The organism is Kiloniella antarctica, assembly GCF_042682825.1.
Taxonomy (GTDB): Bacteria; Pseudomonadota; Alphaproteobacteria; order Kiloniellales; family Kiloniellaceae; genus Kiloniella; species Kiloniella antarctica.
Genome location: NZ_JBHUII010000007.1, coordinates 1 through 57,671, shown reverse-complemented (window position 1 = coordinate 57,671; position 57,671 = coordinate 1). Strand labels below are relative to the sequence as shown.

At 45.7% G+C, this 57,671-nt stretch carries 54 protein-coding genes (1 of these 54 running past the window's edge); 36 read left to right on the top strand and 18 right to left on the bottom strand.

The window, feature by feature from the left end:
• The 4 genes from argE to ACFSKO_RS13870 form a co-directional block, all read left to right on the top strand.
• Positions 1 to 344, top strand: the end of a protein-coding gene (gene argE, locus ACFSKO_RS13885) for an acetylornithine deacetylase (RefSeq protein ID WP_380252621.1). The gene continues 838 nt to the left of window position 1, outside the view; only the last 344 of its 1,182 coding nucleotides appear in the window; its start codon lies beyond the left edge, outside the window; it ends in the stop codon at positions 342 to 344.
• A gap of 24 nt (positions 345 to 368) precedes the next feature.
• Positions 369 to 875, top strand: coding sequence for an Lrp/AsnC family transcriptional regulator (locus tag ACFSKO_RS13880; protein ID WP_380252619.1), 507 nt, complete (start codon positions 369 to 371; stop codon positions 873 to 875).
• A gap of 118 nt (positions 876 to 993) precedes the next feature.
• Positions 994 to 2,484, top strand: a complete 1,491-nt coding sequence (locus ACFSKO_RS13875) for an NAD-dependent succinate-semialdehyde dehydrogenase (protein WP_380252617.1) — start codon at positions 994 to 996, stop codon at positions 2,482 to 2,484.
• A 21-nt stretch (positions 2,485 to 2,505) separates the two neighbouring features.
• Positions 2,506 to 3,888 (top strand): aspartate aminotransferase family protein, encoded by a 1,383-nt coding sequence (locus ACFSKO_RS13870; protein ID WP_380252615.1) that lies wholly within the window; start codon positions 2,506 to 2,508, stop codon positions 3,886 to 3,888.
• Positions 3,889 to 3,932: 44 nt separating this feature from the next.
• Here ACFSKO_RS13870 and ACFSKO_RS13865 read toward each other — a convergent pair whose 3' ends face one another.
• Together ACFSKO_RS13865 and ACFSKO_RS13860 are read right to left on the bottom strand one after the other, a co-directional pair.
• Positions 3,933 to 4,769 (bottom strand): beta-keto acid cleavage family enzyme, encoded by an 837-nt coding sequence (locus ACFSKO_RS13865; RefSeq protein WP_380252613.1) that lies wholly within the window; start codon positions 4,767 to 4,769, stop codon positions 3,933 to 3,935.
• 14 nt (positions 4,770 to 4,783) lie between these two features.
• Entirely contained in the window at positions 4,784 to 6,121 is a 1,338-nt protein-coding gene (locus ACFSKO_RS13860; RefSeq protein ID WP_380252611.1) for an aspartate aminotransferase family protein, read from the bottom strand.
• Positions 6,122 to 6,303: 182 nt separating this feature from the next.
• On the opposite strand from ACFSKO_RS13860, the gene ACFSKO_RS13855 reads away from it, so the two are divergent.
• The 5 genes from ACFSKO_RS13855 to ACFSKO_RS13835 all read left to right on the top strand — a co-directional run bounded on the left by ACFSKO_RS13855 (position 6,304) and on the right by ACFSKO_RS13835 (position 12,758).
• A complete protein-coding gene (locus ACFSKO_RS13855) occupies positions 6,304 to 7,197 on the top strand; it encodes a MurR/RpiR family transcriptional regulator (protein ID WP_380252609.1) in 894 nt (297 codons plus the stop codon).
• A gap of 539 nt (positions 7,198 to 7,736) precedes the next feature.
• On the top strand, positions 7,737 to 8,702 hold the full coding sequence (locus ACFSKO_RS13850; RefSeq protein WP_380252607.1) for a TAXI family TRAP transporter solute-binding subunit: 966 nt from the start codon (positions 7,737 to 7,739) through the stop codon (positions 8,700 to 8,702).
• A 186-nt stretch (positions 8,703 to 8,888) separates the two neighbouring features.
• Positions 8,889 to 11,711, top strand: coding sequence for a TRAP transporter permease (locus ACFSKO_RS13845; protein WP_380252605.1), 2,823 nt, complete (start codon positions 8,889 to 8,891; stop codon positions 11,709 to 11,711).
• A gap of 13 nt (positions 11,712 to 11,724) precedes the next feature.
• Positions 11,725 to 12,153: a universal stress protein gene (locus ACFSKO_RS13840; RefSeq protein ID WP_380252603.1), complete on the top strand. Its 429-nt coding sequence runs from the start codon at positions 11,725 to 11,727 to the stop codon at positions 12,151 to 12,153.
• Positions 12,154 to 12,350: 197 nt separating this feature from the next.
• Positions 12,351 to 12,758 carry a DoxX family protein gene (locus tag ACFSKO_RS13835; protein ID WP_380252601.1) on the top strand — a complete coding sequence of 136 codons (408 nt, stop codon included), beginning with the start codon at positions 12,351 to 12,353 and terminating at the stop codon, positions 12,756 to 12,758.
• Positions 12,759 to 12,842: 84 nt separating this feature from the next.
• Here the strand turns inward: ACFSKO_RS13835 and ACFSKO_RS13830 are convergent, their stop codons facing one another.
• From ACFSKO_RS13830 to ACFSKO_RS13820, 3 genes are all read right to left on the bottom strand, one after another.
• Positions 12,843 to 13,538 (bottom strand): glutathione S-transferase N-terminal domain-containing protein, encoded by a 696-nt coding sequence (locus tag ACFSKO_RS13830; protein ID WP_380252599.1) that lies wholly within the window; start codon positions 13,536 to 13,538, stop codon positions 12,843 to 12,845.
• 159 nt (positions 13,539 to 13,697) lie between these two features.
• The gene (locus ACFSKO_RS13825) at positions 13,698 to 14,972 is read right to left on the bottom strand and encodes a multidrug effflux MFS transporter (RefSeq protein WP_380252936.1); all 1,275 of its coding nucleotides are present in this window, start codon (positions 14,970 to 14,972) and stop codon (positions 13,698 to 13,700) included.
• A 76-nt stretch (positions 14,973 to 15,048) separates the two neighbouring features.
• Complete coding sequence (locus ACFSKO_RS13820; protein ID WP_380252597.1) at positions 15,049 to 15,966, bottom strand: LysR family transcriptional regulator; 918 nt, start codon at positions 15,964 to 15,966, stop codon at positions 15,049 to 15,051.
• Positions 15,967 to 16,141: 175 nt separating this feature from the next.
• On the opposite strand from ACFSKO_RS13820, the gene betC reads away from it, so the two are divergent.
• Both betC and ACFSKO_RS13810 read left to right on the top strand, forming a co-directional pair.
• Positions 16,142 to 17,725: a choline-sulfatase gene (gene betC / locus ACFSKO_RS13815; RefSeq protein WP_380252595.1), complete on the top strand. Its 1,584-nt coding sequence runs from the start codon at positions 16,142 to 16,144 to the stop codon at positions 17,723 to 17,725.
• A gap of 111 nt (positions 17,726 to 17,836) precedes the next feature.
• Complete coding sequence (locus tag ACFSKO_RS13810; RefSeq protein WP_380252593.1) at positions 17,837 to 18,748, top strand: ATP-binding protein; 912 nt, start codon at positions 17,837 to 17,839, stop codon at positions 18,746 to 18,748.
• Between the two features lie 77 nt (positions 18,749 to 18,825).
• Here the strand turns inward: ACFSKO_RS13810 and ACFSKO_RS13805 are convergent, their stop codons facing one another.
• Both ACFSKO_RS13805 and ACFSKO_RS13800 read right to left on the bottom strand, forming a co-directional pair.
• On the bottom strand, positions 18,826 to 20,025 hold the full coding sequence (locus ACFSKO_RS13805; protein ID WP_380252591.1) for a PP2C family protein-serine/threonine phosphatase: 1,200 nt from the start codon (positions 20,023 to 20,025) through the stop codon (positions 18,826 to 18,828).
• 55 nt (positions 20,026 to 20,080) lie between these two features.
• Positions 20,081 to 20,389 (bottom strand): STAS domain-containing protein, encoded by a 309-nt coding sequence (locus ACFSKO_RS13800; protein WP_380252589.1) that lies wholly within the window; start codon positions 20,387 to 20,389, stop codon positions 20,081 to 20,083.
• A 1,009-nt stretch (positions 20,390 to 21,398) separates the two neighbouring features.
• Between ACFSKO_RS13800 and phnD the strand changes: the two genes are divergently transcribed.
• The 4 genes from phnD to phnE (ACFSKO_RS13780) all read left to right on the top strand — a co-directional run bounded on the left by phnD (position 21,399) and on the right by phnE (ACFSKO_RS13780) (position 24,887).
• Positions 21,399 to 22,376 carry a phosphate/phosphite/phosphonate ABC transporter substrate-binding protein gene (gene phnD / locus ACFSKO_RS13795; RefSeq protein ID WP_380252587.1) on the top strand — a complete coding sequence of 326 codons (978 nt, stop codon included), beginning with the start codon at positions 21,399 to 21,401 and terminating at the stop codon, positions 22,374 to 22,376.
• A gap of 83 nt (positions 22,377 to 22,459) precedes the next feature.
• The gene (gene phnC / locus ACFSKO_RS13790; RefSeq protein ID WP_380252585.1) at positions 22,460 to 23,266 is read left to right on the top strand and encodes a phosphonate ABC transporter ATP-binding protein; all 807 of its coding nucleotides are present in this window, start codon (positions 22,460 to 22,462) and stop codon (positions 23,264 to 23,266) included.
• The gene (phnE, locus tag ACFSKO_RS13785) at positions 23,263 to 24,069 is read left to right on the top strand and encodes a phosphonate ABC transporter, permease protein PhnE (protein ID WP_380252583.1); all 807 of its coding nucleotides are present in this window, start codon (positions 23,263 to 23,265) and stop codon (positions 24,067 to 24,069) included. Before phnC ends, phnE (ACFSKO_RS13785) begins: the two co-directional genes overlap by 4 nt.
• Positions 24,069 to 24,887 carry a phosphonate ABC transporter, permease protein PhnE gene (phnE, locus tag ACFSKO_RS13780; RefSeq protein WP_380252581.1) on the top strand — a complete coding sequence of 273 codons (819 nt, stop codon included), beginning with the start codon at positions 24,069 to 24,071 and terminating at the stop codon, positions 24,885 to 24,887. The genes phnE (ACFSKO_RS13785) and phnE (ACFSKO_RS13780) overlap by 1 nt, the downstream gene beginning before the upstream one ends.
• A 75-nt stretch (positions 24,888 to 24,962) precedes the next feature.
• Here the strand turns inward: phnE (ACFSKO_RS13780) and ACFSKO_RS13775 are convergent, their stop codons facing one another.
• On the bottom strand, positions 24,963 to 25,661 hold the full coding sequence (locus tag ACFSKO_RS13775; RefSeq protein ID WP_380252579.1) for an SDR family oxidoreductase: 699 nt from the start codon (positions 25,659 to 25,661) through the stop codon (positions 24,963 to 24,965).
• Positions 25,662 to 25,772: 111 nt separating this feature from the next.
• Between ACFSKO_RS13775 and ACFSKO_RS13770 the strand changes: the two genes are divergently transcribed.
• The gene (locus ACFSKO_RS13770; RefSeq protein ID WP_380252577.1) at positions 25,773 to 26,240 is read left to right on the top strand and encodes a flavodoxin family protein; all 468 of its coding nucleotides are present in this window, start codon (positions 25,773 to 25,775) and stop codon (positions 26,238 to 26,240) included.
• Positions 26,241 to 26,340: 100 nt separating this feature from the next.
• Here ACFSKO_RS13770 and ACFSKO_RS13765 read toward each other — a convergent pair whose 3' ends face one another.
• Both ACFSKO_RS13765 and ACFSKO_RS13760 read right to left on the bottom strand, forming a co-directional pair.
• Positions 26,341 to 27,264, bottom strand: coding sequence for an NAD(P)-dependent oxidoreductase (locus ACFSKO_RS13765; protein WP_380252575.1), 924 nt, complete (start codon positions 27,262 to 27,264; stop codon positions 26,341 to 26,343).
• A 61-nt stretch (positions 27,265 to 27,325) separates the two neighbouring features.
• Positions 27,326 to 28,510 (bottom strand): mandelate racemase/muconate lactonizing enzyme family protein, encoded by a 1,185-nt coding sequence (locus ACFSKO_RS13760; RefSeq protein ID WP_380252573.1) that lies wholly within the window; start codon positions 28,508 to 28,510, stop codon positions 27,326 to 27,328.
• A 169-nt stretch (positions 28,511 to 28,679) separates the two neighbouring features.
• Between ACFSKO_RS13760 and ACFSKO_RS13755 the strand changes: the two genes are divergently transcribed.
• On the top strand, positions 28,680 to 29,588 hold the full coding sequence (locus ACFSKO_RS13755) for a LysR substrate-binding domain-containing protein (protein ID WP_380252571.1): 909 nt from the start codon (positions 28,680 to 28,682) through the stop codon (positions 29,586 to 29,588).
• Positions 29,589 to 29,616: 28 nt separating this feature from the next.
• Here the strand turns inward: ACFSKO_RS13755 and ACFSKO_RS13750 are convergent, their stop codons facing one another.
• Complete coding sequence (locus tag ACFSKO_RS13750; protein ID WP_380252569.1) at positions 29,617 to 30,495, bottom strand: DMT family transporter; 879 nt, start codon at positions 30,493 to 30,495, stop codon at positions 29,617 to 29,619.
• A 63-nt stretch (positions 30,496 to 30,558) separates the two neighbouring features.
• A complete protein-coding gene (locus tag ACFSKO_RS13745) occupies positions 30,559 to 31,056 on the bottom strand; it encodes an Lrp/AsnC family transcriptional regulator (protein ID WP_380252567.1) in 498 nt (165 codons plus the stop codon).
• Positions 31,057 to 31,235: 179 nt separating this feature from the next.
• Between ACFSKO_RS13745 and ACFSKO_RS13740 the strand changes: the two genes are divergently transcribed.
• Positions 31,236 to 31,523 carry a hypothetical protein gene (locus ACFSKO_RS13740; protein ID WP_380252565.1) on the top strand — a complete coding sequence of 96 codons (288 nt, stop codon included), beginning with the start codon at positions 31,236 to 31,238 and terminating at the stop codon, positions 31,521 to 31,523.
• Between the two features lie 29 nt (positions 31,524 to 31,552).
• Here the strand turns inward: ACFSKO_RS13740 and ACFSKO_RS13735 are convergent, their stop codons facing one another.
• A complete protein-coding gene (locus ACFSKO_RS13735; RefSeq protein ID WP_380252563.1) occupies positions 31,553 to 33,631 on the bottom strand; it encodes an oxidoreductase in 2,079 nt (692 codons plus the stop codon).
• 263 nt (positions 33,632 to 33,894) lie between these two features.
• On the opposite strand from ACFSKO_RS13735, the gene ACFSKO_RS13730 reads away from it, so the two are divergent.
• The 7 genes from ACFSKO_RS13730 (at position 33,895) to speB (ending at position 40,638) form a co-directional block, all read left to right on the top strand.
• Positions 33,895 to 34,905, top strand: a complete 1,011-nt coding sequence (locus tag ACFSKO_RS13730) for an ArsJ-associated glyceraldehyde-3-phosphate dehydrogenase (protein WP_417457814.1) — start codon at positions 33,895 to 33,897, stop codon at positions 34,903 to 34,905.
• Positions 34,906 to 34,948: 43 nt separating this feature from the next.
• Positions 34,949 to 36,187 (top strand): organoarsenical effux MFS transporter ArsJ, encoded by a 1,239-nt coding sequence (gene arsJ, locus ACFSKO_RS13725; protein ID WP_380252561.1) that lies wholly within the window; start codon positions 34,949 to 34,951, stop codon positions 36,185 to 36,187.
• Between the two features lie 96 nt (positions 36,188 to 36,283).
• On the top strand, positions 36,284 to 37,447 hold the full coding sequence (locus tag ACFSKO_RS13720) for a TRAP transporter substrate-binding protein (RefSeq protein ID WP_380252559.1): 1,164 nt from the start codon (positions 36,284 to 36,286) through the stop codon (positions 37,445 to 37,447).
• Positions 37,448 to 37,584: 137 nt separating this feature from the next.
• Positions 37,585 to 38,280, top strand: a complete 696-nt coding sequence (locus ACFSKO_RS13715; protein ID WP_380252557.1) for a DUF1007 family protein — start codon at positions 37,585 to 37,587, stop codon at positions 38,278 to 38,280.
• Positions 38,277 to 39,257 carry a nickel/cobalt transporter gene (locus tag ACFSKO_RS13710; RefSeq protein ID WP_380252555.1) on the top strand — a complete coding sequence of 327 codons (981 nt, stop codon included), beginning with the start codon at positions 38,277 to 38,279 and terminating at the stop codon, positions 39,255 to 39,257. Before ACFSKO_RS13715 ends, ACFSKO_RS13710 begins: the two co-directional genes overlap by 4 nt.
• Positions 39,258 to 39,388: 131 nt before the next feature.
• A complete protein-coding gene (locus tag ACFSKO_RS13705; RefSeq protein WP_380252554.1) occupies positions 39,389 to 39,709 on the top strand; it encodes a hypothetical protein in 321 nt (106 codons plus the stop codon).
• A 107-nt stretch (positions 39,710 to 39,816) separates the two neighbouring features.
• Positions 39,817 to 40,638 (top strand): agmatinase, encoded by an 822-nt coding sequence (gene speB, locus ACFSKO_RS13700; protein ID WP_380252552.1) that lies wholly within the window; start codon positions 39,817 to 39,819, stop codon positions 40,636 to 40,638.
• Between the two features lie 86 nt (positions 40,639 to 40,724).
• Here speB and ACFSKO_RS13695 read toward each other — a convergent pair whose 3' ends face one another.
• The 3 genes from ACFSKO_RS13695 to ACFSKO_RS13685 form a co-directional block, all read right to left on the bottom strand.
• Positions 40,725 to 42,803: a methyl-accepting chemotaxis protein gene (locus ACFSKO_RS13695; protein ID WP_380252550.1), complete on the bottom strand. Its 2,079-nt coding sequence runs from the start codon at positions 42,801 to 42,803 to the stop codon at positions 40,725 to 40,727.
• Positions 42,804 to 42,973: 170 nt separating this feature from the next.
• Positions 42,974 to 44,626: a U32 family peptidase gene (locus ACFSKO_RS13690; RefSeq protein ID WP_380252548.1), complete on the bottom strand. Its 1,653-nt coding sequence runs from the start codon at positions 44,624 to 44,626 to the stop codon at positions 42,974 to 42,976.
• Positions 44,627 to 44,827: 201 nt separating this feature from the next.
• Positions 44,828 to 45,094 (bottom strand): DUF1289 domain-containing protein, encoded by a 267-nt coding sequence (locus ACFSKO_RS13685; protein ID WP_380252546.1) that lies wholly within the window; start codon positions 45,092 to 45,094, stop codon positions 44,828 to 44,830.
• Positions 45,095 to 45,345: 251 nt separating this feature from the next.
• Here ACFSKO_RS13685 and ACFSKO_RS13680 point away from each other — a divergent pair, with 251 nt between their 5' ends.
• Entirely contained in the window at positions 45,346 to 47,007 is a 1,662-nt protein-coding gene (locus ACFSKO_RS13680; RefSeq protein ID WP_380252544.1) for an adenylate/guanylate cyclase domain-containing protein, read from the top strand.
• Positions 47,008 to 47,046: 39 nt separating this feature from the next.
• Here the strand turns inward: ACFSKO_RS13680 and ACFSKO_RS13675 are convergent, their stop codons facing one another.
• Together ACFSKO_RS13675 and ACFSKO_RS13670 are read right to left on the bottom strand one after the other, a co-directional pair.
• The gene (locus ACFSKO_RS13675) at positions 47,047 to 47,517 is read right to left on the bottom strand and encodes a tetratricopeptide repeat protein (RefSeq protein ID WP_380252542.1); all 471 of its coding nucleotides are present in this window, start codon (positions 47,515 to 47,517) and stop codon (positions 47,047 to 47,049) included.
• Positions 47,518 to 47,632: 115 nt separating this feature from the next.
• Positions 47,633 to 48,229: a regulatory protein RecX gene (locus ACFSKO_RS13670; RefSeq protein WP_380252540.1), complete on the bottom strand. Its 597-nt coding sequence runs from the start codon at positions 48,227 to 48,229 to the stop codon at positions 47,633 to 47,635.
• Between the two features lie 115 nt (positions 48,230 to 48,344).
• Here ACFSKO_RS13670 and ACFSKO_RS13665 point away from each other — a divergent pair, with 115 nt between their 5' ends.
• The 10 genes from ACFSKO_RS13665 (at position 48,345) to ACFSKO_RS13620 (ending at position 57,641) form a co-directional block, all read left to right on the top strand.
• The gene (locus tag ACFSKO_RS13665; protein WP_380252538.1) at positions 48,345 to 48,623 is read left to right on the top strand and encodes a TfoX/Sxy family DNA transformation protein; all 279 of its coding nucleotides are present in this window, start codon (positions 48,345 to 48,347) and stop codon (positions 48,621 to 48,623) included.
• Positions 48,624 to 48,717: 94 nt separating this feature from the next.
• Complete coding sequence (locus ACFSKO_RS13660) at positions 48,718 to 49,542, top strand: ABC transporter permease (RefSeq protein ID WP_380252536.1); 825 nt, start codon at positions 48,718 to 48,720, stop codon at positions 49,540 to 49,542.
• 18 nt (positions 49,543 to 49,560) lie between these two features.
• Positions 49,561 to 50,373, top strand: a complete 813-nt coding sequence (locus tag ACFSKO_RS13655; RefSeq protein ID WP_380252534.1) for an ABC transporter permease — start codon at positions 49,561 to 49,563, stop codon at positions 50,371 to 50,373.
• A gap of 120 nt (positions 50,374 to 50,493) precedes the next feature.
• Positions 50,494 to 51,393: a TraB/GumN family protein gene (locus ACFSKO_RS13650; RefSeq protein WP_380252532.1), complete on the top strand. Its 900-nt coding sequence runs from the start codon at positions 50,494 to 50,496 to the stop codon at positions 51,391 to 51,393.
• Positions 51,394 to 51,485: 92 nt separating this feature from the next.
• On the top strand, positions 51,486 to 52,490 hold the full coding sequence (locus ACFSKO_RS13645; RefSeq protein ID WP_380252530.1) for a TraB/GumN family protein: 1,005 nt from the start codon (positions 51,486 to 51,488) through the stop codon (positions 52,488 to 52,490).
• Positions 52,491 to 52,526: 36 nt separating this feature from the next.
• Entirely contained in the window at positions 52,527 to 53,474 is a 948-nt protein-coding gene (locus tag ACFSKO_RS13640; RefSeq protein WP_380252528.1) for a TraB/GumN family protein, read from the top strand.
• Between the two features lie 187 nt (positions 53,475 to 53,661).
• Entirely contained in the window at positions 53,662 to 54,840 is a 1,179-nt protein-coding gene (locus ACFSKO_RS13635) for an aspartate aminotransferase family protein (RefSeq protein ID WP_380252526.1), read from the top strand.
• Between the two features lie 160 nt (positions 54,841 to 55,000).
• Positions 55,001 to 55,909 carry an ornithine carbamoyltransferase gene (gene argF, locus ACFSKO_RS13630; protein WP_380252524.1) on the top strand — a complete coding sequence of 303 codons (909 nt, stop codon included), beginning with the start codon at positions 55,001 to 55,003 and terminating at the stop codon, positions 55,907 to 55,909.
• 21 nt (positions 55,910 to 55,930) lie between these two features.
• Positions 55,931 to 56,926 carry an Hsp33 family molecular chaperone HslO gene (gene hslO, locus ACFSKO_RS13625; protein ID WP_380252522.1) on the top strand — a complete coding sequence of 332 codons (996 nt, stop codon included), beginning with the start codon at positions 55,931 to 55,933 and terminating at the stop codon, positions 56,924 to 56,926.
• Positions 56,927 to 57,047: 121 nt separating this feature from the next.
• A complete protein-coding gene (locus tag ACFSKO_RS13620) occupies positions 57,048 to 57,641 on the top strand; it encodes a hypothetical protein (protein ID WP_380252520.1) in 594 nt (197 codons plus the stop codon).
• Positions 57,642 to 57,671: the final 30 nt, after the last annotated feature.

Below are 57,671 nucleotides of genomic sequence, written 5' to 3'. Positions count from 1 at the left end.
ACAAGATCGGAAATTATGCTGAGAGTGTTCTTGTGCCGGAAATGCAGGCTGTTTTTCCTGAAGCGGATATTCGGACTCTTGTTCTCGCAGATATTCCACCGCTCTTGGCACATGATGATTCACCCGCAGTGACCTTGATTAGGCAAATCACGGGCAGCAATGCTAGCGAAGTGGTTTCTTTTGGTACTGACGCGGGTCATTTTGAGAAAGTAGGACTGTCCACAGTGGTCTTTGGCCCAGGCTCAATTGAGCAGGCGCACAAACCGGATGAGTATATTGAAATTTCCGAGCTTGAGTGCTGCCTCTCTTTCTTGCATGATCTAGCCAGACATCAGTCGCAATAAGCCAAAATTTAGGTAGAATATTACATGCGTGCAGCTGGGCTTCGTTTAGATGATCGTGATATCGCGATCTTGAAAATTTTACAAAAAGAGGGCCGGATTACAAAAGCTGCTTTAGCAGAACGGGTAAATTTATCTCCAACGCCCTGCTGGGCACGCTTGCAGCGTTTGGAGCAGTCAGGTTTGATTGAGAGTTACGAAGCCCGACTATCAGTTAAAGCATTCTCATCTTTTTCTACTGTCTTGATGGAAGCCGAACTGGATAGTCACCGAGCAGAAGACTTCGACAGGTTTGAAGTAGCCGTTCAAGATATACCAGAGATACTGGAATGTTGGGCTGTTGGTGGTGGGATCGACTACATCCTAAAGATCGTGACTAAAGATGTTGACGGTTACCAAAGGCTTGTGGATCGCATGTTGGAATCAAAAATTGGCCTTCGACGTTACTTTACTTATGTGGTCACAAAGCCAGTTAAACAGGAAACCGCGTTGCCGATTGACCTTTTATTTGACGGTAGTAGCTCTGAGGAATAGATGAAACTGCTGTCTTATCTTTTTTAAGCGATAGCTTTTCTAAAATCTCCTTCTTCTTTAGACACACCTTCCTGAATAAGTTTTGCATCATGGGTTAGAAATTAACAGAGGCTAACCTATGTCCTGCAAGTACGATGAAAAAAAGCGTTCGGATGCTTTTATGCATTTGAAAGATCCCCGCTTACTAAAAGAATTTAGTTATATTAACGGCCAGTGGTGTGATGCGACTTCAGGTCGACAGATCACAGTTACGGATCCATCAACTCAACTCACTCTTGGTAGTGTGCCTGCAATGTCGGGTGTTGAAAGTGCGAGAGCCGTTGGTGCGGCTGAAGATGCCTTCCCATCCTGGGCCGCGTTATTACCTCAAGAACGATCTGTAATCCTCCGTCGCTGGTTTGATCTTCTAAAAGAGCACAAGGAAGATCTTGCGTTTCTTATGACCCTAGAGCAGGGTAAACCAATTTCTGAATCTCGGGGTGAAATTGATTATGCGGCAGATTTTATTGAGTTCTATGCCGAAGAAGCTAAACGGCCAAATATAGAAAATGTAACCTCTCATATGTCGGGGGGCGAAGTCGAAGTTTGGCGTGAACCATCTGGCGTTGCAGCTTTAATCACACCGTGGAATTTTCCTTGTGCAATGATCACACGTAAAGCCGCAGCCGCATTGGCTGCGGGATGTACTTGTGTGGTGCACCCATCCAAGGAGACGCCTTTTTCAGCAACGGCATTAGCTGAGTTGGGAGAACGCGCGGGATTCCCGGCAGGCATTTTTAACGTCGTAACGGGTGAACCCGACGAGGTGGTAGCTTCTTGGACAGAAGACAAACGTGTGAGAGTTCTCTCTTTCACAGGATCAACCGAGATCGGTCGATTGCTTTACCAACAGTCTTCTTCTTCCATTAAACGCTTGGTGTTGGAGCTTGGTGGACATGCGCCATTTATTGTCTTTGCTGATGCGGATATTGATCATGCAGTGAAATGTGCCATATCAGCCAAGTTTGCGACCTCTGGTCAGGATTGTCTCGCTGCAAATAGAATGTATATCGAGCAACCGATCTATGATGAGTTTACACGCAAGTTTGTTGCTGCCGCGAAGGAATTGACCCTGGGCCGCGGGGTGGATGACCCGATCATTGGGCCGCTGATGAACGAAAACGCCATGCTTAAACAAGAAGCACATGTTGCAGATGCCTTGGGTAAAGGTGCCAAATTATTGTTGGGTGGAGAACGTGATCCTTTGGGGCCGCTGTTTTATAAGCCGACGGTATTAGGCGCTGTTCCTGAAAATGCACTTATCTTTGAAGAAGAAACCTTTGGGCCTGTTGCCTGTCTCGCACCGTTTAAGGCTGAAGATGATATCATCGCCAAAGCCAATGATTCGGACTACGGGCTTGTTGCCTATGTTCATACCCGAGATCCTAAACGGATTTATACCGCCAGCCGGGCTTTGCAATATGGCATGGTGGCAATCAATCGTACCAAAGTCACAGGCGCTCCAATTCCCTTTGGCGGCATGAAGCAATCCGGCCTGGGCCGTGAAGGTGCGCGTCAGGGTCTTGAAGCTTTTACTGAAATTAAATACGTCTGTCGCGATTACGCGTGAGCCAAGTATAAGGAAAATATAATGCTGAGAAATGATCAACTAGCCGAATGGGATCGCGATAATTTTTTCCATCCCTCTACACACCTTGCTCAATTTGCCCGCGGTGATATCCAAAATCGCGTAATTACAGGTGGTAAAGGGCTCTACATAAAAGACAGCAACGGTTATGAAACACTGGATGCTTTTGCTGGTCTTTATTGTGTAAATATTGGATATGGCCGGGATGAAGTGGCGGATGCCATCGCTGCGCAAGCCAAAGAGCTTGCTTATTACCACTCATACGTTGGTCATGGCACCGAAGCGTCTATTACCTTGGCGAAGATGATCATTGATCGGGCACCAGCCAATATGTCAAAAGTTTATTTTGGTCTTTCAGGCTCGGATGCAAATGAGACTAATATCAAGCTGGTTTGGTATTACAACAATGTGCTTGATCGCCCTAAGAAGAAGAAAATCATTTCACGTTGGCGTGGTTATCACGGCTCGGGCTTGATGACAGGGTCTCTTACCGGGTTGGAATTGTTTCACAACAAATTTGATTTACCTCTTTCTCAAGTGGTTCATACAGATGCACCATATTATTTTCGCCGTGAAAATCTTGATCAATCTGAAGCTCAGTTTGTTCAGCAATGCGTCGATAGCCTCGAAGAGCTGATTGCAAGAGAAGGTGCAGATACAATTGCGGCCTTTATTGGAGAGCCCGTTTTGGGTACGGGTGGTATTGTGCCGCCACCAGAAGGTTATTGGGCTGCTATCCAGGCTGTTCTTAAAAAGTACGACATACTTCTCATTGCCGATGAAGTGGTAACCGGCTTTGGGCGTCTCGGTTCCATGTTTGGTTCTGATCACTATGGTCTTGAGCCTGATATCATCACCATCGCCAAAGGTTTGACCTCTGCGTATGCACCACTTTCAGGCTCGATCGTATCTGATAAGGTTTGGAAAGTATTGGAAGAGGGTACGGACAAACTTGGCCCAATCGGCCATGGTTGGACTTATTCTGCGCACCCAATCGGGGCGGCTGCGGGCGTGGCGAATCTCAAGCTTATTGATGAAATGGGCCTCGTTTCCAACGCTAAAGAAATGGGTGCTTATTTCAACGAAGGTCTTAAAAGTGCACTTTCAGATATTTCTATTGTTGGAGATATCAGGGGCGAAGGTATCCTTTCAGCTGTAGAGTTCGTAAAAGACAAGGATACGAGAACCTTCTTTGATCCGTCTGAAAAAGTAGGGCCACAGGTTTCTGCTGCGCTTCTGGAACGCAGCAAGGTTATTGCGCGGGCTATGCCGCAAGGAGATATCTTGGGTTTCGCACCACCACTATGTATGACACGTGACGAAGCCGATATTATTATCGAAGCCGCGAGAGATGGCATCGCATCTATAGCTGCTAAAGTCGGTTAAGGTTATGAGAGGCTTCTAATTCGTTTTATGAAATTGGAAGCCTCTCAGCTTTTTTTGGCAATACCTAATAACTTGCGTGCCTCATGGGCGGACGCAACAGCTTTGCCCATGTTAAGTATCTCATCGCGGGTTTGAGTGATGATTTGGCTCGTTGAACCAGCTTCATTCCCTGTTCTGAGATAGCTATTATTTTCAAAGCCAACACGGGCATGTCCACCTTGTTTGATGGCCTCTGCAATACAATTGGCTTCGCTATGACCAAAGGCACAGACAAACCAAGGTCCAAGTTCGGTTGTCTTCTGGCGATCTTTCAGTTGAATAAACAGAGATAACTCGTCGACCTTGCCAAGACTATCACTGGCGTAGCGTCCGAGCACAAAAAGCAAGGAGGGATTGTTGACGGGAATTTTTTTATTTTCAACAAAACTTAGAAACCGGATCAGGTCATCCTGGTCATAAAGTATATGTTGAACGTGTATACCTGCCTCATTTGCCCAGTGATAAAAATTCGATCCATGTGCCTCTTCACCCGCAGGCATCATTTCTTTTAAGGCCACACTTACGGCTTCCGGCATCACCCCTTTTACGCAAGATACCTGTTCTTGTGGCGTGTAGTGCCCGACCGCTTCAGTGGTTATTTGGACCAGAAGATCATCACCAATGGTGGCATTTATTCCAGCAAGAACTTCTCTATAGAGGCCCGCATCAAGAACGTGTGCCTGGGATTGATCCCGAACGTGCAGATGAGCCATAGCGGCCCCTGCGCCTTGGCAGGCGAGAGCTTCTTCGATGATTTGCTCAACAGTTACAGGAAGGTTTGGATGATCGGTTCTGGTTTTCCGTGCCCCGTTTGGGGCGGCCATGATGATTGTTGGTGTCATTGTTCTGATCTCAGTTATTTGGTAACTGCAAGTTCATCGAGCATCGAAAATGACTGAGACAGTTTATCAACAATCTCATCGATGTGCTGATCTTCGATAATGAAGGGCGGCGCAAGAAGGATGTGATCACCATTTTTGCCGTCGATGGTTCCTGGCATCGGATAACACATCAGGCCCAACTCAAAGGCTGCTTTCTTGATCCGGGCATGGATTACAAGAGCGGGATCAAAAGGCTCTTTCGTATCCCGGTCTTTGACAAGCTCAAGCGCAATGAAGAGACCGCGCCCACGAATATCTCCAACATGAGGATGTTGACCGAAGGTATCGGTGAGGGCGTTCATCAGTTGCTCTGAACGGTGTCTGACGTTTGTAATCAGGTCTCGTTCCAGCATGCTAGTGAGAACTGCGAGGCCTGCAGCACAGGCCATGGGGTGCGCCTGATAAGTATGTCCGTGTTGGAAAAAACCTGACCCATTTTCTATCGCACTATAGATACCTTTACTACAGAGCATGGCCCCAATCGGCTGATAACCCGCACCAAGACCTTTGGCGATGCAGACAATATCGGGGGCGACTTCATCGTGTTCGCAGGCAAAGAGTGTTCCGGTGCGGCCCATGCCGCACATGACTTCATCAAGTATAAGCAAAACCCCATACTGATCGCAGATTTCCCGGATGCGTTTGAGGTAACCCGGTGCGGCTGCAACTGCGCCCATCGTGGCCCCAACAACGGGTTCACAAATAAAGGCTGATACACTTTCTGCGCCAATTTTGAGTATCTCAGCTTCGAGACGGTTCGCGGCTCTAAGGCCGTAGGCTTCATCGCTTTCGCCTTCATATTGATCTCTGTAAGGATAACAGGGATCAATATGAGACATGGGAACGAGCATCGGCATAAAGGGTTCGCGCCGCCATTTGTTGCCTCCAGCCGATAGGGCGCCAATCGTATTGCCGTGATAACTTTGCCAGCGGGCAATGACGTGTGAGCGTTGATCATCTCCGCGTTCAAGGTGATATTGCCGGGCGAGTTTTAGAGCGGCTTCAACAGCTTCCGAACCGCCAGAGACAAAATATACTCTGTCGATGCCTTCGGGCGCATTTGCTATCAGAAGATCGGCGAGGGCCTCGGCAGGTTCACTTGTGAAAAAGCCGGAATGGGCAAAAGACAGCTTATCTGTTTGTGATTTTATGGCCTCTTGTACTATTTGGTCTGAATGACCGAGGCAAGATACAGCGGCGCCGCAACAAGCATCCAAATAACGCTTGCCATTTTGATCAAAGATATAGCAGCCATCACCTGCGACAGCGGTTGGGAGCTTTGATTTTGTGTGACGAGGAAATACGTGTCCCATTTTTCTCTCCGGGAGACTTATACCCAGGGGCGTCCTATTGGAGTAATCCTGCTGGGTATCGTTTCTGTATTAGCACGATAGACTATCGTTAGACATAGTAGAGTTCGATAAAATATCGTTTGTGTCAATAAATGAAATATAATAACATTTGTTATTATTTTGAATGTAGTTGAGGCATTAGTGTGAGTGCGATTGATAAAACGGGTATCGTGGAACAGCTTACGCGGGAACTAAATTCTTACCCTAAAAGTTTGCGTAGAATAGCGATGTTTATCATCGATAACCCTGCTGAATTTGGTATGAAGTCAATTCGTGATAGTGCCACAGCAACGGGGGTAAGTACCAACACGCTCGTTCGACTTGCACAAAAATTAGGATTTGAAAGCTACAATCAGCTTCGTGCTCCCTTTCGTGCTGCGCTGACTACGAATGCCTCTAATGCCAGTACCAACCAATGGATCAATGAGCTTTATGATCGGGGCGGGATTGAACAAATTCGTGCCGATACGGTGAGCAGTGTTATTGGTAATGTTACTGAGGCATTGAGACAGAATGAAGCGGAAGTGATTGACAAAGCTGCCGAGCTTATTCTTCAAGCTAAAAGTGTCTACCTGATGGGGACACGCGCCCCTTATACCCTTGTTCATTATCTGTATTATGTGGGTCGGATGGCGCTTCCAAATCTGGTTGTAACGCCGGGGCATGCAAACTCTCCTGTGGATGAAATTTTAAATGTTAAAGAGGATGATCTGGTTTTAGCCGTTTCGATCACACCTTTTTCCCGAGAAACGATTGAAGCATGTAAAATTGCTAAATCTCGAGGAGCTAAATTGATCTTGATGTCAGACTCAACGGCGAATTCGTTGCCCTTGAAACCAGATATCACCTTAATTGCTCCGGTAGGAACGCCGCGTAACTTTGATGGCTTTGTTGGGTTCGATAGTTTTGTTGGTTTTTTTGCTCTTTCGGAGTGGTTACTTACTGCGGTGGTTGAAAAAGGGTCACCTAATACTAAGCAAAGAATTCAGATGTTTAATCAGTATCGACAAGAAACAAATGTCTTTTGGAAGCCCTGATATCATTGGCTTTAAGAGCCTCGATAGAATTTGGTTTGGATATGAGTTGTCTTTACATATTTAAAAAAAAGAACAAATGTTATCTGTTGACGAAAAAAAATACATACGCGACCATGTACGCGGTAAGGGTTCATTAAGCAGCCTGCCTGACAGGGATGAAATTACTATAGCAATAAAAATGTGTATGGTTTAAATTAATTTAAACGCATGAAACGAAAGCAGATTCGAAAAAAGGGGAGCTTGAGAATCGCACAGCTTTAGTTTGGGAATTGGTATCTATTGGTTTCAGTCCCCTTTGCTTCAAACAACTCTCCATGTCAGGAAAAATTTAGATTCTAAGGTGAATTTTTGCCTTTGAAATTACTTGAAATGCCACTTGTTGAATAGAGGCACGGATAGAGAGAAATTAACAATCTGTATTAGTTGTTATGAATATTCATTTGTGATTCGGCACAGGAATATGAGCGAGTGGTGACAACTTAATTGTTGAGAAGTACTCGTTATCGTGAACGGAAAAATTAAAAAACTAAGGAGTAGGCATGTTTATTAAAAAAATAGCACTTACGGCTGTTGCAGGGGCAGCTTTTATGGCGTCATCTGCGATTGCTGACACAAAACACGTTGTGATCGGTACTGGTGGTCAGACAGGCGTATATTATGCCGTTGGTGGTGCAATCTGTCGTTTGGTCAATAAAGGGTCTAGTGATCACGAAATTAACTGTACGCATAAAACAGGGGGCTCTGTTGCCAATATCAATGGTATGCGCGCGGGCGATCTGGATATGGGGGTTGCTCAATCTGATTGGCAGTACCACGGTTATAACGGAACAGCACCAGAGACTTTCCCTGAAGGCGAGTACAAAGAGCTTCGCGCTGTGTTTTCGGCTCATCCTGAGCCATTTACAGTGGTTGCCCGTGCAGATTCCGGCATCAAAACTTTTGAAGACCTAAAGGGTAAAAAAGTAAACGTGGGTAATCCAGGTTCTGGCGCGCGCGCGACGATGGAAGTTGTGATGGAGAAAATGGGTTGGACCATGGGCGATTTCGCTCTTGCGGGCGAGCTAAAATCTTCCGAACAAGCTGCTGCTCTTTGTGATGGTAAGGTTGATGCGATTGTATTTACTGTTGGCCACCCAAGTGGAACAATTAAAGAAGCAACGACATCCTGTGAATCTAAGTTAATCAATGTAGACAATGATATTATTCAAAAGCTTGCTGCGGATCATGCTTATTATGAAATGACAACTATTCCTGGTGGTATGTATACAGGTTCAGATGATGACACTGTGACATTTGGTGTCGGAGCAACATTCATTAGCTCAACTGCTGTAGATGATGAAGTTGTCTATCAAATGGTGAAAGCTGTTTTTGATAACTTCAAGCGCTTCAAAAAAATGCATCCTGCATTTGAACTTCTTAAAGAAGAAGACATGATTAAGAAAAATCTGTCTGCTCCTCTACATGATGGTGCTATTCGTTATTACAAAGAACGCGGCTGGATGTAATCAGCTCTAAGATGATAAGGGTGGGAAGGTTTTTGTTTTTCCACCCTTTTTCTAATTATTTATCGGCTGCCTTTATAAATTAAATTCGTGTGGTGATATTAACGTCATTAAACATGGAAAATAATCTAAAAATGACCAAGGGTACCGTGTGATCAGCTTTAGGCGCAGATAGCAGGGATATGGGGTATGGCATCAGAAAATTCTGAAAGCACAAAATTAAGCGATGAGGAACTACAAGACCTTGTTGCTTCGACTGATACGGGTGGTCGAATACCATCTAATCAAAAGATTATTACTTTACTCGCAGCAACAGCTTTAATCTGGTCAATATTTCAGGTCTGGATTGCTTCTCCCTTGCCTTACACGATTGGATGGGGGGCTTTCTCTGGTCGAGAAGCAAGACCGATACATCTTGCCTTTGCAATATTTTTAGCTTTTCTGGCTTATCCGGCATTTAAAAGTTCACCACGTCGAAGCATACCTCTTCTTGATTGGGGCTTTGCTGTGGCTGGCAGTCTGTGCGCTTTTTATCTTTTTTGGGCAGATACAGCCCTAATAAAAGCGCTGTCTGGATCAAGGCTTTCTGATCGTTCCGGTAATCCTAATGGCGTTGATATTTTTGTTGCTGTTATCGGGATGATTTTGTTGTTAGAGGCTACACGCAGAGCACTTGGTCCGCCGCTTATGGTTGTGGCGATGGTATTCCTTGGATATACATTTTTTGGCCCTTATGCGCCTGATTTAATTGCTTGGAAAGGTTCCTCCTTTGGTGGAACGGTTGATCAGCAATGGACATCAACCAACGGTGTATTCGGAGTAGCTCTGGGTGTATCTACAGAGCTGGTTTTCCTCTTCGTTTTGTTTGGTGCGCTGCTTGATCGTGCTGGTGCTGGTAATTACTTTATTAAGGTTGCCTTCTCCTTGATGGGGCACTTTAGCGGTGGCCCTGCGAAAGCGGCTGTTGTGGCATCTGGCATGACGGGGCTTATTTCAGGCTCTTCAATTGCGAATGTTGTGACAACCGGTACTTTCACTATTCCAATGATGAAACGCGTTGGTTTTAACTCTGAAAAAGCGGGTGCAGTGGAAGTTGCCTCTTCTGTCAACGGACAGATTATGCCTCCTGTTATGGGAGCTGCGGCTTTCTTGATGGTGGAATATGTCAATATCCCATATTTTGAAGTCGTAAAACACGCCTTCTTACCTGCTATAATATCCTACATCGCCTTGGTTTATATTGTTCACCTTGAAGCGCAAAAAATGCACATGAAGGGGTTGACCCGAACAGGAACCGTAAAGTCAGGCAAAGATATTGCCCTTTCATGGGGCATCACTCTGGCCGGGATTTTTGCCTTGGCGGGGGGGCTTTCATATGCCTCTGATGCTTATCAAATTCTCGAAAGCACAGCAGCACGTCTTGGGGCCGTGTTAGGGATTTTGGTTGTCCAATTTGTGATCATAAGAGCCTTAAAGAGTAGTGCGAGTGCGGCGACGTATGCTCGGACTATTTCTACGGGAGCAATTGTCCTCGGTAATATGGTCATTGGATCTTTTGGCCTGTTTTTCCTGGTTAATCTTATTCAGAACGTGGCAGGCAAAGAGCTGACGCCTTGGGTCATTGGGGCCTTGATTTTGGTTGTATATGTTATACTGGCCAAATTCGGCTCAGCTTATCCTGACCTTGAAATAGATGATCCAAACGAGCCAATTACAAAATTGCCAGAAGTTGGTCCTACATTAAAATCCGGATTACATTTTCTTCTGCCAGTAGTTGTTTTAATCTGGTTTTTGATGGTTGAGAGAAATTCTCCAGGTACTTCAGCTTATTATGCAACAGTTTTGATGCTTTTCATTTTGCTTACCCAGCGCTATCTGTTTGCGTTCTTTCGTAAAGAGGCAAAATCTGGAACCATCAAACGTGGTATTACTGAACTCGTTGAAGGCATGATTGCTGGTGGTCGTAACATGATCGGCATTGGTATCGCGACTGCGGCAGCTGGTATTATCGTTGGTGCCGTAGATCAAACGGGTGTTGGCGGTAAATTAGCTGCATTGGTTGAGTTTTTATCTCTCGGCCATATCATGCTTATTTTGTTTTGGACAGCGATCCTTAGTTTGATATTGGGTATGGGATTGCCGACAACGGCGAACTATATCGTTGTGTCTTCATTGCTTGCGCCGGTAATTGTTAGCTTGGGACAGCAAAACGGCCTTATCGTGCCGCTTATTGCTGTGCATATGTTTGTCTTCTATTTCGGGATCATGGCGGATGTGACGCCCCCGGTGGGGCTTGCCTCCTTTGCGGCGGCAGCGATATCCGGTGGAGATCCGATTAGAACGGGCTTTGTGGCTTTTTTCTACTCTCTTCGTACTGCGCTACTCCCGTTCCTCTTCATCTTTAACACTGATCTTCTATTGATTGATGTGACTCCATTGGAGGGGGTCTTTATCTTTATCGTTGCGACGGCGGCTATGCTGATCTTTACAGCTGGTTCGCAAGGTTTCTTCCTTGCCAAATCCAAGTTGTGGGAATCTGCAGCGTTGCTTTTGATTGCCTTTACGTTGTTCCGCCCGGGGTTTTGGCTGGACTATGCTATTTCTCCTTACGAAGAAAGAAACGGATCTGAAATCGTACAAGCCATGGCTGATGTTAACCCTGGAGACGAACTTCGTGTGTTGATCAATGGTACTGATGATGTTGGTGACGCTGTTACTTTAACCATGCTTGTTACCGTGGGTGATGAGGCGACTGGTGAAGAGCGCTTGGAAGCTTATGGTTTGGAAGTTATAGAGCAAGACGGGAATTATATCGTTGACGGGGTTGGTTTCGATACCATGGCTGAAAAAGCGGGCTTTGATTTTGATCAGGTTATTGCCTCGGTTGGGGTGCCTGCTGATCGTCCAGCTAAAGAACTGTTCTATATCCCCGCCTTGTTGTTGTTAGGTCTGATTGTGATGTTACAGCGGCGCCGTCGCCGAGACCTAATCGCGGAACCTGCAACTGCTTAGAGGAGAAAAAATAATGTTTAAGCATATCCTGTTAGCCGTTGATCTACAGCACGATGATAGCTGGGGAAAAGCGCTTCCTGTCGCAATTGAATATGCAAAGGCTTTTGGATCGACGCTGCATATCATGACTGTTGTTCCAAGTTTTGGCAGCAGTATTGTCAGCACGTTTTTTCCTAAAGATCATGAAGAGCAAATTATGGCTGGAACAAACAAAGCTTTGCATGATTTTGTTGCTAAAAAGATTCCGGAAGAGATCAAGGTCCAACATATCGTCGGGCATGGTAATGCTTATGAAGAAATTCTTCGTGTGGCAGGAGAAATTAAATCCGACGTGATCATCCTGGGTGCACACCGACTAAGAATGGAAAACTATTTACTTGGGCCAAACGCAGCTCGGGTGGTTCGTCATGCCAAATGTTCTGTATTAGTCGTACGTGAATAATTGAGGTGATCTGAGGATTATCAAAAATATATGGGCCTGATCTTTAGTGATCAGGCCCATTTTTAATGGTTAGGCTTCGTGTGCCGTGATGTTGATTGCTTTGGAGTGATAAAGGCAAGGTGGTATAAGCGATTGGATTTGTTTTGCACTTTATGCAATGATTCCAAACGCAGAGTGAAATAAGCTTGGGGAAAACAATGTTGAACATATTCCATAATACGGCCTTAGGCCTGTTAATCTTACGTCTTACGCTTGGTGGATTACTTTTCCTCCATGGCCTTAATAAATTAGAAAACCTTAGTGGATCCATAGAGTTTATCGGCAGCAAAGTTGTTGCAATAGGGCTGCCGGAGTTTGTCGCTTATGGGGTTTTATTTGGTGAAGTCGTTGCACCAATTTTGATTATTCTTGGGCTCTATTCGCGCTTAGGGGCTTTGTTGGTTATTGGAAATATGGTCTTTGCCATTATGCTGGTTCATACTCACCAACTATTCCTGTTAACACCACAGGGCGGATGGCAGCTAGAGCTACAGGGGTTTTTCTTGCTCACGGCAGTGGTGTTGCTCTTTACCGGATCTGGACGTCTTGCTGTTAAGGCTGATTAAGACTTTAGGTTTGTTCTACGCATCAACAACAAGGTCCTGCCAAATTTGACAGGGCCTTGTTGATGAAATGTATCTGCTGAATGTCTATCGGATGGCAGCGGCTGCTTCTTTTAGTGTGGTTAGGCTTGGTGCCTCCAAGCCCTTGTCCCAGTCAAAGGCCTCTTCGGCTCTGGCATAGGCACGGGCAGTAGCTTCGCGTGTAGTGATCCGTTCAACCCATTTTTTGAGGTTGGGGAAGTCATCGAGATCTTGTTGTTGCCACTCGTAATAAGCAACCCAAGGATAGGCGGCCATATCAGCGATAGAATACGCGCCAGTAATGTAATCACGATCCTCAAGTTGTTTGTCGAGAACGCCATAAAGTCGAGCTGTTTCTTTTACGTATCTGCTAATGGCGTAAGGAATTTGTTCCGGGGCAAAACGACCAAAGTGGTGATTTTGGCCAGCCATCGGTCCCAAGCCTCCCATTTGCCAGTGCAGCCACTGTAGGGTTTTGTAGCGTTCAGCACCGTCTTTTGGCAGGAATTGACCATATTTATCAGCCAAATATTCTAAGATTGCGCCAGATTCGAACAGGGGCATCGCTTTGTTGCCTGTTAAGGGGTCGTGATCGACCAATGCTGGTATCCTGTTGTTCGGCGCTATAGCTAGGAAATCTGGGTTGAACTGGTCGTCTTTCATAATGTTGATTGGCGTAATTCGGTAAGGGATCCCAATCTCTTCGAGTAATAGGGTAACCTTATGACCATTTGGGGTGGGAGCGTAAAAAAGATCCAGCATTTTTATTTCCTGTTTTTCTCAAAACTAAACGGGAATAGAGTATTCTCGCTTGGCGACGTTTTATGAGTTAATTTCATTGGAGATGGCAGGAGAGACTACGGGTTTCAAGAGGTGAAGTTAAATAAAATACCAATGAGTACTAAATTTAATGATGAATGCTTACGTCAGTTGGGCTTCAGGTTGCTTTTCAACCCACAACATAATGCCAAGAGAGGTGAGGCCAAGAACAGCAAAGGAATAGACCAAGGGCATAATGGTTGTATCGTAATTTTGGCCAATGGTGACCCCAATTGCCATGCAAATAAAGGTGGTTAAGGAGCCGACTACAGATGCCCCCATACCAGCAAGTTTGCCGAGGGGCTCCATGGCAAGAGTATTGAAATTACCAAAGAGAATACCGACACAGAAGAAGCTCAACATCATAAAGCCCATAAAAGCCCAGAGTGGAGGGCGGCCCCCGGTTAACGTTGCGGGAATAACAAAAAGAATGGCCAGGATTGTCATCGTGACAAGCGCGATCTTTGATAGCTTTCTCATGCCAAATTTCATTACAAGGTTGGCATTGGTCAATGAAGCCGCACCGATGGATAGCGCGAGGATAGCAAAGTAGAGTGGGAATAACTCTGTAATGGCGTATATGTCCTGAAAAATTTGTTGGGCACTGGTCAGGTAGCCAATAAATGCACCAAAAATAATGCCGGCTGCGATGGTGTAAGAGAGCGCTTGTTTGTTGCTCAGGATACTCTTGAGACCGGCCCAGAAATGGCTAAGAGATAAAGAAATACGATTTTTTTCAGTAAGTGTCTCGGGTTGGCGGGCCGCAAACCAGATAAGGACAATCGAAGCTAACAAGAAGAAGCTATAAAAGATTGCTTGCCAGTCGAAAAATATCAAGATGGATAGCCCTAGGGCGGGGGCTATAGTTGGAACGATAATAAAAACAGCCATGATAAAGGACATAATACGCGCCATGGCGCGCCCTTCGTACTGGTCACGAACCAAGGCGACTGAGATCGTCCGTGGTCCGGATGCACCTACGCCTTGTAGTAAGCGACCAATAAGCATAACGGAGAAGTCATTCGCGAGTGCGGAGATCACAGAGCCAACAATAAATATAATTAACCCAAGGTAGATAACGGGTTTGCGTCCAACGCTGTCCGAGAGGGGGCCGAAGAAAATTTGCCCGGTTGCCAAGCCTAAAAATATAATACCGATTATGAGTTGGGTATCATTGGCATTTGAGACTGAGAGTTCCTGACCCATTACGGGTAAAGCTGGCATGACTGCATCAATCGATAAGGCGACAAGCGACATCAAAAATGCCATCAGAGCAATGAACTCTCCTGAGCCCAAGGAAGGCTTTGACGATCCTAAAGAAGATTTTGGGTGTAATTGTGACATAGAACCTACAAAGCCAGTTAGTGATACGAACATCACATATAGGCCCTGTCCATCACGGGAACAAGCTGAGAGAAAACCGGGGGTAGGATTTTATTTAAAGATTAAGCCTTTAACACTGTTTGAGTATCCAATCATAAATACTTTGAACATGCGGGCTAGCGCCCTTATTGAGTGACATAATATAGGCGCGTGAGCTTTGTACGGTTTCAACACAAGCGGATACAAGAAGCCCTTGATCCATATAATCGTCTATTAACCCCTGCCAGCCCAGAGCGACGCCTTGATGATTAATCGCTGCTTGTAATATCAGGGTGTAGTTACTCAAAGATATCGCAGCCTTAGGTTTTTGTGCCTTGAAACCCAGTTGCGTAAACCAGCTGTCCCAATTGTGCCATGGTGCTTCTGGTGATGCAGATAGATTGAGTAGCGGTAAGGTGAGTAAATCTTTTGGTGATGTGATTGGCCCGTGTTTATTTAAAAATTCTGGGCTGCAAATTGCTTTGACCTCTTCAGCAAAAAGTGTGCAGCTCTTTTTACTGATCTCTGTGCTTCCAACAGGCTCTTGCAAGGAGATAACCAGATCACTTTGAATGTCTAGGGGGGCGCCGGGTGTCTGAGAAGTCACAACCTGAATATCTAAATCCTGAAAATTATCTCGGAGCTTTGCCAGTCTCGGTATCAACCAGTGGCCTGCAAAAGCAAAATCAGTGCTGATACGCACGCGCTTTATTGATTTTTTTGCATGAAGCTGTTCGAAGATGTCCTGAATATCGGAAAGGCTTTGGTGTGTCGCTGTGTATAGTGCCTCCCCGGCTTGGGTGAGCTTCACACCGCGGTTTTGGCGCAGGAACAAAGGCTCGCCAACAAACGATTCCAATCGTTTAATTTTTTGGCTTAGAGCAGGCTGTGTTAAATTTAACTGTTGTGCGGCCTTGGTCAGGCTCCCGTGTCTGCTTGCGATGTTAAAAGCGTGGAGTTCTGTGATATGAGTATGCATCTTGCTATCTAGATTATTTATGCCAGGCACGTCAATTTCCTGTCTACAAGCTGTAATTGTGTTCGTGTATTGTTTTGAAGCTAAAATTATTTATGGCTGGAGGTCAAACTTTTATGATTGAAATACCAGCCCTAACTGTTCAAACGATGCGCACGTTATTCCAAACTGAAAAGTGGTCAATATAACGCAGCCAAAGGTGGGAAATATGACAAAGAAACCTAACATTCTGATCATTATGGTAGATCAACTAAACGGTACCTTATTTCCCGATGGTCCTGCTGATTTTCTGCACGCGCCAAATTTACGTGCACTTGGGAAACGTTCTGTACGCTTTAAAAACAATTATACCGCCAGCCCTTTGTGCGCACCTGGCCGGGCATCTTTTATGGCCGGGCAATTACCGTCCCGTACCCGGGTGTACGATAACGCGGCGGAATACGCGTCTGATATTCCAACCTACGCCCATCACCTCCGTCGGGCGGGCTACTACACTTGTTTGAGCGGCAAGATGCACTTTGTCGGTCCTGACCAACTGCATGGATTTGAAGATCGCCTAACCACGGATATCTATCCGGCCGACTTTGGTTGGACACCGGATTACCGTAAGCCCGGTGAGCGTATTGACTGGTGGTATCACAACCTTGGTTCAGTCACAGAAGCTGGGGTGGCTGAAATCAGCAATCAGATGGAATATGACGACGAGGTGGCTTTTCATGCTCAACAAAAACTTTACCAACTCGCCCGAGAGATGGGAGGAGATGATGATGAAACTGGAGATAACACGAACTCAAAAGATAAAGGTACTAAGCGACCTTGGTGCTTAACGGTCAGTTTTACGCATCCACACGATCCTTACGTCAGCAGGAAAAAGTTTTGGAATTTGTATGAAGACTGCGCGCACCTTGAGCCGACAGTTGAGGCAATTCCATACGAAGCGCAAGACCCTCATTCACAACGGCTTTATAAAGCCAATGACTATGAAGCTTTTGATATCGCCCCTGAAAATATCAGGCGATCCCGTCAGGCATATTTTGCCAATATTTCTTATCTGGATGAAAAAGTGGGAGAACTGTTGGATGTACTCAAGCGCTGCCGTATGGACGAAGAGACAATCATTGTGTTTTGTTCGGATCACGGGGATATGTTGGGAGAACGCGGCCTCTGGTTCAAGATGAATTTCTTTGAAGGTTCTGCGCGTGTCCCGCTGATGATTTCTGTGCCTGAAGGAGTGAAAGGCTGGGGTGAAGCAGGGCTTATTAAAGCACCTGTTTCCAATTTAGATATCGTTCCGACCCTTGCGGATCTTGCCGGGGTCGATTTGAGCGATGTATTGCCCTGGACTGACGGTGAGACTCTGGTTCCCTTAACGCTCGGCGTGGAAAGAGTTAGCCCGGTTTATATGGAATATGCTGCCGAAGGGTCCTACGCTCCGCTGGTCTCTATCCGAGAAGGAAAATATAAATTTAACCATTGTGAGTTAGATCCCCCGCAGTTGTTCAATTTGGAGACTGATCCAAATGAACTTAACAATCTGGCTGCCCATGATGAAAATGCAGAGCTTTTGGATAGCTTTTTAGTAAAGGTGCGGGCGCGATGGAACCTAACTTTGTTTGATGGGCAAGTTCGTGAAAGCCAAGCACGTCGCTGGGTTGTGTATGAAGCTTTACGCAATGGGGGGTATTTTCCGTGGGATTTTCAGCCTCTACAAAAAGCATCAGAGAAATATATGCGTAACCATATGGATCTCAATATTCTTGAAAATAATGCGAGATTTCCTCGGGGCGAATAAGTAGAGCAATGATGGGTTGAAAACCTCTTTATCGTTTCTTTAGGAACCGTGTGTAGAATAGAAGCAATTATTTTCGGTACTGCCAGTGATCTCACAGGTCAGGGGGAATTGATGGATTTTGGAGAGCCTCGGATACTGTTACTTGAGCCGAATGACGCCACGCGACAGGAAATAGAACAAACGCTGATTGGTAAAAATTTTGAAATTATAAGCTCTTTTGCGCCAGATGAGATCTTGTTCACTGATGCTGGAGGAGACGTTGAGGATACTTCGCCGATTGGGCTGATTCTTGTGTCCGATGAATTTAGTCGTGACATATTATTTGCGTCGTCGCTTGTGCTGGGCGCTACGCGACTTTTGCCTCAACAAATTCCTGTCGTCGTTATGACGGAGGCCTTAGATAGAAAATCTCCTTTGGAAATGGTGATCAATAATTGGTTTCATACAATCCAAAAACCATTTGATCCTGAAATTCTGTGTTCGGTTGTTTGTGCTGCAATAAATCAATTTAATCATGTTCGCGAGCTGTTACACCAGCTTGAAACCAGATCTTCGGCTATTGGCTTGATAACCGCGGGTACTTTTGAGTTACGGGATCTGGATGAGGCGCGTAATTTAACAACGATGCTTACACTTGCATGTCCAAGATCTGATCAGGTGGTTATTGGGCTTAGTGAATTATTACAAAATGCGATTGAGCACGGGAATTTGGAAATTGGATTTCGCTTAAAGTCAGAGTTACTGGAAACAGGCCGGCTTCTTGAGGAAATAGAAGAAAGGTTAGGGCAGGCGCCTTATCGAGAGAGGTTGGTGCGGGTAAATTTTTCCCGAACAGAAAAGGAAATTGTTTTTATTATTCAAGACGAGGGAGCTGGTTTCAACTGGCGTAAATATCTAGCGATTGATGAGGACCGTTTGAATTCTAGTCATGGCAGGGGGATTGCTCTTGCTAAAATGATGGCCTTTACGGAGTTGAATTATAACGGATTGGGCAACAGAGTTACAGCTCGGCTAACGCTTTAGAAGCACGAATTCCATCTCAAGTTAAATTATCTCAAAGAATTTTCTATCTTAAGCATTTGGTTAGTAACATTATTTTTCTATAGATAGTCAAATGAGAGTACCGTCAAATCATCCTGTATAGGTTCATCAATCCTCTCAAAGAAGGTAGCAACAACCTGGTTCAATAAATTAGGATTAGGAGCCTTCACGGAAAAAGTTTTTATCAGTGATATCAACTCTTCGTCGTCGAGCATCTTTTTGTTGTGTAATTTAGTTTCTACTAATGCATCGCTGAAACAAAAAAGGAAATTGTCTTCTGTAAAATCAATGGTGTTGATTTCATAAGTTGTTGATTTACTGACCCCTAAGGGAACCCCCGTGGTGTCCAGATATTCATAATTTTTAAGGTTTGCCCAGCTCCCAACTATTGGAGGAGGAGCTGCCGCCGCGGTATAGTGCAACTGTTTAGATTGTGGTGAAATTACTCCCATCAGCATAGTCGCATATTGCCCTGTTGGTAACATCTCACATAAATTTTTATTTATACTCGACAGTAATAAGTCCGGGGTTAACCAGGCCTCTTTGACATTGAATAAAAGAGTGTGCAAACGAATTGTATTAAGTGCGGATACGACGCCATGACCTGAAAAGTCAGCCATGTAAAATCCGACTTGACCGTCTTCCATAAGGCGTGTGCCCCAAAAATCACCCCCTAGTTCTGACGACGGTTGAAAAAATGATGAAACGTTGAGTTTGGTTTTATTCTGTATTTCGGTGATTAAATCGACGGAAGGTAAAAGGCTTTGTTGCACGTCCTTGGCGGTAGATAACTCATCGGTAACTCTGCGCCTGTATTGTTCCTGCCTTTCGCTGAGAACTAAATTTTTTAAATGTAATTTTGTCCGAATGACCAGTTCGTGAGCATCAACAGGCTTTGTAATTAGATCGCTGGCGCCAACTGAGAAGGCCTTGAGGCGTTCTTCTTTATCGTTCATGGCAGTTTGGACAATGATGGGGATAGAGGCGGTACTTTTTACTTTTCGAACTAAGCTGCAAACTTCCATGCCGCCCATGATGGGCATCATAAGATCTAAAATAATGAGGTCTGGTGGATTCTTTACTATTTGATACATGGCTTCTTGGCCATTTTCAGCCAGAATAATTTGATCAAATCCAGCTTTTTTGAGGATCAACTCTATTAAATGTCGTAGGGTCTTGATGTCCTCTACGACTAATATGCGCCGGTGGGAAATCTCCTTGAATGAAAGGTGCTCTGAATACGTGTCAGAAGAGAACATTGCGTCTGAATTCTCCTAAATTAGCAGGACACTGGGTCGTGGTAATAGGAATAGCCTACTGATCAGTGATTTTGACGATTGTTTCTAGTTTCGCAAGATGGAACATTTTTTTGACTTTTTCTCTCGGGTTGCTGATCGAGAACTGCCACCCTTCTTGATCGGCACGCTCGTTTGCAACCAAAAACATGCCAAGACCGGCCGAATCAACGTATTCAACTTCAGTGAGATCCAGCTGAATACTTAAAACACCTGTTTTTAAAGCTTCATCAATCATGCTTCTAAATGTGGGGTGATCATTGAAGGTGAGCTCCCCTTTCATTAGGCACTTAGTGAGCGTGGGCTTGGATGAGAATGAATAATTCATCGTATGGTGTCCTTCGCTATGAAGATTCTTGTATTTAATTTCTCGTAGTACCTTGGCTACGGTCTTCATTCACTGTAACGAGCTTTTGATTATTAATTTTAATCAATAACTGACGAAACGATACTTTCTGTCTAGAGGATAATTAAGGGCTGTCTGTTCTGTCGATGCCAATACCTGTCAAAATAATACGTCCCTATTTCAATATACGTGCTCCTAGATAAGGCTTTCTCTACGGGGAAACTCAAGTGCATCTATAATATTTTATTCAATTTTTGATTAGATACGTTCGCGAATTCTTTTGGTATATATTGGTAATGAAATGGATAGAGACTTACTGATGATCGAGGCTAAATGCTCCATGTAAGCTGTTGAAGAGCGATTTGTGATGATCTTTTCAAAAACTTAAAGTGTCATGCTTACACGCTGAAAAGTTTCGGAGTATTGCACCTTATAAGTGTGTCTTTAATTGGTTAATAAGTAATTAAAATAGTGTGTTATGGCATTGAGAGATGGTAATTTTGGTTGGGTTATTGTTGATCATAAATCCTTGTGGTTGTGTAGAGTTGATCTTGGCCTTTTAACCATGATTTTATCAAATAGTACCACTGTTTCTTTCGTGTATAATGAGTGAGAAAAATATAATTTTGATTATAAGCAATTGAGTTATTGCAGTGTTTTTTGAAATTGATAACAAAAAATAGAATTTATACTTACTTTGGGTAGATGCTGCGTACAGATTATATCTGGATTAAATTTGATCAGTTCTATCTATTTTTGTAATGTAAAATGGGTTTCAAATGAAAGATAGTTGTGTTTCAATTGAAAATATTCAAAGATTTTATGCTGTAAAACGAGTGTGGTGTCTTTGGGAATAAGTTTGAGGTGATGTGTTATAATGTTTTCCTCATAAGCTGTTTTAAAAAAATAAATCAATAAACGACTGAAAATAAGGCCTTTTATAAGCTTTAAGACCTAGACAGAGAAACTTTCAATATACTGGGAGGTATTGATGAAACTTCGGGACATTTTATTTGGTTGTGCAAGCGTACTAGCTTGTCTTTCCCTCAACGTATCAACTGTTGCGGCCGATGAGTGCGCGCGGGGCGATTTAGATACGCGTTTTTGTGATGTCGATGGTGATATGATCGCCGACACGCCAACTGATCCTTCGAAATTACTGGATCCGGATACTCTTATTTTTGCTTATACACCTGTAGAAGATCCTGCAGTTTATAAGGAAGCCTGGTCTGATTTTATTGATCACCTAGAGAAGAAAACGGGTAAAGACGTTGTTTTCTTCCCTGTTCAGTCCAATGCTGCTGAAATTGAAGCTATGCGTTCTGGTCGTCTTCATATCGCCGGTTTCAACACGGGTTCGAACCCGTTGGCAGTGAACTGTGCTGGTTTCTCACCTTTCACCATTATGGCCCGCGAAGACGGTAGTTTTGGTTATGAGATGGAAATCATCACTTACCCAGGCAGTGGCGTCGAAAAAGTTGAAGACCTTAAAGGCAAAGCTCTAGCCTTTACATCGCCAACATCTAATTCAGGCTTCAAAGCGCCATCTGCAATCCTGAAAGCAGACTTTGATTTAGTCGAAGGTCGTGACTTCGAAGCCACTTTCTCTGGTAAGCATGACAACTCCATTCTTGGTGTTGCCAATAAAGATTATATTGCGGCATCTATCGCGAACTCCGTTAAATTCCGGATGATTTCTCGTGATGTGATCAAGGCTGATCAAGTCAAAACCATTTATACATCGCAAACTTTCCCAACCACTGGGTTTGGTGTTGCTTACAATCTGAAACCAGAACTTCAAGCGAGCATCAAAGACGCTTTCTTTAGTTTTGAGTGGGCAGGTTCGTCATTGGAAAAAGAGTTCTCTAAGTCAAAAGAAAGCCAGTTCCTTCCAATGACATACAAAAAGTTCTGGGACGTTATTCGTAAGATCGATACGGCTAACAATGTGTCCTACGCTTGTAAGTAACAGGCTTTTTTGAATAGAGATAAACAAACCCGGTGCCTGCAAAGGTGCCGGGTATGTTGTGTTAAAAGACAGGTAGAGTTGGCATGTTACACCTGAATAAACTTACTAAACAGTACGCTACAGGCGATAAGGCTCTCACAAGTGTAGAGCTTGAAATTCCCAAGGGACAGGTTGTTGCTTTAATCGGTCCCTCCGGCGCGGGTAAAAGTACGTTGATCCGCTGTATCAATCGTTTGGTCGAGCCGACCTCTGGTACGGTTACGCTCAATGGAAAAGAACTGACGAAGCTCGGTTCTGGCGCGTTGCGTCAGGCAAGGCGGCGTATGGGAATGATTTTCCAAGAGTATGCTCTGGTTGAGCGCCTGACCGTTATGGAGAACGTTCTGTCCGGTCGTTTGGGTTATGTTGGATTTTGGCGTTCATTTTTCCGTATTTATCCACAAAGTGATGTTGATGAAGCTTTCCGTCTTCTTGAGCGGGTTGGTCTTGACCACATGGCAGACAAACGCGCAGATGAACTGTCTGGAGGACAAAGGCAGCGTGTTGGCATCGCCCGTGCTTTGATACAGGACCCAGAATTACTTCTCGTTGATGAGCCGACAGCATCTCTTGATCCCAAAACTTCTCGTCAGATTATGCGTTTAATCTGTGAGCTTTGTGCAGAACGCGATCTTGCTGCAATCATTAATATTCACGATGTTGCTCTCGCACAAATGTTTGTCCAACGTGTTGTTGGCTTGCGTTTCGGCGAGATTGTTTATGACGGTCCACCGGATCAGTTGAAGCCGGAGACTTTGACCGAAATTTATGGTGAAGAAGATTGGGAAGCGACGATTGAAAAAATTGATGATGAAGAGTTAGATGAGGCGGAACAAGGGGCGGTAGCATGAGTTCCTCAGTAATGGCTAGGCGGAAATGGCGAAAGCCTCCGATGATCAAGAACCCGCTGATACGCTGGGGACTGATCTCTGTCTCACTGATCTACCTTGTTCTCGCCTTTGGGTCGTTCGATGTCAACTGGGCCCGGGTGTACGAAGGCTTGGATCGCGGCTGGGAATTTGTTGTGGCCTTCTCCAGTCCTGATTTTACCAGTCGCTGGTCGGATATTTCCGCGGGCATGGCTGAATCTGCGATTATGACTGTAACCTCCACGGCTTTCGGGATATTGATTTCAATTCCGATCGGACTTGGTGCCGCCCGAAATATCGCGCCGCTGCCGGTCTACATAATCTGCCGCGGCATCATTGCGGTTTCTCGTGCGTTGCACGAAATCATCGTTGCGATTTTGTTGGTTGCTATTTTTGGTTTCGGACCCTTTGCCGGTTTTGTCACGTTGTCTTTCGCGACCATTGGTTTCCTGGCAAAACTTCTCGCCGAAGCCATCGAGGATACCGAAAAATCCCAGGCCGAAGCGATCAAGGCAACGGGTGCGGGTTGGTGGCAATGGGTTACCTATGGCATCCAACCACAGGTTATGCCCCGTCTGATCGGTCTTTCAATGTATCGCCTGGATATCAACTTTCGTGAATCAGCGATTTTAGGTCTTGTTGGTGCCGGTGGTATCGGCGCGACCTTGAATACGGCTTTCGATCGTTACGAATTCGATACTGCTGCTGCGATTATCATCATCATCATAGTTGTCGTTATGATCCTTGAGTTTCTCTCAGGCATTATCCGCGAGAGGTTACAATAATGGCTATTTCGACAAATAATGCCGGACAGAAAGTCTGGCAAGTTCGCGACCGAAATGCGCAACTCAAACGTTGGTTGATATATTTTTTAAGCGTCATCGTGATCATGTACTGTTGGCAGAAAATATCTTCGGCGACGACCTGGTATTTTGTCTACGATGCCCCTCGGGTTACCGGTGACATCGGCGGCCGTGCTATGCCGCCGAAATGGAGCTATATCAACGAACTCTGGGAACCCTTGTGGGATACCATCAATATTGCCACTCTCGGGACATTGTTATCTTTAGTGATTGCTGTACCTGTTGCTTTTATGGCTGCTCGCAATACAACGCCACATAAGATTTTCTGCCGTTGGCCAGCTCTGTTTATCATAGTATCATCACGATCGATAAATTCCTTGATCTGGGCCTTGTTGTTGGTGTCAATTATTGGTCCAGGCATATTTGCCGGGACCATTGCCATTGCCCTGCGGTCTATTGGATTTTGTGCCAAGCTGCTATATGAAGCTATTGAAGAAATTGATGAAAACCAGGTTGAAGCCATAACCGCTACAGGGGCTAGTCGCTGGCAGGTCATGGCCTACGCCATTGTACCTCAAATCATGCCGTCATTTGCCGGGATCACCGTCTTTCGTTGGGATATCAATATCCGCGAGTCGACAGTGCTTGGTTACGTGGGAGCTGGAGGAATTGGTTTGCACCTAGATTCCTCAATGAACGTATTGGCCTGGCCGCAAGTGTCGTTGATCATTTTGGTTATCTTTGCCGCGGTTATCGTAAGCGAGGTTGTTTCAGCTAAGGTGAGATCCGCGATTATCTAGCTCAACTTTGAAACTGTAAAAAAAGGCCTCTGATCGTTACAGATCAGGGCCTTTTTTTATTATATATAATCGAGCTTAAGCGTAGTCGTTGATACTGCGGCCTGATACTTGCCCCCAAAGAATATGCTCGTCAGAGAACATCCGCTCAATCATCCCAGCTGCACCGGCTGGTGTCATGGCAACTTCAAGGTCGCGATCGATGCCAGCGGTACTGTACATGTTGGTGTCGACCTTGCCGGGGTAGAAGCCCATCACGCGAACGCCCTTGGGCGCGCATTCGACTTCCATGCATCCAGTGAAACCACGGATCGCCCATTTGCTACCGGAATAAACCGAGATCGATTTACGGCAGTAAAGAGCGCCGGTTGAGACAACATTAATGATCGCGCCTGATTTGCGCCCTAACATTCCTGGCAGAACAGAATGGGTCATAAACATGGTGCCTAAGGTATTGGTTTCCATTACGGCACGGATATCGGCTACTTTGTATTTCTCAAAAGAGCCTTCCAGCCAAATACCGGCATTGTTGACCAGCCCCCAAATTGGCCCGATATCATTCTCAACGGATTTGATAACACGTGCACAGTCTTCTTCGTTGGACACATCCAAGGTGTAGCCCGAAATGCCAAGCTTTTCAGCACAAGCCTTGACCTTGTCGGGGTTGCGTCCGGTTAACACGGGATGATAACCCACGGTTTTTAGTTTTTCAGCCGTTGCCAAACCAATGCCGCTAGTTGCGCCAGTTACCAATACCACCCGATTTTTGTCAGCCATTTTTCTCACTCTCGAATAAAATCTCTTTATTGATTATTTGATGCTATCCTACTGTTTCAGTAACTATATGTGTAGCAACCTTTTGTGTAAAATTATCCTGATAAGCGACTGATGAATAAAAGCCTTTTGATTGTAGCCCATATCCCTTCGCCGAATACGATGATGCTTAGAAATGCTGTTGTTAAGGGCGCGGAAAATCCTGATATCGAGGGCGTTGATTTGGTCGTGCGTACCCCATTCGAAGCCAGTCCAGAAGACGTGTTGACCGCCGATGGCATTATCCTGGGGACGACGGAAAATCTGGGATATATGAGCGGTGCGTTAAAGGACTTCTTTGACCGGATTTATTACCCCTGCCTCGAAGTCAAACAGGGTCTGCCCTATGGGGTTTATATCAGAGCGGGTCACGATGGCACGGGAACCAAACGAGCGGTTGAGAGCATTGTAACGGGACTACGCTGGAAACCTGTGCAAGGAGAGGCACTCATTTGTCGCGGTGAATACCAGGATGAATTTAAAAGCCAGTGCGAAGAGCTTGGTATGCTGATGGCAGCGGGGCTGGAAGCTGGAATATTTTGAGTCCCCAAAATAATCTAACCGACGCTATAATATAACTTATCCCAAGGCAACAAGGCACGTTGCAGTACCTTGGTGCCTTGGACGTTACTGATTTCAATCGTTAAGCAGTGTTCTCTTCTGTCAGTTCTGTCGGATACCCTTCAGCACGCATTTCTATGCCACAGGCTTTTTCTAACAAGCGGGCGACTTCGGGTGATTGCGCGTCCCCACCCAGTAAACCTTTCGCACGACGGTAGATTTCTTGCGTCGCACCACCGAGCTCGAGGGGCACACCGGTTTTGTCGGCGATGTCATGAGCGAGGCCAAGATCTTTCAGCACGAGATCGATCGGGAAGTTGACATTGTAACCACCACTGAGAACAAGTTTTGATTCAGTTTGATGGACAAAACTGTTGCCTGAGCTGTGGCGAATGCCTTTCCAGATCGCATCCATATCGACGCCGTATTTTCTGGCAAGCATCATACCTTCACTGGCGGCAACAAGGTTGATAAAGGCGAGCATATTGGTGACCACTTTGACCACGGTGGCGTGTCCTGTCGGCCCCATGTAGAGGATCTCACCGCCCATAATCTGTAGAACGGGTTTCACGTTTTCAAAAATGGCTTCATCGCCGCCGACCAGAATGGTGATCTTGCCAGAATGCGCACGGTGGACACCACCAGTAACAGGGCATTCAAGGGCATTGATGCCTTTGGATTTTGCGAGACTGGTCAGGCGTTGGAGATCTTCGAAATCGGTGGTGCTCATCTCAATCCAGGTTGCCCCGGAAGATAGATTATCAAAAACACCGTTCTCACCCTCGACCACGGATCTGGATGCGGCAGGCGATGGAAGCGCGGTAATAACAACTTCTGCATCATCACAGATACTAGCGATATCATCTGACCATTTTGCACCAGCCTCGATAAGCCGGGTTGCGGTTGATTTTGCAAGATCGGTAACGGTGACGTCACAACCCGCTTTCACAAGGTTCATCGCCAAAGGCTCGCCAAGGCTGCCAAGTCCAGCAAATCCGATTTTCATTTCTTTTGTCCTTAAATGACCTGATGAGTGCAGGTGTTCTCTTTATATGTTTAGCCCGGTTTCAAACCGGGTCAGGATGCATGTCGAGGTGAAGTTCTGTCCCGTTATAAGGATGGGCCTCCGCGACCGCTTCGTTAAGCTCAACTCCCAGGCCTGGTTCTTTCGATGGGATAATATAACCGTCTTGCCAGATCATCGGTTTTTTCAGGATATCAGAATGGAAACCTTCCCACTGTTGAATACTTTCTTGAATAAGGAAGTTCGGGCTACAGGCGCCGATCTGAACGTTAGCGGCACCTTCGATTGGACCGCAATAGAGGTGGGGTGCAATCTGAGCGTAACTTGCCTCTGCCATGGCGGCAATTTTCTTGGCTTCGAGAATGCCGCCGACGCGTCCAAGTGCAAACTGAAGAATGGAGGCTGCGCCACTTTGCAGAACACGTTGGAATTCGTACTTTGTCGCGAGCCGCTCTCCGGTGGCGATCGGGATACTGGTGCCGCGCGCGACCTTGGCCATTTCTTCCTGATTATCGGGTGGTGTGGGTTCTTCGAACCAAAGAGGATCGTAAGGCTCCAATCGTTTTGCCAAGCGGATTGCGCCCGCAGCTGTCATCTGTCCGTGGGTCCCGAACAGAAGATCACAACGGTTGCCAACGGCCTCGCGTATCTTGCGAGCAAAGGTTTCCGAACGATCCAGTTCTTCGAGAGAAAGCTGCCGTGGGTCAAAAGCAGTGTAGGGGCCTGCAGGATCAAACTTAACCGCGGTAAAACCTTGATCCGCGTATTCAGCGGCCCGTTCTGCGGCAAGGTCCGGATCTCTATAAACGTCGGTTTTGTCATCGTCTTTGGGGTAAATGTAGGTGTAGGATCTCAGTTTTTCATGAACCTGACCGCCAAGCAGTTCATAGACAGGCTTGTCCAAAGACTTCCCTATAATATCCCATAGAGCCATCTCCAGTCCGCTGAGAATGCCCATAATCGAGATGTCAGTGCGTTGAGTGAAACCGCTTGAATAAACCCGACGCCAAAGTGTTTCTATCTTGAAAGGGTCCATGCCCTCAACATGCCTGGCGAAAACGTCTTCGATCATCTGCTTGACCACACGAGGGTGGAAGGGAACCGAATACACTTCGCCTATGCCTTCGATGCCGTTATCTGCTGTTAATTTGGAGAAGATCCAATAACGCCCCCCAAAATGCGGGGGAGGATTTCCGACGACAAAGACTTTGATATCCGTGATCTTCATTTTGGCCTCATGCGGTTTTTCTATTTGAACTGTGAGCCTAACCGAATTTTTAAACAATTGATGTTTTTTCGCCGTTTGGTTCAAAAAATGTTCCAATTGTCATTGGCCTGTGTGACTAATTGGGTCAGAGATTATTCGGGTATTGATGGTGTGTGGTATGGTGAAGCAAATGGATTTGAAAAAGTTACCACCGCTGAAGGCCTTAAAAGGTTTTGAAGCTGCGGCCCGCCTACTTAGCTTTCGACAGGCCGCGCAAGAACTCAATCTGACCCACACGGCCATTAGTCATCAGGTTAGGCTTCTGGAAGAAGACCTCGGTGTTCTCTTGTTTGAACGGGAAGGCCGCGCGGTAAAACTCACAGCTGAAGGGGATATATTTTATCCTGTTGTGAGTACGGCGCTTGAACAATTGATCAACTGTTCCGAAGTTCTACGCCGTTCGGATCAAGCTCATAGCCTTCGTATTCAGGCTTTTGTTACACTGTCCATTCGTTGGCTTGCTAGGCGATTGTCACGCTTTAAAGCCTTGCATCCCGGGTTCGACCTTCAGATTACTTCGAGTATTCTTGAGGGAGATTTCGACGAGGCCAATGAGGATGTTGGCATTCTCTATGCGCCAGAACCTGTCCCGGCCCATCTGTATTGGGTGCCTTTGTTCGAGGCTCAATTGATGCCGGTCTGCAGCCCTGATTTACTCGAGACATGTGCCAAGGAAGGTGTGAATAAGATAACACCGAAGGATCTTCTATCTCTGCCCTTGCTCAAAGTCTATACGGCGGACGATCATTGGGAGGAGTGGTTTCAATCTTTGGGGATTTTCGCTGAGATTTCTCGAAATTCAATTGCGGTGGATACGGTTGCGATTGCTCTGGAGATGGCCCTGGATGGCGAAGGTGTGGCGATGGTCAATGGCCCTTTTGCCGATAGTGATCTCAAGGCAGGGCGTTTGGTGCAACCTGTTGATCACACAACGGTGGCGCCCGGTGGCTGGGGGATGGTGTGCCGCCAAGATCACAAGAATTCGCCCCAAACCCAGCTGTTTATTAAATGGTTATTGGATGATGTTGCCAATTTTTAACGCATATCGTTTGGTGCTTGTTTTGCCATTATTTATAAGCTTTCGAAATCGTAATAAGCCCCATGCCTGCGAGCACGATAAACCCTGCAACAATCATATGTAGGGTGAGCGGTTCGCCAAAGATGGTGACAGTTGCCAGGACGGCTAAGACAGGAACAATCAGGGTCAGCGGCGCGAGGAACGATATCGGCTGACGCCGCAGCATCCAGGCCCAGGAGCCGTGAGCGATAATACTTGAAGCGATGGCTGCATATAAAATACCAAGCCAGCTATCAAAGCTTGCCGCTTGAAGGGTTTCTTGTATGGGGGCTTCAAAAAGCAAGGCCATGATCAAAGAAAAAGGAACGCCAAGGACAGATGACCAGCAGATGATGGCAAGGGGCGATATCTGGTTCTTACCGCGTACCAACGTCATGTAAGTTCCCATAAAAAAGGCTGAGGCAATTCCGGCAAGAAGCGCGTCCAAAGTGTCAAAAAATGTGGGCTCGTAGAAAAGAATGACGATACCTGCAAAGCCAATAGTCAAGCCACTAATGCGTTTGATACCAGGAATGTCTTTAAAGAATATCCAAGCCAGTAGAACAGAAAATGCTGGGCCTAATTGAAGAATAACAGAGATAGCGCCAACACTGGCTGTATTTTGAATCGACCAAAACAAAAAGCCGAAATGGCCGGGGATAAGGACCGCGCTAATCAAGAGTAGAGAGCGCATTTGACCTTTTGGAAATTTCACGAAGGGTAGCAGTATAACAACGATAATGGAAAAGCGAATGGTCAAAGCTGTCCAGACGGGGAAGTCATTTACGCTAATTTTTATCGCAATGTAGTTAAGCGCCCAAAGGGTAAAAATCATTGCAAGAACGGCGTAGTCTTTCATCGGAACGGCTTGGTCAGTATCTCTTGTCATGGTGTGCTTTCACGTAGATGCGGTTCGTTACTTTCGGGCCAGCATCAGGAAATAAAAGAGAGATCACTCCGGTTGTTTGTCGGAATGATAAAGGTGGTCTAGGGGCAGGCTTGTGGTATCAACAAAACGGGTCAAGGCAGTAGAGGAGCTTATTTCCTGAACACCTTCAATTGGTGAAAGATCTTGCCAGAAAAACCGTTCGTAGTCCTCAATATCCTTTACGATAATCTTTAGCAAGAAATCTACGCTGCCCATAAGGGTATGACATTCGATGACTTGGGGGAATTTTTGCACGGCTTTGACGAAATCGGGTAACGCGCCTTTGGTGTGGTGGTGCATTTTGACCTGGGCAAAGACGGTTACGCCAAGGCCAATTTTTTTCTGATCTAGAATGGCGACCCGTTCTTTGATGACGCCGTTATCTATCAAACGCTGGATCCGCCGCCAGCAAACGGATTTAGATGACCCGAGCTTTTCTGCAAGTTCCGTTACCGGGATGGTGACATCTTTTTGTAAGAGTTCGAGGATGCCTATATCCAAAGAGTCAAGATTTTCGGTCATTTTTCCCGCAATTATATAAGTTTATGAAATATTATTCCTATAAATAACACGTCGAGAGTGTCTTGGGGAAGAATTACCTCGGGATTTGGGGGATACTAGGTCAATGATGTGCTGGTACGAACAGGAACCGTGCTGGCTATAACCGTTTTATGTGCAGCTTTAAATTCAGGATCAGAACCGTGAAGAGTAATAATTTGACCGCCTTTGAAATCATGGCTGAACGTGAACCCGGTACTTTGCCGCGGATACTTTCGTTTTTTGCCCTGAATAGCACGACCCCTTCAACAGTTTGGGCGCGCCGTACTTCCGATGGCGTCCAAAATATATATATTGAAGCCGAAGGTCTGTCAGATCAGCGCGCCTACATCATCGCCGCGAAACTAGCCGAAATCTTCACCGTTCACTCCGCAATATATGTTCAAAATCCTGTCGCTGAATCAGACGGAAAATCACTTAAGTGCGCGTGAGAAACGGCTAAGCTATTTGGGAGAATAGATTAACTGACCAGCCCTGGACGTTCTCCTTCAAAAAGTGCCGCATCCCAGCTTTCGCCTTCAAAACAGCGGGCAGCGAGGTGTCCGTAATACACTGCAGATGCCAGTGACCCCGGAGAATAGGCATCCCCGATAACCTCCAGGGTTTTGATCCCGGCTGCATCAAGGTTTTCTGGTGAGGATTTTAAGGTTTGATAGAGGTCATCATTGGCGTTGCGCGCGGTCACCAATACCAAAGCATTTGCGGCGATATATTTGGTTTTCCCCGTGTAGGTACAAGATAACTCAAGCTCCCCGTTCTTGATGGCAGAGACCGCTTGGCTGGTGATAATCTCAATGCCGAGATTGAGCAGCTTTGCCTGAATGCGTTCTTGCTCAAGAGTGAACTCGGTCCAGGCTGAGACCTTCACTGCTGGTGTGACAAGGCTGACACTGTGGCCCGCAGCAAGGAGCTTTTCTGCGAGCACGCCGCCCATGTAATAGTGATCGTCATCAAAAATGACGACACGCCCCTTTGGTGCTTGGCCAGCAATGAGATCGTCAGGTGTAAAGGTGGGGATCGTTTCCAGACCTGGGATTGGTTGGTGATGGTGACGACCTGTACCGTCTTTGCGCCAATGTGATCCTGTGGCAAGAAAGATGTGTTGAAAACCAAATTCAAGAATGGCTGTCTCGTCCAGTTCGCTGTCGAGGTAGATCTCTACGTTATTTTTTTGCTGCAGAAGGTTGGTACGGTAATCACGAACCCGGGCGTAACTCGCAAGACCGGGAAGTTGACTTTCTTTTGTTGATCTTCCTCCCAGTTCTGTTCCTGCTTCGGCCAATGTAACCTGATATCCTCTGTTGGCGAGTTGAAGGGCACACTCAAGTCCGGAAGGCCCACTACCGACAACCAGCACGGCATCTTCTGACACCTTGGGCGCGATTTTTTCCGGGTGCCAATTTCGCCGCCATTCTTCACCCATTGTGGGGTTTTGAGTACAGCGGATCGGCACACAGAGATTGTCGCCGCTGACACAGATATTACATCCAATACACTCGCGAATTTCGTCGATGCGTCCTTCAAAGATCTTGTTGGGTAAGAAGGGATCGGCAATGGAAGGGCGTGCCGCACCAATAAGGTCGAGAACCCCACGTTTGATTTGCGAAACCATGGCATCAGCCGATGTAAACCGCCCGACCCCAACAACGGGTTTTGTTGTCATGGATTTAACAAAAGCGGTGTATTTTTCCTGATAACCCTCGATGGGCTCAAAACGCGCGGTGGAGGAATCTTGCGACCAACCACTGATGTTGACATCCCAAAGATCAGGGAGTTCAGCCAGCATCCCGACGACATCCTGTGCTTCACCATCAGAACTCATGCCTTCTTTGCCGAGGAGTTCGTCAACTGCAAATCGAAAGGCAATGCCGCATTGGTCGCCCACGGCGTCTTTTACGTCTTCAAGGATTTCACGAGTTAGGCGCACCCTGTTTTCAATTGATCCGCCATAGTGGTCACTGCGATGATTAAAACGGCTGAGCATAAAATGCATCAGGGTCGTCATGCAGTGTCCGGCATAGACATAGACAATATCGTACCCGGCATCCCGAGCATTAATCGCAGCGGTGCGATACCACTTGCGTAAGTTCCTGATATCCGTGAGGTCCATGGCGCGGGCATGAACGGGATCATAGGCATCAACGGGCATTGCCGAAGGGGCCATAGGCGGAAGCCGTGAAGTTCGGTTGGGGGCGTGAAAGCCATTGTGAACCAACTCGACCCCGGCCAAAGCGCCGTGAGCATGAACGGCGTCCGTCATAAGACGGTGGGCGGGTATATCCCTATGATCCCAAAGGCGACCTTCGATATAGGGCGAGATTTCAGAAGAGGGATGGATTTCTACTTCTTCCGTACAAATAGCACCCCAGCCACCTTCAGCTTTCATGCCACGCATAGCCGCAAGACTTTTGGGGCGGGCATATCCTAATCCGTTGCAGTGCGGGACCTGATAGAACCGATTTTTGGTCGTGACGGGGCCAATTTTTACGGGCTCAAAAAGAATATCATACCTGGGGTCGCGGTTATGCTGAACGGACATGGGACTTCCTACTGATCTCTAACTGACAAACTTTGCTCTCTTTGGTTTGAGGTCTGGAGCATCTGGCGAGATGATGTCAGATGATCTCTGGAGAAACCAACGACATTTTTTCATCGGCCTATAGTGTTTCTTATGAGATAAGTTGTCATTAAAATTTCATACTGTTATTCAGTAGTTCGATTATATTCGAAATAATGAGTTTGAAGATTGCCAAGTTACTGATGCTGGTATTCGGAATGTTTGTTGAGAGAAGGTAAAGAGCTGTGACTGTTCGGGTTGGAATTAACGGCTTTGGCCGTATGGGGAAACTGGTCCTGCGGGCAGGATGGGGTGTGCCCGGAATAGAATTTGTTCATGTAAACGAAATCAAGGGCGGCGTCGAATGTGCGGCCCACCTTTTGGAATTCGATACGGTCCATGGGCGCTGGGATAAGACGATCACCCCTTTAGAAGATGGTTTTGAGATTGAAGGCGAGGTGGTTACCTTTTCTGAAGAGCCAGATCCATCAAAAGTGGGATGGCGTGATCATGGAGTGGACGTTGTTCTGGAATGTTCTGGCAAATTTAAAACGACAGAGACACTACAGCCTTATCTGGATGGCGGTATTAAAAAAGTGATGGTGGCGGCTCCGGTGAAGTCGGATGGGGTGCTGAATATAGTCTATGGTGTTAATGACGATCTCTATGAACCGGATAAGCACCACATTATTACGGCGGCTTCTTGTACAACCAATTGTCTGGCACCTGTTGTTAAAGTTATTCATGAAGCCTTGGGTATCGAACGCGGCTCTATCACAACAATTCACGATGTCACCAATACGCAAGTGTTGGTTGATGCGCCGCATAAAGATTTACGACGTGCGCGCTCTGGTATGAATTCCCTGATCCCAACAACAACGGGCTCGGCCACCGCGATTACAATGATTTATCCTGAACTGAAGGGAAAGCTGAACGGCCATGCGATCAGAGTGCCACTTCTGAATGCTTCGATCACGGACTGTGTTTTTGACTTGGCCCAGGATACAACTGCGGAAGAAGTTAACGAGCTGTTCAAAGTAGCAGCTGAGGGAGAGTTGAAAGACATTCTCGGGCTTGAAATGCGCCCGCTGGTCTCAACAGATTATGTGAATGACTCGCGCTCAACGATCATTGATGGGCTGAGTACAATGGTGGTGGATAAGCGCCATCTCAAGATCTATGCCTGGTATGATAACGAGTGGGGATACGTCAACAGGATGGTTGATTTGCTACATAAGGTCGCCAAAGACCTGTAGGGTATACTGTGGGAAATAGCGTTGATTCTTATGGAACGTAATTATGTCTGATCTTCGCAGTTATAGTGCAGTGACAGCGGCTTATTGGGGCTTTACCCTCACGGACGGGGCTTTGCGGATGCTTGTTCTATTGCATTTCCATCGCCTTGGTTTTTCTCCTTTGGATCTGGCCTATTTGTTCCTGCTTTATGAGGCGATGGGCATTGTTACTAACTTTATTGGCGGCTGGATTGCCGCCCGCTTTGGTTTGCGCCTCACGTTGTTTATGGGGCTGGGGGTGCAAATATTTGCCCTTTTTCTTTTGTCTGGATTGCAAGAAAATTGGTCTCTTGATTTCTCCATCATCTATGTCATGGGGGCGCAAGCACTCTCCGGGATTGCCAAAGATCTAACCAAGATGAGTTCTAAGTCTGCGGTCAAGCTGGTTGTGAAGGAAGATAAAGACCAAGATCAAAATCAGGGATTGCTTTTCCGGTGGGTCGCTCTGTTAACAGGGTCAAAAAATGCTTTGAAAGGTCTGGGTTTTCTACTCGGTGGAGTGATGCTTCAGGCGTTGGGGTTTCAAACGGCACTTTGGGCCATGGCCTTGGCGCTTGCCTTGGTCTTTATTGTGGCTCGTTTGTTTGTTGATAAGGACATGGGGCGGGTTAAGTCCAAGATTAGGGGCAAGGAGCTTTTTTCCAAGAGCAAAGAGATCAACGTACTGTCTTTCTCTCGGATTTTCCTTTTTGCTTCACGTGATGTCTGGTTCGTGGTTGGTCTCCCGGTTTTTCTCTATTCGGCGATGGGGTGGAGTTTTGATGAAGTTGGAGCCTTCATGGCGGTCTGGATCATCGGGTACGGTATTGTGCAGGCCTTCGTGCCTCGCTTTACCAAGCGCATAAAGGATGCTCAAGGCGGTGTTGCTGCCGCCAGAATTTGGGGTGGATTATTGGCGCTTTTGCCTGCAATCCTTGCCTATGGTCTTTGGCTGGACTTTGCATTCTCGCATGTTTTTTTGCTCGTCGGGCTGTTGGTCTTTGGTTTTGTTTTTGCGGTAAATTCTGCGCTGCACTCTTATCTTATCGTTGCCTGTTCGGACGAAGATAAGGTGGCATTAAATGTTGGGTTCTATTACATGGCAAACGCTTTAGGGCGCTTGGCTGGAACTCTTTTGTCTGGTCTTGTCTTCCAGTCCTACGGCCTTGTTGCTTGTTTGTTAGTCTCGACCGTAATGGTGTTGATAGCAACCGTCTCAATTTTCTTTATGACACCTCAAAATGATCTTTCTCAGACCGCTTGAAAGTGATTTTTTCTAAGAGCTATGACCTTGCTTTTGTGCATCTGTATCTTTGTTTAATTCGTTTCTGTGGTTGCCTCTTATGCGGGAAAAGTTAAAGTGAATTTGCACATAATTACGGGGCCGGACATGTCTGAAAAATCAAGCGTTACGAAAAATGGTAAGACCGATACTTCAAAAACATTGAATCGTCGCCAAGCTCTCGGGGCTTTAACTGTTGGAGTTGGAGCAAGTTTGGCCGCACCTTCTGTTGTCCGCGCGGACACCAAAATTACCTGGAAAATGGCGATGACCTGGCCGCGAAATGCCCCTGGGGTTGGTGTAAATGCGCAAAGAATAGCTGAAATGATCACTGCCATGTCGGGGGGGCGTTTGACAGTAGAGTTATATGCCGGGGGAGAATTAGTGCCGCCTTTTGAAGTTTTTGATGCAGTTTCTCGCGGTGTTGCTCAAATGGGGCACGCGGCGTCCTATTATTGGCAGGGTAAAAATCAGGCATTTCATTTTTTCACTGGAGTTCCTTTCGGGCTAACGGTTGCAGAATACAGTGGATGGCTCTATTTCGGTGGTGGACAGGAATTGTGGCAACGGGCTTACGAGCCTTTTGGTGTGTTGCCATTCTTTGCAGGATCATCCGGGCCTCAAGCTGGAGGATGGTTTCGAAAGGAAATCAACAGCCTTTCAGACCTTCAGGGCATCAAAATGAGGATCGCGGGGCTCGGGGGTGAGGCTATGCGTAAACTGGGCGTCAATGTAGTACTCTTGCCGCCTGGGGAAATCTTCTCTGCTATGCAGTCTGGTACTGTTGATGCTGCTGAATGGGTTGGGCCTTGGAACGATTTGGCTTTTGGTCTTTATAAAGTTGCCAACTATTATTACATGCCAGCCTTCCATGAAATCGGTCCAGCTTTGGAAGCAACTGTGAACAAGGAAGCCTATGAAGCTCTTCCGAGTGATCTGCAAGAAATTGTCAAACGCGCGGTTATGGCTTCGGCTAATGAAAGTTATGCCGATTTTACCTATGGCAATGTTAAATCTTTCGCCCCTTTGCTGGCCAAAGAAGGTGTCGAGCTTAAGACATTCCCTGATGAAGTTATGCAGGCATTGTATAAAGCCGCTGAAGAAAGTCTTGTCGAGATCAGCGAAACGAGTCCGCTTGCAAAAGAAATCTACGATAGTTTTACGGGCTATCGTAAAGAGGCCAATAGCTATGCTCAGGCGTCAGACCTTGCGGCCCTTAATATGCGGGCTTCTGTTATGTAAGGTGTCTGTTTGGTGAAGAGATCATGAAATAGATATTGTATATAAATATGTTATAATATAACCCTAATCAACGTTGATATATTTCAATATTGGTTAGGGTTTTTATTTGTGAGGCTGAATTGAAGGTGAATAGGATTGTGAGGAGTCCGACAAGACGGTTTATGATGGGCTTGTTACTTCTTGCTTTGTCGTTGTTTGACTTACCTAAAGCATATGCACACCCTCATGTTTGGGTGGATGCTGCTGTTATTATTCATCGTAATGATGCCGGACAAATTGCGGCTATTGAACCTGTATGGATTTTTGATGATCTCTATACAGCGACGCTTTTACCCGATCTGGACTTGGATCATAGTGGCGAAGTTGAAAGAAGCGAACTTCTGAACTTTGCGCAGGAGGCTGTTCATAATCTTCATGAATGGGGATATTTTCTTTCTGCGAAAAAAGAAAATGGGCAGATACTGTATTTTGAAGAGAAAATCTCTACTGAGAGTGTGGTTTTAAATAATCGTTTGCTCTTGAGGTTTAAATTAACATTGGATCACCCTATCGCTTCGTCAGAAGTGATCGAGCTGAAAATGTACGACCCTTCGTATTTTATTGCTATAGAGCTTGTTAAAGAGAAAACGGTTTCGTTTTTAGGCCCGGATGGCGTTGCACAGAATCAACCTGATACTGCACGCAACGAATGCCAGTCTGAAGTAATGGATCCAAGCAGCAACGAAAATAATGAAACTCCCTTATCAGAACTGTTCTTTAGTGATGAAGAGATTGCTGAAAACCCTGACTTAGGATCAATTTTTGCACAGATACTACGGGTGAGTTGTCTATGAAACGACCTCTGACAAAAAGATTTTGGATATTTTTTTTCGGCTTAACACTTTTATTTTTAGGAACTTTTTTTGCGGGCAGAGAATTAGATCTTTTTCAATCTGAAAATACTTCTTTGTGGGCGGGGTTCTTTGCTGAAATACGAGAGCAACAACGTTCTTTCTCAACCCTTCTTAGTGATGGTGTCAGAGCTTTGGGGGATGATATCAGTTTTGATTCAATCTTGTACCTGATCTGGATTTGTTTTCTCTATGGAGTTTTTCATGCCATTGGTCCGGGACACGGTAAGGCTGTTATCGCGGCTTATACTTTGACGACAGATACAAGGGTTTTACCATCCATTGTCCTTGCCATGGCATCGTCTTTTATGCAGGGCTTAACTGCTATATTGATTGTTGGGATTGCTTATTTTGTCATTGAAAGTGGGGTCCGAAGCGCTTCACTCGCAGCTGAAAATGTGATGGAACCATTGAGCTATGGCGCGGTGTTAATCGTTGGGCTTGTTTTGTTGTGGCGAGGGGTTCGCTATCCTGTACACGCTGAATGTAACCACGATGGACATAACCAAGATGATCAGCAGTCCCCTCCAAAGTGCTGCTCTCACGGTCATTTACCTTCTCCAGAACAGGTTTCAAAAATAAAACGGTGGCGGGATCTTATCGGTATTGTACTGGCTGTGGGCATTCGCCCTTGTACCGGCGCACTGTTGGTTTTGATCTTAGCATTCGTTCTGGGGCATTGGGCTGGTGGTTTGGCCGCTGTAATTGCAATGTCTTTTGGTACAGGGATTACGGTTTCTCTATTGGCCGTTGTGGCGCGTGGCGCGCGATATCCATTACTTAAGGCGCTGGATGAAGTCGGGGTTCATGCAGGTGTCGTGGGCAGGGTCGTCTCTGTTGCAGGAGGGGGGCTTATTGTTCTTGTCGGGGGGATACTTTTGTTTGAAAGCATAACTACACCGACACATCCCTTTGGATGAATTGAACTTAAGAAACGTGCTGGATGCCGTATGTTTTATCAAGTGCTTTAAAAGTCTAATTTCTGAATATTTTGAAATACAAAGGTTTTCTTATAAGCTGATGTGAAAAATAAACCTTCAGGGGGAATAAGGTGTCAATTCTATTCAAGGAAGCTTTGACCGTTTCTGGGATACTTGGGCTGGCAATACTGGTCTGGATTGGGACCTTAATAATGACGGCACGCTTTAATAAAGTAATCCTCAGAGAACGAAAATTTTGGACCCTTATTTGCGGTAACCGGACAGGAGGACCTGCGATTATTCTGGGAGTGGTCTCGGCGGTTCTGATCATCAATGGATACTTTACGCAAAGCCCATGGTCACTTGGTGCGGGGCTTATTTTTATTATTTTATGTTACGTGAAGTATCGTGACATCCTTGTTAAAGACCCGTTCGAACGTAATGAAGAGTAACGGACAAACTCTCTAATCTTAAGGTAAAATCACAAGGCTTGACGCCAGTAGTTATCATCGCGATGCTGCCTTTTTTATCGAAAATATATGTTGAAGAGGTAGAACAGGTGATAAGATTTCATGATATTGTAAAAGATGATCTGGCTATTCTTGGTTTGCCACTTGATCATAACTCTTCCTATATGACAGGGCCTGCGTTGGCACCTTCTCGTATGAGAGAGGCTTTACATTGTGGTTCTGCGAATCTGACCAGTGAAAGTGGGTTTGATCTCGGTATGGAACCACGTTGGAAAGATATAGGAGATCTTTCTTTTACAAATGTGGAGAATTCTCTGGATGAAATTGAACAGGTTGCATCCGATGTTCTTTCTCGGGGCGCTAAATTACTGAGTATTGGCGGAGATCATTCCGTTTCTGGCCCTCTTATTCGTGCCCATACAAAAACGTACCCGGGATTGAATATTCTTCATTTTGACGCACATTCTGATCTTTATGACGAGATGGATGGTAATCGTAATAGTCATGCCTGCCCTTTCGCACGTGCAATGGAAACTGGACAGGTTAAGCGACTTGTTCAGGTGGGAATTAGGACACTGAACAAGCATCAAAAAGAACAGGCGGAACGATTTGGCGTTGAAATTATTGCTATGAAGGACTGGAGTACGGAAGTCTTGTTTGATTTTGATGGACCACTTTATCTCTCAATCGATCTTGATGTTCTCGACCCAGCTTTTGCACCGGGGGTGTCTCACCATGAACCTGGTGGCATGTCTGTGCGTGATTTACTTAATTCACTATATAAGCTTAATGCGGACCTTATTGGAGCCGATATCGTTGAGCTTAATCCGCATCGTGATTTGGTGGGTATGACGGCTATGGTTGCCGCGAAACTAACTAAAGAAGTAAGTGCAAAATTACTGGGCAAATAATGACAACTCAATTTCTGAACCGTTAAAACGAAAGGGGCCGCAATTTTGCGGCCCCTTTTTGATATTCGTTTATGGTCAAAAACGAATTATGCCGTCCGAACTTCTGTAACCAGTCGATTTGCTTCTTGATGAAGCGCCTGAACTTTTTTGTCCAGATTGGCGATGGTATCGACCACTGAACGTGCTGCAGTATCGGTTTGCTCTGATACTTGATCAACGCTAGAAATACTCTCTCTAATTGATCCAACACCAGTCGCAACGAGCTGAATTTTAGATGAGATATCTTGTGTTGCGGCGCCTTGTTCTTCTACGGCACCAGCAATAACGGTACTGATTTCATCAATCTGACCAATAACACTACTGATCTGCCCAATAGATTCCACCGCATTGTTGGTCTCTGTTTGAATAGCCAGAACCTGCTGTTCAATTTCACCGGTTGCATTAGAAGTTTGAGTTGCAAGTGATTTAACCTCGCTTGCAACGACCGCAAAACCTTTTCCGGCATCGCCTGCACGGGCGGCTTCGATTGTCGCATTAAGGGCGAGCAAGTTTGTTTGCTCTGCAATGTCTGAGATCAACTTAACGACTTCTCCAATACGTTGAGCGGCCGTTGCCAAGGATTGAACATTTTCAGAGGACCTACGAGCTTCGTTAACTGCTTGGTTCGTAATAGTTGTTGCTTGGCCAACCTGCCTTCCAATTTCTCCAACAGACGCTGCCAATTCTTCAGAGGCGCTTGCGACAGCCTGTGAACTTTCATTTGCGGTTTCTGTTGACCTTGAAGCCTCGGATGACTTGGATCTGGTTTGCTGAGCCATATCATTCATGTTATCGGCAAAGCTTTTCATATCGACCACTGACGTTTCAATGTCTGCGATCAAGCTGCTCACGCCCTGCTCAAACCGAGAAGCAATCTGGTCGAGAGTTGCTTTTTTCTCAGCAGCAACATTTTCTTGCATTTGCCGTTGTTCGTCTTCGAGTTGTTGTTTTTCCAACGCATGCACACGGAAAATTTCAACTGTATTTGCCATCTCGCCAATTTCATCTCGGCGGCTTCTCCCCGGAATTTCAAGATTACTTTGACCATCGGCAAGTTTACGCATACTGGTGGTAACCTGACTGAGGAGAGACATCGCCTTGGTGCCGATCAAGCTATTGATCAGGATGACGGCAACAACGACAAGCAACGAAATAATAATCATCAGGTTGCGGGACTGATTGGCGGTCGCCATGATTTCACTCTCGGGGACCGAGACAACCATTCCCCAAACACTGTCTGCCTTCCCGAAATGAATCGGATGTACGGAAACAACACGATTACCACCAAAAGCAGGGTCGTCAATGTTGCCGTAATAACCTTTGCCGGACGTAAGAGCCGAGAGAACAGGAGCTGCAGCAGGACTTTTTTCAAAGCTTGCTAGCTTTTGGTCGTCCGGATGGGAAATCCACATACCAGTATCGGTAATTAGAGATACAGTGCCCGTGTCGAAAAGTTTTAGTTCAGAAAGCCTAACCTGAATATCTTTAAGAGCCAGATCTGTAGTGGCAACGCCTACTGCATTGCCTTTAGCATCAAAAATAGGCACGGTTGCTGTTGTCATGACAACGTCTTCACCATTGACAGGGTAGACGTAAGGTTCTGTAATGACTTCTTGTTTTGTTATTTTAGGTTGGTCATACCAAAGTTCAGAGCCACTGTCTCCGCCAAGAGCCAACGGTTCCCATGCGACGCCACCTTTACCGTCCTGGTAAAAATAAGGTAACAACCGTCCAGCAGCATCGTTGTAGCCAGTGCCAGCTACATCGGAATCGTTACCGCCAGTATTTGGATCAAGACCTACGGCCCCCCCCACAATATCTGGATAACGTCGAATTGTGTTTTCTACGATTTGAGCGAAGCTGTCGCGATCAGTTGATCCCGCACTTAAAGGGCCTTCAATTGCGTGTGCCATACCCCGTGCGGCGACGAGGGCTTCCTCTATATCGATCCGCACATCCAGTGCATGTTGCTTTGCAAGGCTTGTAAGATAGCGTTCTGCATCTTGTTGCGCATTTTGTGTTTGGCTGATTGTAGAAAAGGTGATTAGGACGGCAAAGCCGAGGATAACCATGATGGCTGTCAGGCCGACAAGCCTGAAGCTTAAGCTGTGGAAGGCTAAACGCATTTTATCTTATATCCGATGTTTGATTCTCATAAGTTGCCATCTTGGTTCGATGTTTTGTGGCAATCTCATGGGTTAGGAAAATGTACTTTGGGCAGTGTCGATGAAAAAGGCTAACAAGGGTTTAATAAAAGCGTTAAAGTTGTAAATTAAAGGTAATTAGGTATTTTAATTTAAGTAAGCTCTTCTCGCATGTCCCGGTCGAACATTTCCCCTTGTTTTTTCTGGGTAATTAATTTGCGTGCTTTTTCGTAGATTGGATCGTGCCAAAAAATCATGCAACCGTTACAACCACGTCCGCAACAGCCACTGGTGCCGATCCTTGGAATTTTAGGGATGCGTTCACCCTTTTCCTCAAAGATGGATTTTTGCAGTTTGCTTTGCTGCCTTTCGTAGAGACTATTACTCCCTGTTCCGAGTTCGATTCTTTGTGAGGTGGCATCTAATTTGAGACGATCCCATTCAGCCTTGGTTAAAGATTTCTCTTTACGAATAATCGTCTGTGAACACAGTTGTCGACGTAGTTTCTCTTCATCTTCTTGGTCAAACAAGGACCAAGGAATAAGGATGACAGGCTTTTGTCCGGCGTTGACAGTATCGCTTTTACGTCCGGTTCTTGCGTCTTCAAATTCATATAACCTAATGAAAATGGCTAGTAGAGAACCAGGAGGTAAAAGCTCGAGGACATCTCCTGCTTCTAGTCTGTTCTTGATTGCAATATGCACCCCCCGATTTGAGATTTCTTCCACGTAGCCTGCATACTCATAATCGGCAAAAGTCTTGGTGTGCTCATAGTTGTGGGCGTGGTTGGAAAGCCTGCCTTCGTGAAAAGCTAAGGTGTATCCGCGACTGGGTACGGTGGATAGTTCTTCCATGTAAATGTCCGGTGACCAGTTTTCGGGATCTTTGTACCAGTCATCAATGGCTTGCCGGTATGCTCTGGCAGTGATTGCGACGTAGTAGGCACTCTTATTCCTGCCCTCAATTTTTAGAGAATCAACCCCGATGCGGAGATAATCATCCAGTTTAGGCATTAGGCAGAGATCTTTTGAGTTCAATATATAAGATCCACGTTCATCTTCTTCGATGGGCATTAATTCGCCCTGTCGGCACTCTTCTTCCAAAAAGAACTCAAACAGTTCCATGTTCTCATCGGTAAGATTAAGTTCTTTCACCGTGCCATCGCGTAACTTCATGTGCACCTTGTAATGCCAGCGACAGCTATTGGCACAGTTACCTTGATTGGCCCCGCGCTCGGCCATAAAATTGGAAAGAAGGCAGCGGCCAGAATAGGTCATGCACATCGCGCCATGGACAAAAGCTTCGAGTTTTATATCCGGGCATTTTTCCCGAATTTCGGTAAGCTCTTCATAGGTCACCTCGCGGGCAAGCACACAGAGGCTCGCGCCTTGCTTTTGCCAGAAGTCAACAGAGAGCCACGAACAGACATTGGCTTGGGTCGAAATGTGTAATTCCAAGTCGGGTGCGTGCTGTTGCACATAATTGAAAATGCCGGGGTCCGCGATGATAACGCCATCTGGTTGGATGGCCCTGATTGTCTCAATAAAAAGAGGAAGTTTTTCGATATCTTTGTTGTGCGAAAACAGATTGAGGGTCAGATAAGCTCTTTTTCCGTGCTCATGGGCAAACTTTATGCCTTCAACGATCTCTTCGAGAGTAAAGTCGGATTTTGTACGCAAGGACATATCTGGTGTGCCAAGATAAACCGCATCGGCGCCATAGAGGATCGCAACCTTGAGCTTTTCCAAAGAGCCCGCAGGCATAAGGAGTTCAGAGCGACTTGGGCGTGGGGCAATCTTGACCATAATTCAGACCTGTTACTTGGAGGTAGCGGGTAGTTATGGCGATTATCTTCTGAGAGAGATTTGATCTAAGGCAATTAAAATAATTTTAATTGGGTATGGTCTTAATTTGAGTACTGATCCGGTGATCGTGTCTCAAGATTTTGCGAAAATTATAAGAGATCTTGTGTTGGCAGCATTACTTGATTGAGAGGCTCGGCGGTCTCAGGCCACCATTCCTGTGCCTCTTTGACCAATTGTGTTTAAAAGATCACTTTTTTCCTCTTTGGTCATAATGACCCAGTCGCGGATTTCGTCGATGGTTCGGTGACAACCGATGCAAAGTTGTGTGAGGTCATCCATTTGGCAAACGGAGGTGCAGGGAGAAGGGATCGAGGTATCAAGCTCTTTTAAAAGCTTCTCTCTCCGCAGACGCCTTCGGGTGGCTCTTTCTTCCCGTGTCATAGTTGGTTTCACGTCGTCACTACTCACACACATACCCAGATCAAATTTAAGTTATACCCTCACTGGATATCCCATCTAATCCGGACTATCCTACGCACAAATCAATTAACCACTCGTCTCTAATGCGACAAAGAATTGTAATCAACACGACAAAAGTCAACATGTTGAGTGAAAAAGACATAATTTTTACAAAATTGATCTTTGAGTTTTGAGTGGAAAAAAGTAGCAACCGGGCGCTTTGGCGTCTGTCTTTCAGGGTGAGAGAAGGTACATAAAGTATGGTCAGAAAAATCCGGTTATACGGTGGACTTGTTCTCTTCCTTTATATTCTGACACATCTTCTCAATCATGTTTTAGGGCTTCATTCCATTGCGATGATGGATGAAGGACGGAAGATTTTCGTTTTGGTATGGCGTAGTGCGCTGGGGACGTCGGTTTTATATTTTGCACTGATTTCCCATATGATGCTTTCATTATGGGGGGTCTATCAACGTCAACATTTACACATGCGATTTTGGGAGTTGGCCCAATTGCTCTCTGGCCTGACTATTCCTCTGTTGCTTGTTTTGCATATTCTGGGAACCCGTTTTGCACACGAAGTATTTGGTGTCGAAGATAACTATTTATACGTTCTCTATTCTCTCGTCGTTTGGAATATAGATAACGCTTATCGACAGGTTATCCTTTTGGCTTTTGGTTGGGTACATGGCTGTGTCGGGCTGCACTATTGGTTGCGATACAAGGCAGGCTATGATCGGATAAAACCTTGGGCGTTAACACTTGTGGTTGTCATTCCCACGCTTTCTCTAGCCGGGTTTTATGTGGCCAGTCTTGAAATTGTTCAACTGGCGGCAGACCCCATCTGGACACAGGCTTTTCTCTCTAGCGGTAAGCTACCCACAGAAGATGAAGCCAGAGATATTTATACACTGGAAACCAACATACAAATCGGTCTTGTTTTGCTCATTGTTGTTGTGCTTATTGGGCGGTGGGTGCGGTATGCCATCCAACGCTGGCAGGGGACCTTCAAAGTTCTTTATCCTGATGGTAAGTCGGTGCGTGCGATCAAGGGGACGAGCTTACTTGATGTAAGTTTGGTAAATGGCGTTTCTCATGCCTCGGTTTGTGGTGGCAAGGGACGGTGTTCAACGTGTCGTGTCCGTGTCGGCAATGGTCTTGATTTACTACATAAACCAGAAAATGAGGAAGTAAAAGTCCTGCAACGGATCAAGGCATCAGATAATATGCGGCTGGCTTGTCAGACCTACCCTGTTGCGGACATCGAGGTCACGCCATTATTGCCGGCGAAAAGTGGCTTAAAAGCTGCGCGAAAACAGCACAGTTCTATCGCGCAAGGACAAGAACGTGAAATCGCGATACTTTTTGCGGATATTAGGGGCTTCACAACCCTGTCGGAAAAGAAACTACCCTATGATGTGGTCTTTCTTTTAAATCGTTATTTTGAAGCGATGGGGACCGCAGTAGAAGAATCCGGTGGGCGGTTGGATAAGTTTATTGGCGATGGCGTTATGGCATTATTTGGAATTGATCGCGGAGTAGAGATAGGTTGTCGAAATGCGCTAAAAGCCGCTCGTGCAATGTCAGAGAAATTAGATGAACTAAATGTACATCTGGCCCACGAACTACCGGAGCCCTTGCGTATTGGTATCGGGGTTCATACCGGCCCAGTCATCGTTGGGGAACTTGGTTGGGGGCAGGCAACCTCTATTACTGCGATTGGAGACGCAGTTAATACCGCAAGTCGACTGGAAGGTATGACCAAGGAATTGAAGTCGCAATTGATTGTTTCTGGCCCGCTGGCAAAGATTGCTGGGATTGATCTCAGTGCTTTCTCTCGTCAGCATATTCAGGTTCGAGGTCGAAGCGATGGTATGGATATCTGGTCGCTGGAAAACGCGAAAGATCTTCCGAAAATTTGAACCTTCGCGTCATGAAATCCTGTTATGATCAAACTTGAGTTATTGTTTTTTTTCATACGCTTCGATAGCATTTTTAAGTGTCGTGTATTCGTCACAGCCAAAAAAACAGCTCTTGTCCAAAACGGAAAGACGCTCTTTTGCTTTGTCGGGTTGATCTAGTCCGAGATAAAGTTCTCCGAGGTACTCATTGGCTCGACGATGTTTGGGATTAATCTCAAGTGCTTTTGTATAGTAACCAAGAGCTTTGTCCTTGTTGCCCATTTTACGTTGGCTGTAACCCAGCATATTATAAACATCGGCGTCATTTGGTTCTTGAACAAGGGCTTTTTGTAAATAGGGTTGAGCTTCGTCGTATTTCTCATTGCGGATCAATTCAACAGCGGCTTTGAGGTCCGGTGATTTTGTCTCAGTCCAGCTCGCATCACCACTACCTGCCGCAAAGCCTGGTGTGATAGAGCTAGTAAGAAGCCCAATAATTGAAAGGGCAAAAACGATTGCTCGGATGGTCATTTGTCATATTCCCTGTTTAATAACGCGAGTATCATTTCGCAATATTAGGTGTATTTCGTGATAGGTCACTTATTCCAGCTCAAGGTATTTGGAAAATAAGGCAATTTGAGGGTAATCACCCAATACCAGCTTCTTGCTCTAAATCTTCGATATCCTCGGCGAGAATCACTCGTTCTGCAATTGCGTATGAAAATCCCTGCCTACCGAGTGCTGCGAGGTCACGGTCTCGACGTTCTTCTCTGGCTTTTTCAAGACGATAAGGTCCCATTCTGCGGCGTCTGGCATAGGATATTGCCGCTTCAAGGTCAGGATTTGAACTTTCCTCTTCAATAAGGTCAAGGGCTTTTGAAATGAGGTCTTCTGGAACACCTTTTATTTTAAGGTCCTGCCGGATCGCGCGCAGTGACTTTCCTTTACGGTGGAGGCTGCCGCTACGACCTTCTGCATAACGTTCATCGTTAAGGAAGTTCAGGGCGAGAAACTTTTTGATCAGATCATCGATAATCACGATGCTTTCTTGGGGATCAGTATTGTGCTCTCTCGCTGACAGATTTACCTTACGCATAAGGTATTGTCTCAGGCCTTGTTCAGTCGTGGCATAACGTTCCAGATAAAAACGGGCGACATTGCCAAGATATTTCGCAGTCGCTTTTCTCGGGACCTTACGCTTCGGCTGGGTGTCTTTTTCTTCTGTAGGCGTATCTCTCATCATTATATAAATGCCATGATGCTTCCTAGGGTCCAAATTGTTTTTGCATAAATTATGACCTTTTGTAATCAAGGGATAGACCAAGAACAAAGGTAGAGACATAAAATGGCCCGTTACAATGATTGATCCTAAAGTAGAGTTGCTCAAACTTAAAAACTTGGGGCCAAAGACCGTACCTCATTTGGTGGAAATTGGTATATTAAGCCGGAACGATCTTGTTGCCATTGGGACAGAAGAGGTATTCCGGCGGATTTATTTCAGGTATAGAGATGAAAGTCGTTTGTCGCTCAATTATCTCTATGCTTTAGAAGGAGCCATTGAAGATTGTGACTGGCGTTGGATCTCAGCTGAGCGGAAGTTAGAATTGAAGAGCTTTTTTAGCTCTATCAAGCAGTGATTTTCGCACGAAAAGATCTGTTCCATAAGAAATAAAGCCCAAATAAGGTTCTTTTATTGATCTAGGCCTTGAAGCTTCACACTGGGTTGCGTAAATGTGTCGCATGGCTTTGATAGATGAAAAAATAATTCAGGTTACACCACGCGCGATTGGCCGTGTAAATGCCCTTGGACTCTGGACCCTTTACAGTCGAGAAGTGAAACGCTTTTTAAATGTCTTTACCCAGACATTGATGGCCCCCGTTATTACGACCCTTTTGTTCCTTGCTGTCTTTGCCCTTGCGCTTGGTGGCTTGAGCCGAACCGTTGGTGGGGTGGATTATATTACATTTTTAGCGCCCGGTCTGATGATGATGACAATGACGCAAAATTCTTTTGCCAATACCTCATCGTCGATCCTGATTGCAAAGGTTCAGGGTAACATCGTAGATATCCTTATGCCGCCCTTGGCGCCGTGGGAAATGACCTTGGCAATTGCTGCGGGGGGGATTACACGTGGTTTGATGGTTGGTGTGACCGTATTTGTCGCCATGATATTCTTTCTGCCACTTTCAGTTGCGCATCCGTTCTCTGCCCTATGGTTTGCGATTAACGCTTGTATGATGCTTTCCCTACTTGGCATGTTGGGGGGGATTTGGGCGCAAAAGTATGATCACATTGCGGCTGTTACAAACTTCATCATTACACCGCTTTCATTTTTATCCGGGACCTTCTATTCCATCGACCGTTTGCCAGAGGCATGGGTTGCGGTGGCCCACTTCAATCCGTTCTTCTATATGATTGACGGGTTCCGTTACGGGTTTATTGGTCACGCCGATGGTAATGTGATGATCGGGCATATTCTTTTGCCTGTTGTGAACGTTGTTCTTTGGCTGGTGGTTCACAGGTTAATTTCAACAGGTTATCGGTTAAAAGCCTGATTAGGTGGGATCCCCGCGATGAAACGAGAAACCCCAGAGATCCTTCTTGAGCGGCCGCGCATAATTGCAACGCTGCGGCTGTGGACGTTGTTTTATCGGCGCGGTGTTATTCGGTTTCTGAAATTTTGGGTAGAAACCCTACTTGGCCCGATGGTTTCAACCATGCTCTTTATGACGGTTTTTACATTGGCTCTGGATGCGGGTGATGAAATGGTGCCGGGTTTGAGTGCCTTGCAATTTATAGCACCGGGCTTGGTGGTTTTTGTGCTCTCACAGATCTCCTTTCAAAATGTTTGTTTTATGCTGATCATAGACAAACAGGAAGGCGTGATCTCTGACGTCCTGATGGCGCCGCTCTCGCCGCTAGAGCTGCTGCTTGGGTACGGGTTGGCCGCGGTTGCCAATGGTCTTACAGCTGCAGTTCTTATCATGGGGGCAATGACGGTTTTTACCGGAGGAATGCTGTTTAGTTTTTGGTTGGCGGCTTTCTTTGCCATTACCGCGGCTTTTCTTTTTGCGATGATTGGCGTCATTGTTGGATTGTGGTCTGAGAAATGGGATCAATTTTCCTTGGTTGATAACTTCTTGATCTTGCCACTTGGTTTGTTATCGGGGACTTTTTTTACACTGGATAGCATTCCGGGTAACTGGCAATGGTTGTTCGAAGCAAACCCGATGTTCTGGATCATCAGCGGGTTTCGCTACGGAATAACGGGGTATGGTAATGTGGATACTGTGTTCTGGCACGGGGCCTCGCTCGTTGGAATGGCTGCCTTTGTTTTTATGTGTGGCTGGACATTGATGGCCAGAGGATACAAGATCAAAGCCTGATCAAGTACTGATACCCGAAGAGGACAGTCTATGAGATGGCCATCGTTATCTGCATTTTTATGCCCTAAAATCAATTTAATCTTCCGAAAAAATGTCTATTCATGCTGCTTGTTAGTGTTGATGGCTCCATTGGCGTTTGTCAGCCTATCATATGCAACTGAGGACGTACTTAATGGGCATGGTCTGTTTTGGAAAATTGAACGTGAAGGACGAGAACCGAGTTATATTCTAGGCACCATGCACGTTGCGGATAAACGGGTGCTCAAGCTTAAGGATGAGGTGAAACCTTATCTTATTAAGGCGAGCGTACTTTATTTGGAGATAGATTTAACTCAACGTGAAATGCGCGAGGCTTATAATGCCCGCTTGCGCGATGATGGTCGTACTCTTGATGAGGTCTTGCCAGATGAGATCTATAAAAAGATCAAAGAAATCAGTAATGCCTACAAAATTGAAGAAGATGAGTTAAAGCAGCTGGAGCTATGGGCTGTATATCCTCTTGTGAAAGCGATGCCGAGTAATCCGGGGGGAAGAGAAAATTCTGGGCAAGATGGTCCTGAAAATACGGGACTTCCATTAGACTTTCAACTTGGCAAGCTTGCTGCAGAAAACTCTGTCGAAGTTAAGGGGCTAGAGACGGTTCGTGATCAGTTAGGTGTTTTTAGGGAGCGTGATCGTAAAATTTATTACGACGCAATTGTACGGGCCCTTGAAAATCCAGATGCCGTTGAGGATTCTCTGGATATGATGGAAAAATTTATTCAGTGGTATGTGGATCGCGACACCAATGCTTTTTATGTCTCCTTACTTGATGATCTAAAAACAGAGCCCCCGGAAATGTATGATATCTGGATCGAGCGGTTATTGAACAAAAGAAACCTTGTTATGGTAAACGGGATGGCAAGAGGCCTGGTAAGAGGAAATTCTTTTACTGCTGTTGGTGCATTACACCTTCCAGGTGAAAAGGGAATATTAAAAATTCTTACGGATAGAGGTTATGAAATTACACGTCTTGATTAAAGTTTACTCTTTATAAGGGAATATTTTTTAAGATCCTCATTGGATTTTGCAAGGTTTGTTATTGGCTTTGCGTTCGCTAAACGAGGATTTATATGTCAATTCTTTTTCATAAAAAATCACAGACTTCAAAGTTACGTACGGGGCTATTGTTTGTTTTTTTATTGGTATTTACGGGGGAGGCCGTTGCAAATGAAGTTCCTCACGGGAAAGGGCTTTTCTGGAAGATAGAAAAAGGAGATCGTAAGCCTAGTTATCTTCTTGGCACAATGCATGTATCTGATAAACGCGTTTTGAAGATGAAGGAGGAGGTAAAGCCTTACCTTGCAGAGGCATGGATTTTTTATGGCGAGATTGTCGATACTTACAGAGAGTACCGCGAGTACATAAATATTCGGTACCGAGATGATGGTAAAACTCTTGAGGATGATCTTTCTGAAGAGTTATATGAAAAGGCGTTGGAAGTCGCAAAGCTTATCGACATTAAAGAAAAGAGATTCAAAAATTTTGAACTTTGGTACGTTTATGAATTGATGAACGGAGCCCCTTGGTATCGTGGAGATGATCAGGAAAAAGAAGATGATGAAGATGACTACGAACCGATTTTAGATTCTCAATTGGAGGATTTGGCTTACGAAAATCATCTTAAGGTAAAGGCCCTGGAGGAAATGAGACCGCGGGCAATTTTAATAAATGACCGCCCCAAAGAAATATATTTGGAAGCAATTGAGCGCGCATTGGCAAATACGGATGTGATCGAGGATGTTGAAGCTGAACGTGAAAGTGGTATTCAAGTTTATCTCGATAGAGATACAGAAAGAATGTACAACGAGCTTGAAGAAGACCTAAAAGACGAGCCCGCTGAAATCTACGACATTGAAAAAGTTGCGATGCTGGACAAACGTAACCTCAATATGGTCAATGGCATGACCCCGGGTTTGGTTCGTGGGAACTCCTTTACTGCGGTTGGTGCATTGCACTTGCCGGGAGAGAAGGGAATTTTGAATATTTTGGTTCAACGCGGATATACCGTTTCCCGTATGGATTGCGCGAAAGATGAGAAAAGCAGTTTTTGCCCAGAGGAAACTCTGACACAATGATCTTACGCATACACCCGTGATATCAGGAAGTACTTTATGAGTGGCAAATTACCTAACAGTTCAAGGTCAAAACTTACCCAGAAATTTTACACATCTATTTTGTCTTCTATAATTTTACTTTTGAGTCTGATGGGACTTGCTCAAAATGCATATGCTGCAGAATTCCCATATGGGCAGGGGGTTTTTTGGCAGGTTTCAAAAGAGGGGCAAAAACCGAATATTCTTTTCGGGACGTTGCATAGCAGCGAGCGCCGTGTCGTTGATCTCGGGGCAAGCATAATGTCTCTTTTGGCTTCTTCTGATCGGCTGTTGGTTGATGTTCTTGACGATGATTCCATTAAGCAAAAACTTTTCTCTGCCATGGTCTATCAAGACAACCGCCGTTTGGATGAACTGGTTTCTCCCGAGACTTTTGAGAAAATTAAAGTTCTTGGTTATGAGTATGGATACCTTGCCCGACAGATGAAGGTTCTGAAGCCCTGGGCTGCTGGGGTTGTTTTTTCATTCCCGCCATCAGAAGCATCCCGGGTGTCGCTTGGTATTCGTACGCTTAATCAAACCTTGCAAGATCATGCGCAGGAAAAAGACGTATCAATCATAGCACTGGAAACTGTGGAAGAGCAGTTGGCAACGCTTGATGCGGCCAATGAGCAAGAACAGATTGCCCTCTTGGACACTTTACCTTCTGACATTATTGCTGTCGAAGAAATGTTTAACCGGACTCTTGGACTTTATCTTGCTCAGGATACGGCGGGTTTATACCAACAAATGTTGGATGGTTATATTTTGATCTCTGAAGAGTTTTCCAATCGTTATGTTGCGAGCTTGGTGACCCAGCGTAATTATCGCATGGTTGGACGTATGCACTCTTTCTTGCTTCAGGGTAATAGTTTTATTGCAATTGATGCGCTTCATCTTCCCGGAAAAGAAGGCGTTTTGAAACTGTTGGAGGCTGAAGGATATACACTAAAACCCATGCAGTGAATCTGTAAGTTTCCAGCATGAATTTTAGTGCGGCGCTCAATCAACTTAGTATTTCTATAAAAAGCGTGTTTTCCGAGCTTCTTCTTGTTGACAGTAGGTTGCGGAATTGGGTTAATGCGGGGCTCCGGGGTGACAGTTCTGTCATCCCGGGTTTTATTTTTCAGCAGATATATTAAGTGAGATACCCATGAGTGATGCAGTAATGCCCACCTACGCACGTATCGACCTCGCTTTTGAGCGGGGCGAAGGTCCATATCTTTATACTGCTGAAAACCGACGATATCTAGACTTTGCGGGTGGTATCGCTGTAAATTCTCTGGGCCATAGCCACCCCAAACTTGTTGCCGCTTTGGAAGAGCAAGGTCGTAAACTTTGGCATGTTTCAAACCTGTATAGAATTTCTGGTGGCGAAAAGTTGGCCGAACGTCTGGTTGCGAATTCTTTTGCAGACAAGGTGTTTTTTACCAATTCGGGTACAGAAGCTCTTGAAGGGGCGATTAAGCTTGCTCGTAAATATCACAGCCACAACGGTCAACCACAAAAGCACCGGATTATTACATGTGACAGTGCCTTTCATGGTCGGACCATGACGGCCCTTTCTGCCGCGGGTAACGTTAAACACCTTGATGGTTTTGGTCCCCGGACGCCTGGATTTGATCATGTTGCCTTTGGTAATCTGAACGAACTTCGTGCGGCAATTAGTGATGAGACTGCGGCAATCCTCGTGGAACCTATTCAGGGCGAAGGTGGCATCCGTGCTGCGTCAATGGATTTTCTAAAAGGGCTTCGCACGGTTTGCGATGAGTTCGGCTTGCTTTTGATTCTGGATGAAGTCCAGTGCGGTAATGGTCGGACGGGTAAATTTTTTGCGCACGAATGGGCCGAGATTGAACCTGATGTACTCGCAACGGCAAAAGGTATCGGTGGTGGCTTCCCATTGGGAGCGTTTATGGCAACCAATAAAGCAGCGGCTGGAATGGTGCCTGGAACGCATGGCAGTACTTATGGGGGTAATCCCTTGGCCATGGCGATCGGGAACGCGGTGCTGGACGTAATGCTTGAAGAGGGCTTTATGGCAAAGGTTATTGAGATCGCGGCTTATACCCGAGACAAGCTTGAAAACCTGGTTGCGAGTTATCCTGCTGTGTTTGAAGAAGTCCGTGGGTCAGGTCTGATGCTTGGTCTCAAATGTCGAGTGACAAACTCTGATGTAATCGCTGCCATGCGTGCAAGTGGTCTTTTGAGTGTGGGGGCTGCTGATAATGTTATTCGTCTGTTACCTCCTTTGACTATCGAGCGCTCACATGTTGATGAGGCGATTTCAATATTGGAAGACGTCAGTAAAAAAATGGCTCAGGCCGCCTAATTCTCGGTATGACCTCGGCTATTATCTTGGAATTATTGCGTCAGTTTTTGTAATCAGGCGTAGTTCTAGGTACTGATTTTGTCGGGGCACTGGGCTTCAAATTTAGGCACGAAACTCCAAAGGGTGGAAACCTGTAAGGTATCCTAAAAGGTATAATATAATGACCAAGACAAAACACTTTCTTGATTTGAACAAATTCAGTACTCAGGAGTTACGGACAATTTTGAGCTATGGTTCAAAATTGAAATCGGGCGAAATCTCTGGACGTCCGCTTGAGGGAAAATCCCTCGCGATGATCTTTGAGAAGCCTTCAACCCGAACAAGAGTATCATTTGAAGTAGGGATTTCTCAACTTGGTGGCAGCGCTGTGTTACTTGATCCGAGTAGTTCTCAAATGGGGCACGGGGAATCAATTGCGGACACAGCACGGGTGTTGTCACGTTTTGTTGATGCGATCATGATCAGAACTACATCCGAAGAAATTTTACATGAATTGTCTCAATATGCGACCGTTCCTGTTATCAACGGACTTACTGACGAATCTCATCCATGTCAGCTTATGGCTGATGTTATGACTTATGAAGAACACCGAGGGTCTATTGCAGGTAAGACAGTGACGTGGTGTGGCGATGGCAACAATGTCGCGACTTCATGGATACACGCGGCAACCCGCTTTGGCTTTGAGTTGAAATTGGCAACCCCACCAGAACTCGCCCCAAGCCAGGTCGCGCTGGATTGGGCAAAGTCAGAAGGTGGCAATATTTCTGTTACACATTCCATAGATGAAGGCGCACGCGGTAGTGATTGTATTGTTGCCGATACTTGGGTTTCTATGGGTGACAAAGATGCTGCTAATCGACACAATCTTTTAAAGCCATATCAGGTGGACGAACGTGTTATGGGCTTGGCAAAAGATGATGCACTCTTTATGCATTGCTTGCCCGCACACCGCGAAGAGGAAGTCGTCTCAGCTGTAATCGACGGTCCTCAGTCTGTGGTGTTCGATGAGGCTGAAAATAGACTGCATGCCCAAAAAGGTATTTTATATTGGTGCATGAGCAACCTGTAGCAGGTTCTGGAGATAAAATTTATGAGCGATAGCCCCCGTAATACTTCTGACAGTAGCTCTAATGATATTCTGGAAGAAAATTTGCCGAAAATCGACATGAAAGACGATTTGATTCAACCTTTCATGTTGGAGGTAAGTGGTATACGGGGGCGGCTTGTACGCATGGGGCCTTCTATTGATGCGATTATAAAACGGCATGACTATCCTCAAATCGTCAATGAGTTGTTGGGCGAGCTGTTGGCTTTGACAGGTGTGCTGTCTTCTTTGATGAAGTTCGAAGGCTGTTTTACCTTACAGAGTAAAAGCGACGGCCCTATCAAAATGCTGGTGAGCGATATGACCTCAGAGGGTGTATTGCGGGGGTATGCAGGGATTGACAAAGAACGCCTCACAAAACTCCTCGAAAGTACGGAAGACCACACAACGCTTAAACTCACTGATCTCACCGGGAAGGGTTATATTGCTTTCACGGTTGATCAGGGCGCTGATATGGAAAGATATCAGGGTATTGTTGAGCTGGAAGGGGAGAGCCTTTCCGAGTGTATGCAGAAATATTTTAAACAATCTGAACAGATTAATACCGGCGTTTTGGTGAAGACGACGACAAAGAATGGTCACTGGCACGCAGGTGGTTTGATTTTACAACACATGCCTTGGGGCGGTGGTGTTCATGAAAAAGAGACCAAGGACGAAGCTGAAATCAAGGAAGACTGGCAACGTTCCATGATTTTTATGGCGAGTTGTACTGATGATGAGATACTGGATCTTGATCTGCCGGTCACGGATCTGCTCTATCGTCTGTTCCATGAAGAACAGGTTCGGGTTTATGACCAGCGTCCTGTGATTGAAGGGTGTCGTTGCTCACGAGAAAAACTCTCAGGTGTGATTAAAACGGTCACCCCAAATGAAATCGAAGACTATAAGGTAAATGGTGTTATTGATGCCAAGTGCGAGTTTTGTAGCCGTACTTATAGCTTTAACGATGATGATATCGCGAAGCTTTATGCTGAGGAATAGGCCGAAGGTTAGGGTGATAATCTGATCGATTATTTTGCGGGCCTTCTTCGCGCCATATTTTTTCTCTACATATAAGCCCTCAGATGTATGAGTTTCTGATATTATAAGTAAGGTGGGGTTGATGTTAAATAGAAGAACATTTTTTTTAAGTGGGTTGGCGTTAACAGGTATTGCCTTAGTTGGTTGTAAAACAGTGCCGACGACTTATGAACATGCAAACCTTACATATGGACACCTTCCTGCTTATCAGCTTTTGGTGCGTGAGGTCTTGATCGATCAAACTTATATAAGCCCAGCGCAAAATCCTAATGTAGAGCACCTTTTCGCTGTCTCTCCTGCACAAGCGTCTACCCGGTGGGCAAAGGATCGATTAAAAGCTGAAGGTACGGAAAACGTCCTTCACTTTATCATCAAAGATGCGGCGGTTATCGAGGAAAAATTAGAGAAACAAAAGGGTGTAACGGGACTTTTTACCTATGATCAGTCTGAGCGTTATAGCGGCGTTCTTGAGGTTGAACTACAGGTTTTAAACGAGCAGGGTTATAAAGAGGCTTCGGTTATGGCGCGTGCTGAACGCAGTGTTACCGTTGCTGAAAATATCAAGTTACGCGAGCGTGAGAAAATTTGGTTCAAACTAACCGAGGATCTCATGGCGGAGATTGATCGTCAACTTCAACAAGGGATAGCTAAACATCTGAACCATCTTGTGATGTAACTCAATGAGGGTATTTGTTACCGTTGAAAG

Bases quoted from the DNA above. Each gene is read 5' to 3' on its own strand.
- ACFSKO_RS13880 (WP_380252619.1), top strand. From the start codon at position 369: ATGCGTGCAGCTGGGCTTCGTTTAGATGATCGTGATATCGCGATCTTG.
- ACFSKO_RS13875 (WP_380252617.1), top strand. From the start codon at position 994: ATGTCCTGCAAGTACGATGAAAAAAAGCGTTCGGATGCTTTTATGCAT.
- ACFSKO_RS13870 (WP_380252615.1), top strand. From the start codon at position 2,506: ATGCTGAGAAATGATCAACTAGCCGAATGGGATCGCGATAATTTTTTC.
- ACFSKO_RS13865 (WP_380252613.1), bottom strand. From the start codon at position 4,769: ATGACACCAACAATCATCATGGCCGCCCCAAACGGGGCACGGAAAACC.
- ACFSKO_RS13860 (WP_380252611.1), bottom strand. From the start codon at position 6,121: ATGGGACACGTATTTCCTCGTCACACAAAATCAAAGCTCCCAACCGCT.
- ACFSKO_RS13850 (WP_380252607.1), top strand. From the start codon at position 7,737: ATGTTTATTAAAAAAATAGCACTTACGGCTGTTGCAGGGGCAGCTTTT.
- ACFSKO_RS13845 (WP_380252605.1), top strand. From the start codon at position 8,889: ATGGCATCAGAAAATTCTGAAAGCACAAAATTAAGCGATGAGGAACTA.
- ACFSKO_RS13840 (WP_380252603.1), top strand. From the start codon at position 11,725: ATGTTTAAGCATATCCTGTTAGCCGTTGATCTACAGCACGATGATAGC.
- ACFSKO_RS13835 (WP_380252601.1), top strand. From the start codon at position 12,351: ATGTTGAACATATTCCATAATACGGCCTTAGGCCTGTTAATCTTACGT.
- ACFSKO_RS13830 (WP_380252599.1), bottom strand. From the start codon at position 13,538: ATGCTGGATCTTTTTTACGCTCCCACCCCAAATGGTCATAAGGTTACC.
- ACFSKO_RS13825 (WP_380252936.1), bottom strand. From the start codon at position 14,972: ATGTTCGTATCACTAACTGGCTTTGTAGGTTCTATGTCACAATTACAC.
- betC (WP_380252595.1), top strand. From the start codon at position 16,142: ATGACAAAGAAACCTAACATTCTGATCATTATGGTAGATCAACTAAAC.
- ACFSKO_RS13810 (WP_380252593.1), top strand. From the start codon at position 17,837: ATGGATTTTGGAGAGCCTCGGATACTGTTACTTGAGCCGAATGACGCC.
- ACFSKO_RS13805 (WP_380252591.1), bottom strand. From the start codon at position 20,025: ATGTTCTCTTCTGACACGTATTCAGAGCACCTTTCATTCAAGGAGATT.
- ACFSKO_RS13800 (WP_380252589.1), bottom strand. From the start codon at position 20,389: ATGAATTATTCATTCTCATCCAAGCCCACGCTCACTAAGTGCCTAATG.
- phnD (WP_380252587.1), top strand. From the start codon at position 21,399: ATGAAACTTCGGGACATTTTATTTGGTTGTGCAAGCGTACTAGCTTGT.
- phnC (WP_380252585.1), top strand. From the start codon at position 22,460: ATGTTACACCTGAATAAACTTACTAAACAGTACGCTACAGGCGATAAG.
- phnE (WP_380252583.1), top strand. From the start codon at position 23,263: ATGAGTTCCTCAGTAATGGCTAGGCGGAAATGGCGAAAGCCTCCGATG.
- phnE (WP_380252581.1), top strand. From the start codon at position 24,069: ATGGCTATTTCGACAAATAATGCCGGACAGAAAGTCTGGCAAGTTCGC.
- ACFSKO_RS13775 (WP_380252579.1), bottom strand. From the start codon at position 25,661: ATGGCTGACAAAAATCGGGTGGTATTGGTAACTGGCGCAACTAGCGGC.
- ACFSKO_RS13770 (WP_380252577.1), top strand. From the start codon at position 25,773: ATGAATAAAAGCCTTTTGATTGTAGCCCATATCCCTTCGCCGAATACG.
- ACFSKO_RS13765 (WP_380252575.1), bottom strand. From the start codon at position 27,264: ATGAAAATCGGATTTGCTGGACTTGGCAGCCTTGGCGAGCCTTTGGCG.
- ACFSKO_RS13760 (WP_380252573.1), bottom strand. From the start codon at position 28,510: ATGAAGATCACGGATATCAAAGTCTTTGTCGTCGGAAATCCTCCCCCG.
- ACFSKO_RS13755 (WP_380252571.1), top strand. From the start codon at position 28,680: ATGGATTTGAAAAAGTTACCACCGCTGAAGGCCTTAAAAGGTTTTGAA.
- ACFSKO_RS13750 (WP_380252569.1), bottom strand. From the start codon at position 30,495: ATGACAAGAGATACTGACCAAGCCGTTCCGATGAAAGACTACGCCGTT.
- ACFSKO_RS13745 (WP_380252567.1), bottom strand. From the start codon at position 31,056: ATGACCGAAAATCTTGACTCTTTGGATATAGGCATCCTCGAACTCTTA.
- ACFSKO_RS13735 (WP_380252563.1), bottom strand. From the start codon at position 33,631: ATGTCCGTTCAGCATAACCGCGACCCCAGGTATGATATTCTTTTTGAG.
- arsJ (WP_380252561.1), top strand. From the start codon at position 34,949: ATGTCTGATCTTCGCAGTTATAGTGCAGTGACAGCGGCTTATTGGGGC.
- ACFSKO_RS13710 (WP_380252555.1), top strand. From the start codon at position 38,277: ATGAAACGACCTCTGACAAAAAGATTTTGGATATTTTTTTTCGGCTTA.
- ACFSKO_RS13695 (WP_380252550.1), bottom strand. From the start codon at position 42,803: ATGCGTTTAGCCTTCCACAGCTTAAGCTTCAGGCTTGTCGGCCTGACA.
- ACFSKO_RS13690 (WP_380252548.1), bottom strand. From the start codon at position 44,626: ATGGTCAAGATTGCCCCACGCCCAAGTCGCTCTGAACTCCTTATGCCT.
- ACFSKO_RS13680 (WP_380252544.1), top strand. From the start codon at position 45,346: ATGGTCAGAAAAATCCGGTTATACGGTGGACTTGTTCTCTTCCTTTAT.
- ACFSKO_RS13675 (WP_380252542.1), bottom strand. From the start codon at position 47,517: ATGACCATCCGAGCAATCGTTTTTGCCCTTTCAATTATTGGGCTTCTT.
- ACFSKO_RS13670 (WP_380252540.1), bottom strand. From the start codon at position 48,229: ATGATGAGAGATACGCCTACAGAAGAAAAAGACACCCAGCCGAAGCGT.
- ACFSKO_RS13665 (WP_380252538.1), top strand. From the start codon at position 48,345: ATGATTGATCCTAAAGTAGAGTTGCTCAAACTTAAAAACTTGGGGCCA.
- ACFSKO_RS13660 (WP_380252536.1), top strand. From the start codon at position 48,718: ATGTGTCGCATGGCTTTGATAGATGAAAAAATAATTCAGGTTACACCA.
- ACFSKO_RS13655 (WP_380252534.1), top strand. From the start codon at position 49,561: ATGAAACGAGAAACCCCAGAGATCCTTCTTGAGCGGCCGCGCATAATT.
- ACFSKO_RS13650 (WP_380252532.1), top strand. From the start codon at position 50,494: ATGGCTCCATTGGCGTTTGTCAGCCTATCATATGCAACTGAGGACGTA.
- ACFSKO_RS13645 (WP_380252530.1), top strand. From the start codon at position 51,486: ATGTCAATTCTTTTTCATAAAAAATCACAGACTTCAAAGTTACGTACG.
- ACFSKO_RS13640 (WP_380252528.1), top strand. From the start codon at position 52,527: ATGAGTGGCAAATTACCTAACAGTTCAAGGTCAAAACTTACCCAGAAA.
- ACFSKO_RS13635 (WP_380252526.1), top strand. From the start codon at position 53,662: ATGAGTGATGCAGTAATGCCCACCTACGCACGTATCGACCTCGCTTTT.
- argF (WP_380252524.1), top strand. From the start codon at position 55,001: ATGACCAAGACAAAACACTTTCTTGATTTGAACAAATTCAGTACTCAG.
- hslO (WP_380252522.1), top strand. From the start codon at position 55,931: ATGAGCGATAGCCCCCGTAATACTTCTGACAGTAGCTCTAATGATATT.
- ACFSKO_RS13620 (WP_380252520.1), top strand. From the start codon at position 57,048: ATGTTAAATAGAAGAACATTTTTTTTAAGTGGGTTGGCGTTAACAGGT.